This is a genomic window from Methylobacterium sp. NMS14P (assembly GCF_028583545.1).
Lineage (GTDB): Bacteria > Pseudomonadota > Alphaproteobacteria > Rhizobiales > Beijerinckiaceae > Methylobacterium.
The window spans coordinates 3,434,386-3,490,999 of the sequence record NZ_CP087106.1 but is presented as its reverse complement, the minus strand read 5'-3'; the positions used below and the strand labels follow the sequence as shown (position 1 = coordinate 3,490,999).

The 56,614-nt window shown below is 72.3% G+C and carries 48 protein-coding genes and 1 other annotated feature (2 of these 49 running past the window's edge); of the genes, 31 read left to right on the top strand and 17 right to left on the bottom strand.

Annotated features, from left to right (window positions below; all coding sequences use genetic code 11):
• The 4 genes in view from trpD to LOK46_RS16725 are tightly spaced (at most 3 nt apart) and all read left to right on the top strand, a layout consistent with a single transcriptional unit that may run on beyond the window.
• Window positions 1-512 carry the 3' end of an anthranilate phosphoribosyltransferase gene (gene trpD / locus LOK46_RS16740; RefSeq protein WP_273558952.1) on the top strand. The gene continues 526 nt to the left of window position 1, outside the view, so the window shows 512 of its 1,038 coding nt (coding positions 527-1,038); its start codon lies off the left edge, out of view; the stop codon is at window positions 510-512.
• Window positions 509-1,396: an indole-3-glycerol phosphate synthase TrpC gene (trpC, locus tag LOK46_RS16735; protein ID WP_273558950.1), complete on the top strand. Its 888-nt coding sequence runs from the start codon at window positions 509-511 to the stop codon at window positions 1,394-1,396. Before trpD ends, trpC begins: the two co-directional genes overlap by 4 nt.
• 3 nt (window positions 1,397-1,399) lie before the next feature.
• Window positions 1,400-1,891, top strand: a complete 492-nt coding sequence (gene moaC / locus LOK46_RS16730; RefSeq protein ID WP_273558949.1) for a cyclic pyranopterin monophosphate synthase MoaC — start codon at window positions 1,400-1,402, stop codon at window positions 1,889-1,891.
• The gene (locus tag LOK46_RS16725; RefSeq protein WP_273558947.1) at window positions 1,888-3,117 is read left to right on the top strand and encodes a molybdopterin molybdotransferase MoeA; all 1,230 of its coding nucleotides are present in this window, start codon (window positions 1,888-1,890) and stop codon (window positions 3,115-3,117) included. Before moaC ends, LOK46_RS16725 begins: the two co-directional genes overlap by 4 nt.
• A gap of 3 nt (window positions 3,118-3,120) precedes the next feature.
• Here LOK46_RS16725 and LOK46_RS16720 read toward each other — a convergent pair whose 3' ends face one another.
• A complete protein-coding gene (locus LOK46_RS16720) occupies window positions 3,121-4,905 on the bottom strand; it encodes a hypothetical protein (RefSeq protein WP_273558945.1) in 1,785 nt (594 codons plus the stop codon).
• 205 nt (window positions 4,906-5,110) lie between these two features.
• Between LOK46_RS16720 and LOK46_RS16715 the strand changes: the two genes are divergently transcribed.
• The 3 genes from LOK46_RS16715 to LOK46_RS16705 all read left to right on the top strand — a co-directional run bounded on the left by LOK46_RS16715 (window position 5,111) and on the right by LOK46_RS16705 (window position 8,750).
• On the top strand, window positions 5,111-6,613 hold the full coding sequence (locus LOK46_RS16715; protein WP_273558943.1) for an NAD(P)/FAD-dependent oxidoreductase: 1,503 nt from the start codon (window positions 5,111-5,113) through the stop codon (window positions 6,611-6,613).
• Between the two features lie 278 nt (window positions 6,614-6,891).
• Window positions 6,892-8,175, top strand: coding sequence for a PQQ-dependent sugar dehydrogenase (locus LOK46_RS16710; RefSeq protein ID WP_273558941.1), 1,284 nt, complete (start codon window positions 6,892-6,894; stop codon window positions 8,173-8,175).
• 257 nt (window positions 8,176-8,432) lie between these two features.
• Window positions 8,433-8,750 (top strand): c-type cytochrome, encoded by a 318-nt coding sequence (locus tag LOK46_RS16705; RefSeq protein WP_273558939.1) that lies wholly within the window; start codon window positions 8,433-8,435, stop codon window positions 8,748-8,750.
• 107 nt (window positions 8,751-8,857) lie between these two features.
• Here the strand turns inward: LOK46_RS16705 and lepA are convergent, their stop codons facing one another.
• The 3 genes from lepA to LOK46_RS16690 form a co-directional block, all read right to left on the bottom strand.
• Window positions 8,858-10,660: a translation elongation factor 4 gene (lepA, locus tag LOK46_RS16700; RefSeq protein ID WP_273558936.1), complete on the bottom strand. Its 1,803-nt coding sequence runs from the start codon at window positions 10,658-10,660 to the stop codon at window positions 8,858-8,860.
• Between the two features lie 324 nt (window positions 10,661-10,984).
• Window positions 10,985-11,185, bottom strand: a complete 201-nt coding sequence (locus LOK46_RS16695) for a hypothetical protein (RefSeq protein ID WP_010682254.1) — start codon at window positions 11,183-11,185, stop codon at window positions 10,985-10,987.
• A 61-nt stretch (window positions 11,186-11,246) separates the two neighbouring features.
• Complete coding sequence (locus LOK46_RS16690) at window positions 11,247-12,032, bottom strand: HugZ family pyridoxamine 5'-phosphate oxidase (protein ID WP_273558923.1); 786 nt, start codon at window positions 12,030-12,032, stop codon at window positions 11,247-11,249.
• Between the two features lie 314 nt (window positions 12,033-12,346).
• Between LOK46_RS16690 and LOK46_RS16685 the strand changes: the two genes are divergently transcribed.
• The 4 genes from LOK46_RS16685 (at window position 12,347) to LOK46_RS16670 (ending at window position 15,896) form a co-directional block, all read left to right on the top strand.
• Window positions 12,347-13,057 carry a response regulator transcription factor gene (locus LOK46_RS16685; RefSeq protein WP_273558921.1) on the top strand — a complete coding sequence of 237 codons (711 nt, stop codon included), beginning with the start codon at window positions 12,347-12,349 and terminating at the stop codon, window positions 13,055-13,057.
• Between the two features lie 68 nt (window positions 13,058-13,125).
• Window positions 13,126-14,880, top strand: coding sequence for a stimulus-sensing domain-containing protein (locus LOK46_RS16680; protein ID WP_443192897.1), 1,755 nt, complete (start codon window positions 13,126-13,128; stop codon window positions 14,878-14,880).
• Window positions 14,880-15,320, top strand: coding sequence for an HPr kinase/phosphorylase (locus LOK46_RS16675; protein ID WP_273558919.1), 441 nt, complete (start codon window positions 14,880-14,882; stop codon window positions 15,318-15,320). Before LOK46_RS16680 ends, LOK46_RS16675 begins: the two co-directional genes overlap by 1 nt.
• A gap of 174 nt (window positions 15,321-15,494) precedes the next feature.
• Entirely contained in the window at window positions 15,495-15,896 is a 402-nt protein-coding gene (locus LOK46_RS16670; RefSeq protein WP_010682249.1) for a PTS sugar transporter subunit IIA, read from the top strand.
• A 10-nt stretch (window positions 15,897-15,906) separates the two neighbouring features.
• On the opposite strand, the gene LOK46_RS16665 is transcribed toward LOK46_RS16670, so the two are convergent.
• The 7 genes from LOK46_RS16665 to LOK46_RS16635 form a co-directional block, all read right to left on the bottom strand.
• Window positions 15,907-16,794: an EamA family transporter gene (locus LOK46_RS16665; protein ID WP_273558918.1), complete on the bottom strand. Its 888-nt coding sequence runs from the start codon at window positions 16,792-16,794 to the stop codon at window positions 15,907-15,909.
• A 159-nt stretch (window positions 16,795-16,953) separates the two neighbouring features.
• A complete protein-coding gene (gene hslU, locus LOK46_RS16660) occupies window positions 16,954-18,267 on the bottom strand; it encodes an ATP-dependent protease ATPase subunit HslU (RefSeq protein WP_273558916.1) in 1,314 nt (437 codons plus the stop codon).
• A gap of 100 nt (window positions 18,268-18,367) precedes the next feature.
• Window positions 18,368-19,864 (bottom strand): SulP family inorganic anion transporter, encoded by a 1,497-nt coding sequence (locus LOK46_RS16655; protein ID WP_273558914.1) that lies wholly within the window; start codon window positions 19,862-19,864, stop codon window positions 18,368-18,370.
• 60 nt (window positions 19,865-19,924) lie between these two features.
• Window positions 19,925-19,980: a sequence feature (sul1 is cis-regulatory element that is thought to sense ions involved in sulfur or methionine metabolism; They are found in Alphaproteobacteria), on the bottom strand.
• A gap of 91 nt (window positions 19,981-20,071) precedes the next feature.
• Window positions 20,072-21,742, bottom strand: a complete 1,671-nt coding sequence (locus tag LOK46_RS16650; protein WP_273558912.1) for a methyl-accepting chemotaxis protein — start codon at window positions 21,740-21,742, stop codon at window positions 20,072-20,074.
• Window positions 21,743-21,891: 149 nt separating this feature from the next.
• On the bottom strand, window positions 21,892-23,580 hold the full coding sequence (locus LOK46_RS16645) for a methyl-accepting chemotaxis protein (RefSeq protein WP_273558910.1): 1,689 nt from the start codon (window positions 23,578-23,580) through the stop codon (window positions 21,892-21,894).
• Between the two features lie 530 nt (window positions 23,581-24,110).
• The gene (gene hslV, locus LOK46_RS16640) at window positions 24,111-24,638 is read right to left on the bottom strand and encodes an ATP-dependent protease subunit HslV (protein WP_273564610.1); all 528 of its coding nucleotides are present in this window, start codon (window positions 24,636-24,638) and stop codon (window positions 24,111-24,113) included.
• Between the two features lie 124 nt (window positions 24,639-24,762).
• Window positions 24,763-25,572: an SGNH/GDSL hydrolase family protein gene (locus LOK46_RS16635; protein WP_273558908.1), complete on the bottom strand. Its 810-nt coding sequence runs from the start codon at window positions 25,570-25,572 to the stop codon at window positions 24,763-24,765.
• Window positions 25,573-25,901: 329 nt separating this feature from the next.
• Between LOK46_RS16635 and LOK46_RS16630 the strand changes: the two genes are divergently transcribed.
• The 3 genes from LOK46_RS16630 (at window position 25,902) to LOK46_RS16620 (ending at window position 27,796) form a co-directional block, all read left to right on the top strand.
• Window positions 25,902-27,128 (top strand): MSMEG_0565 family glycosyltransferase, encoded by a 1,227-nt coding sequence (locus LOK46_RS16630; RefSeq protein WP_273558906.1) that lies wholly within the window; start codon window positions 25,902-25,904, stop codon window positions 27,126-27,128.
• On the top strand, window positions 27,121-27,399 hold the full coding sequence (locus LOK46_RS16625; RefSeq protein ID WP_273558904.1) for an MSMEG_0570 family nitrogen starvation response protein: 279 nt from the start codon (window positions 27,121-27,123) through the stop codon (window positions 27,397-27,399). The genes LOK46_RS16630 and LOK46_RS16625 overlap by 8 nt, the downstream gene beginning before the upstream one ends.
• A 97-nt stretch (window positions 27,400-27,496) precedes the next feature.
• A complete protein-coding gene (locus tag LOK46_RS16620) occupies window positions 27,497-27,796 on the top strand; it encodes a hypothetical protein (RefSeq protein WP_273558902.1) in 300 nt (99 codons plus the stop codon).
• A gap of 149 nt (window positions 27,797-27,945) precedes the next feature.
• On the opposite strand, the gene selB is transcribed toward LOK46_RS16620, so the two are convergent.
• On the bottom strand, window positions 27,946-29,886 hold the full coding sequence (gene selB / locus LOK46_RS16615) for a selenocysteine-specific translation elongation factor (protein ID WP_273564609.1): 1,941 nt from the start codon (window positions 29,884-29,886) through the stop codon (window positions 27,946-27,948).
• A 371-nt stretch (window positions 29,887-30,257) separates the two neighbouring features.
• Between selB and LOK46_RS16610 the strand changes: the two genes are divergently transcribed.
• The 10 genes from LOK46_RS16610 (at window position 30,258) to LOK46_RS16565 (ending at window position 40,543) form a co-directional block, all read left to right on the top strand.
• The gene (locus tag LOK46_RS16610; RefSeq protein ID WP_273558900.1) at window positions 30,258-31,775 is read left to right on the top strand and encodes a CYTH and CHAD domain-containing protein; all 1,518 of its coding nucleotides are present in this window, start codon (window positions 30,258-30,260) and stop codon (window positions 31,773-31,775) included.
• A 90-nt stretch (window positions 31,776-31,865) separates the two neighbouring features.
• A complete protein-coding gene (locus LOK46_RS16605) occupies window positions 31,866-33,032 on the top strand; it encodes a carboxylate-amine ligase (RefSeq protein ID WP_273558898.1) in 1,167 nt (388 codons plus the stop codon).
• Window positions 33,033-33,262: 230 nt separating this feature from the next.
• Window positions 33,263-33,724, top strand: coding sequence for a tellurite resistance TerB family protein (locus tag LOK46_RS16600; RefSeq protein ID WP_273558896.1), 462 nt, complete (start codon window positions 33,263-33,265; stop codon window positions 33,722-33,724).
• A 121-nt stretch (window positions 33,725-33,845) separates the two neighbouring features.
• Window positions 33,846-35,111, top strand: coding sequence for a Zn-dependent hydrolase (locus LOK46_RS16595; protein ID WP_443192820.1), 1,266 nt, complete (start codon window positions 33,846-33,848; stop codon window positions 35,109-35,111).
• A 99-nt stretch (window positions 35,112-35,210) separates the two neighbouring features.
• A complete protein-coding gene (locus tag LOK46_RS16590) occupies window positions 35,211-36,494 on the top strand; it encodes a beta-ketoacyl-ACP synthase (protein ID WP_273558894.1) in 1,284 nt (427 codons plus the stop codon).
• Window positions 36,491-37,258 carry an SDR family NAD(P)-dependent oxidoreductase gene (locus LOK46_RS16585; protein ID WP_273558892.1) on the top strand — a complete coding sequence of 256 codons (768 nt, stop codon included), beginning with the start codon at window positions 36,491-36,493 and terminating at the stop codon, window positions 37,256-37,258. Before LOK46_RS16590 ends, LOK46_RS16585 begins: the two co-directional genes overlap by 4 nt.
• Window positions 37,259-37,260: 2 nt before the next feature.
• The gene (locus LOK46_RS16580; RefSeq protein ID WP_273558890.1) at window positions 37,261-37,578 is read left to right on the top strand and encodes an SH3 domain-containing protein; all 318 of its coding nucleotides are present in this window, start codon (window positions 37,261-37,263) and stop codon (window positions 37,576-37,578) included.
• A gap of 11 nt (window positions 37,579-37,589) precedes the next feature.
• Window positions 37,590-38,612 (top strand): zinc-binding dehydrogenase, encoded by a 1,023-nt coding sequence (locus LOK46_RS16575; RefSeq protein WP_273558889.1) that lies wholly within the window; start codon window positions 37,590-37,592, stop codon window positions 38,610-38,612.
• A 139-nt stretch (window positions 38,613-38,751) separates the two neighbouring features.
• The gene (locus tag LOK46_RS16570; protein WP_273558887.1) at window positions 38,752-39,768 is read left to right on the top strand and encodes a lipid A biosynthesis lauroyl acyltransferase; all 1,017 of its coding nucleotides are present in this window, start codon (window positions 38,752-38,754) and stop codon (window positions 39,766-39,768) included.
• 7 nt (window positions 39,769-39,775) lie between these two features.
• On the top strand, window positions 39,776-40,543 hold the full coding sequence (locus LOK46_RS16565) for a DUF1223 domain-containing protein (RefSeq protein WP_273558885.1): 768 nt from the start codon (window positions 39,776-39,778) through the stop codon (window positions 40,541-40,543).
• A 17-nt stretch (window positions 40,544-40,560) separates the two neighbouring features.
• Here the strand turns inward: LOK46_RS16565 and LOK46_RS16560 are convergent, their stop codons facing one another.
• Entirely contained in the window at window positions 40,561-40,782 is a 222-nt protein-coding gene (locus LOK46_RS16560) for a hypothetical protein (RefSeq protein ID WP_273558883.1), read from the bottom strand.
• Window positions 40,783-41,005: 223 nt separating this feature from the next.
• Here LOK46_RS16560 and LOK46_RS16555 point away from each other — a divergent pair, with 223 nt between their 5' ends.
• The 5 genes from LOK46_RS16555 to LOK46_RS16535 all read left to right on the top strand — a co-directional run bounded on the left by LOK46_RS16555 (window position 41,006) and on the right by LOK46_RS16535 (window position 47,436).
• Window positions 41,006-41,722, top strand: coding sequence for a DUF1194 domain-containing protein (locus tag LOK46_RS16555; protein ID WP_273558881.1), 717 nt, complete (start codon window positions 41,006-41,008; stop codon window positions 41,720-41,722).
• Window positions 41,723-41,754: 32 nt separating this feature from the next.
• A complete protein-coding gene (locus LOK46_RS16550) occupies window positions 41,755-43,257 on the top strand; it encodes a M81 family metallopeptidase (RefSeq protein ID WP_273558879.1) in 1,503 nt (500 codons plus the stop codon).
• Between the two features lie 120 nt (window positions 43,258-43,377).
• Entirely contained in the window at window positions 43,378-44,448 is a 1,071-nt protein-coding gene (locus LOK46_RS16545; protein WP_273558877.1) for a malate/lactate/ureidoglycolate dehydrogenase, read from the top strand.
• Between the two features lie 107 nt (window positions 44,449-44,555).
• Window positions 44,556-45,866: an MFS transporter gene (locus LOK46_RS16540; protein WP_056528209.1), complete on the top strand. Its 1,311-nt coding sequence runs from the start codon at window positions 44,556-44,558 to the stop codon at window positions 45,864-45,866.
• A 46-nt stretch (window positions 45,867-45,912) separates the two neighbouring features.
• Window positions 45,913-47,436, top strand: coding sequence for a UxaA family hydrolase (locus LOK46_RS16535; RefSeq protein ID WP_273558874.1), 1,524 nt, complete (start codon window positions 45,913-45,915; stop codon window positions 47,434-47,436).
• A gap of 143 nt (window positions 47,437-47,579) precedes the next feature.
• On the opposite strand, the gene LOK46_RS16530 is transcribed toward LOK46_RS16535, so the two are convergent.
• The gene (locus LOK46_RS16530) at window positions 47,580-48,626 is read right to left on the bottom strand and encodes a saccharopine dehydrogenase family protein (RefSeq protein ID WP_273558872.1); all 1,047 of its coding nucleotides are present in this window, start codon (window positions 48,624-48,626) and stop codon (window positions 47,580-47,582) included.
• Between the two features lie 141 nt (window positions 48,627-48,767).
• Between LOK46_RS16530 and LOK46_RS16525 the strand changes: the two genes are divergently transcribed.
• On the top strand, window positions 48,768-49,580 hold the full coding sequence (locus tag LOK46_RS16525) for a hypothetical protein (protein WP_273558869.1): 813 nt from the start codon (window positions 48,768-48,770) through the stop codon (window positions 49,578-49,580).
• A 102-nt stretch (window positions 49,581-49,682) separates the two neighbouring features.
• Window positions 49,683-53,369 carry a trifunctional transcriptional regulator/proline dehydrogenase/L-glutamate gamma-semialdehyde dehydrogenase gene (gene putA / locus LOK46_RS16520; protein ID WP_273558867.1) on the top strand — a complete coding sequence of 1,229 codons (3,687 nt, stop codon included), beginning with the start codon at window positions 49,683-49,685 and terminating at the stop codon, window positions 53,367-53,369.
• Between the two features lie 16 nt (window positions 53,370-53,385).
• Here the strand turns inward: putA and LOK46_RS16515 are convergent, their stop codons facing one another.
• The 3 genes from LOK46_RS16515 to LOK46_RS16505 form a co-directional block, all read right to left on the bottom strand.
• Window positions 53,386-54,978: an ABC transporter substrate-binding protein gene (locus LOK46_RS16515; RefSeq protein WP_273558865.1), complete on the bottom strand. Its 1,593-nt coding sequence runs from the start codon at window positions 54,976-54,978 to the stop codon at window positions 53,386-53,388.
• Between the two features lie 147 nt (window positions 54,979-55,125).
• Window positions 55,126-55,419, bottom strand: a complete 294-nt coding sequence (locus LOK46_RS16510; protein ID WP_273558864.1) for a DUF2218 domain-containing protein — start codon at window positions 55,417-55,419, stop codon at window positions 55,126-55,128.
• A gap of 258 nt (window positions 55,420-55,677) precedes the next feature.
• Window positions 55,678-56,614, bottom strand: the 3' portion of a protein-coding gene (locus LOK46_RS16505) for an FAD-binding oxidoreductase (RefSeq protein WP_273558862.1). Its footprint extends 509 nt past the window's final position; only the last 937 of its 1,446 coding nucleotides appear in the window; its start codon lies off the right edge, out of view — the gene reads right to left on this strand; the stop codon is at window positions 55,678-55,680.

Here is a 56,614-nt window from a genome sequence, read left to right as displayed (position 1 = left end):
TCAACCTGCTCGGCCCGCTGAGCAACCCGGCCAGCGTCGGCTACCAGCTCTTCGGCGTCGCCCAGGCGGCGCTCGCGGAGCCGCTGACGCGGGTCCTGGCCGAACTCGGCAGCCGCCGGGTCTGGACCGTCCACGGGTCCGACGGGCTCGACGAGATCACCGTCACGGGCCCGACGCAGGTGGTTGCCCTCGACGCGGGCCGGCTGTCCCACTTCACCATCGACCCGCGCGACTTCGGTCTGGCGCTCCGCGCCCCCGAGGAGCTGCGCGGCGGCGACCCGGCCGACAACGCGCGGGCCCTCGAGGCCGTCCTGGCGGGGGCGCGAAACGCCTACCGGGACATCGCGGTCCTCAACGCGGGGGCGGCGCTCGTCGTCGCGGGGGCCGTGCGGGCCCTGGCGGACGGCGTCGCGCAGGCGCAGGATGCCGTCGATTCCGGGGCCGCCCGGGCGACGCTCGCCCGCCTCGTCCGGGCTTCGAACGACCACGCCAACGGGCAGGAGGGCCGATGAGCTCGCTGACGCACGAGGCGACCCCGGAGCAGGGTGCCGGGACGCCGACCGAGCGGCCGAACGTCCTCGCCCGCATCGAGGCCTACAAGCGCCGCGAGATCGCCGAGGCGAAGCTGCGCGTGCCGCTCGCCAAGCTGGAGCGAAAGGTCGCGCAGGCGGAGCCGGTGCGCGGCTTCGCGGCGGCGATCCGGGCCCATCTCGGCGCGGATCGCCCGGCGCTCATCGCCGAGGTCAAGAAGGCCTCGCCCTCGAAGGGCCTGATCCGCGCCGACTTCGATCCAGCGACCCTCGCCGCCGCCTACGAGGCCGGCGGCGCCACCTGCCTGTCGGTGCTGACCGACGAGCCCTCGTTCCAGGGGCGGCCCGAGTACCTGACGGCGGCGCGCGCGGCCTGCCGGCTGCCGGTCCTGCGCAAGGACTTCCTGTTCGAGCCCTATCAGGTCTACGAGGCCCGGGCCTGGGGCGCCGACTGCATCCTCGTCATCATGGCCTGCCTCGACGACGACGAGGCCGTCGCCCTGGTCGAGACGGCGCACCTCCTCGGGTTGGATGTCCTGGTCGAGGTGCACGACGAGGCCGAGCTCGCGCGGGCGATCCCCCTCGGCACGGCCCTGGTCGGCATCAACAACCGGAACCTCAAGACCTTCGAGGTCTCGTTCGAGACCGCGATCCGGCTGGCACCGGGGATCCCGGCGGATCGGATCGCCGTGGCCGAGAGCGGCATCGGCGACCACGCCGACGTGGTGCGGCTGCGGGACAACGGCCTCGGCGTGGTGCTGGTCGGCGAGAGCCTGATGCGGCAGCCGGACGTCGCGGTGGCGGCCCGCGCCCTGCTGTTCGGTGACGCGGACGCCAAGGGCGGCAAGCCGCGGAAGAAGGCGTAAGCGATGCGGCCTGGCTCGACGCTGACCCATCTCGACACCAGCGGCGCGGCCAACATGGTCGACGTCACCGACAAGCCCGCCACCGACCGGACCGCCCGGGCGGAAGGTCAGATCGTGATGAGGCCCGAGACGCTGGCGCTGATCCGCGAAGGTGACGCCAAGAAGGGCGACGTGATCGGCACGGCCCGGCTCGCCGGCATCATGGCGGCCAAGCGCACCCACGAGTTGATCCCGCTCTGTCACCCGCTCCTGCTGTCGAAGGTGCGGGTGGAGTGCGAGCCCGACGACGCGCTCCCGGGCCTGCGCATCGCCGCCGAGGTCCGGGTCCAGGGTCCGACCGGCGTCGAGATGGAGGCGCTCACCGCCGTCTCGGTGGCCTGCCTGACGGTCTACGACATGGTGAAGGCGGTCGATCGCGGCATGCGGATCGAGGGCATCCGGCTGACCGCCAAGGACGGCGGCCGCTCGGGCGCCTACCGGGCTCCGACGGAATGAGCGGGCTGATCCCGGTCGCCGAGGCGCTGGCGCGGGTGCTCGCGAGCGTCGCCGCGCCGGTCGACCCCGAGACCGTGCCGCTGGCCCAGGCCGGCGGTCGGACGCTCGCCGCCGACGTCGTCGCCTCGCGCACCCAACCGCCGTTCCCGGCCTCGGCCATGGACGGCTACGCCGTGCGCGGCGCCGACGCCGCGGCGGTCGGGGCGACCCTGCGGCTGATCGGCACCAGCGCGGCCGGCCACGGCTTCTCGGGCCGTATCGGCGCGGGCGAGGCGGTCCGGATCTTCACCGGCGCGCCGGTGCCGGAGGGCGCGGACGCGATCCTGATTCAAGAGAACGCCACCGCCGAGGCGGACGCGGTGCGCGTTCTGGAGCCCGTGGAGCCGGCGCGGTTCATCCGCCGGGCCGGCCTCGACTTCACCGCGGGCGAGACCCTGATCCCGGCCGGCATGAGCCTCGACGCGCGGCGGCTGGCGCTCGCCGCCGCGGCCGGTCATCCGCGGCTCCCGGTCCGTCGGCGGCCGCGCGTCGCGATCCTCGCCACCGGTGACGAACTGGTGGAGCCGGGCGCGACGCCGGGCTGGGACCAGATCGTCGCCTCGAACAGCCTCGCGCTCGGCGCCCTCGCCGCGGAGGCGGGCGCCGACATCGTCGATCTCGGCATCGCCGCGGACGACCACGACGCCCTGGCGGACGCGTTCCGTCGCGCCCGCGCGGCGCGGGCCGACCTGCTGATCACCCTCGGCGGTGCCTCCGTCGGCGACCACGATCTGGTTCAGGCCGCGCTCGCCAAGGAGGGGCTGGAGCTCGGCTTCTGGCGGGTGGCCCTCCGGCCGGGCAAGCCGCTGATGCACGGCCGCCTCGGCGACATGCTGGTGATCGGACTGCCGGGCAACCCGGTCTCGTCCATCGTGTGCGGGCTGCTGTTCGTGGTGCCGGCGATCCGCGCGCTCCAGGGCGATCCGCTGGCGGGCGCCGACCGGAGCGAGCCGGCGACGCTCGGCCGCGATATGCCGGAGAATGACGGGCGGGCCGACTACATGCGGGCGAGCCTCGCCCTCGAGCCTGGCCGGCTGCCGGTCGCGACCGCCGAGCAGCGCCAGGATTCGTCGATGCTCGCCGTCCTCGGACGGTCCGAGGCCCTGCTGCTCCGCGCCCCGCACGCGCCGGCCGCGCGCGCCGGCGATCCCTGCCGGATCATCCGACTCGATCGCCGCCTGCTCTGATCGTCAGGGCACGACGCGCCAGGCCTTGAGCGGTCCGGGCACGTCGAGCGGAACGAGGCGCGCGCTCCGGGCAGCGCCCTCGGCGAGTCGCGTCGCGAAGGCCGTCTCCGCCTGAAGATTCTCGGCCGGCCGGGCGGGGCAGGCGACGAGGTAGCGGACGTTGAAGGCCGTCAGGACCCGGTCGAGGTCGGCCTCGGTGCCGCCCAGCCCCTCGATTGCCGCCGCGAGGCCGGGAACGGCCCGGTGGTAGGGCGCGGCGACGATCCCGTGCGGGGTCCGGAGCAGGATCGACGGCCCCATGAAGATCGGGGCGAGCACGGTGCCTTCCGGCAGGCGCGCCAGGGGGCGGACGGCGGCGTCGTCGAGGCAGGCGGTGGTCTCGGCCGCGTCGGGCGCGGTGCGCAGGCCGGTCGCCAGGATCCCCGCCAGGAGCGCGGGGATCATCCAGAGGCTGCTGACCATCGCGGCACCGAGGAGCGCGACGGGCCAGCGCCCGGCCGCGGCCGGGCGGGCGGCCCGCGCCAAAGCGCGGTCGAGGACGACACCCGCGACCAGCGGCACGAAGCCCGAGACGATGTAGAGGCCGCGGAACTGAACGATGCCGAGGATCAGCCCCGGCCACAGGAACAGCGCGATCACCGACCAGGTCCGGCGTTCCGGCCCGCGCCACGCCATCCCGCTGGCCGTGAGGCTCGCGAGGAACACGACCGGGTAGAAGACCAGGGCTTCCCATTGACCGCGCGCCACGAATTTCGTCAGCGGTGCCATCTCGTTGACCGTGAGCAGCCAGTGGATCCGGACCAGGGGCGGCATGTCGGGGAACGGGCCGCCGAGGCAGGCCGGGAAGGCGGTGGCGAACCCGGCCAGCAGGACGCTCCCCGCGAGGCCCGCGAGGGCGAGGCGCGCCAGGACCGTCGCGAGGCGCTCGCCCGCGGCGGCGGCTCCGGCGGCGAGGCCGAGGCCGCCCAGAAAGAGCCAGAGCCAGGGCGGCGAGAGCGCGTCGCAGTGGGTGACGCCCCAGAGCGCGGGGGCCGTCTGGAGGGCGAACAGCCCGGGCGCGGCCAGGCCGAGACCGAGGCCGAAGCCCGCGAGTGACGGCAGCGCGGGTCGTCCGCGCATGCACCAGTCGCCGGTCAGAAAGAGGGCCGCGAGCGCGACGAAGGGCAGGCCCTCGAGGCCGATCGCCAGCGAGACGGCCGCCAGGAACCCGCCGATCACGCCGGGTCGCAGACCTCCGCGGATCATGCAGAAGGCGAGACCGAGAATCGAGATGATCTGCAGGTTGTGGTGATCGACCCGCCCCACTTGGAACTGGATCGTCACACCGAGGGTCTGCGTGGCCGCGATCAGGGCCAGGAGCGCGGGCCGGCTGCCGAAGCTGTGCCGGACGCCGCGATACAGCAGGCAGCCGTAGAGCCCGAAGAGTAGCATCGGCCAGAGGGCCGCCGTCAGGCCCTCGGCGCGCGCGAGGCCCGTCAGGGGCGTGAGCGCCAGGATCAGGCCCGCGATGGGCGCGTCGACGAGGCGCGACCAGTGGCTCGGCACGCCGCCCGGAGTCAGGAAGCGGTACTGGACGTTGTCGTACCAGCCCTGGCCGGACAGCAGGTCGCGGACTTCCACGAGGCGCATGGCGTCGTCGGTATCCGGGACGCGCAGGTGGTGGACGGTTTCCCACACGGCGTGGGGGGCGTTCATCGTCGCGATGCAGAGGGCGGCGAGCACCCACAGCAGCGTGCGGGCCTCGATCCGCCCGCGCGGTCGGGAGAGGGGTAGCGCCGGATCCGGCATGGTTGGATCACCCGGGCGGGCGGTCGATGCCCTCGCCGGCATGCTCGCGCGGTTCGGCTTAACGCGCGGTCAAAGGGCACCGGACCCGCGGTCCGATCGCCGGTCTGCCCCGTCGGCGCCAGCAGTTCTTTAACCACGACCGGGCATCCTGGCGACCGGTCGGCGTCCTGCGCGTCGCGCGCCGCACCAATCGCCGGAGCATGGGATGAGCCACCACACCGAGACGCTGGTGATCGGCGCGGGGCCCGCGGGCCTGACCGCCGCATACCTGCTGTCGAAGAAGGGCCGCTCGGTCACAGTCCTGGAGCGGGATCCGGCGCAGGTCGGCGGGATCTCGCGCACCGTCTCGCACAACGGCTACCTGTTCGATATCGGCGGCCACCGATTCTTCTCGAAGTCGCAGGCCGTGGTCGATCTCTGGGACGAGATCCTCCCCGACGACTTCATCGAGCGCCCGCGGCTGTCGCGGATCTACTATCGCGGCCGGTACTACGCCTACCCGCTCAAGGCCTTCGAGGCGCTGCGCAACCTCGGCGTCGTCACGAGCGCGGCCTGCGTCGCCTCCTACCTCTACGCCCGCCTGCGGCCCGTCGCGGAGCCCAAGACCTTCCACGCCTGGGTGCGCAACCAGTTCGGCGAGCGCCTGTTCTCGATCTTCTTCAAGACCTACACCGAGAAGGTGTGGGGCATGTCGTGCGACGCGATCTCGGCCGACTGGGCGGCCCAGCGCATCAAGGGGCTCGACCTCGGCGCGGCGATCCGCGACGGCGTCAAGCGGTCGCTGGGCCTGCGCAAGGCGCCGAAGGCCGGCGGTCCGGTCATCAAGACGCTGATCGAGTCGTTCCGCTATCCCCGCCGCGGACCCGGCATGATGTGGGAGGCGGCGGCCGCCAAGATCCACGCCCAGGGCGGCCAGCTGAAGCTCGACCGCAGCGTCGATTCCCTGAGCTACGATGCCGGCACCGGCGTCTGGACAGTGGCGGCCCGCCGCTCCGACGGCAGCCGCGAGACCTTCACGGCCCGCAACGTCATCTCGTCCGCGCCGGTCCGCGAGCTGGTCGACGCGATCCGCCCGCGGCCGCTCAGCACCTTCAACGCCCGGGCGCTGAAGTATCGCGACTTCCTGACCGTGGCGCTCATCGCCAAGTCGGACAAGAATTTCCCGGACAACTGGATCTACATCCACGACCCGTCGGTGAAGGTCGGTCGCGTGCAGAACTTCCGCTCCTGGTCGCCCGAGATGGTGCCGGACGCGGACCACACCTGCCTGGGCCTCGAGTACTTCTGCTTCGAGGGCGACGGCCTGTGGAACGCCGACGATTCCGAGCTGGTGGAACTCGCCAAGCGCGAGATCGGGCAGATCGGCCTGATCGACTCGGCCGACGTCGTCGACGCCTGCGTGGTCCGCCAGCCGAAGGCCTACCCGGTCTACGACGAGGAGTATGCCGGCCACGTCGTGACCGTGCGGCGGGAGCTGGAGCGGGACTTCCCGAGCCTGCATCTCGTCGGCCGCAACGGCATGCACAAGTACAACAACCAGGACCACGCGATGATGACCGCGATGCTGACCGTGGAGAACATCCTCTGCGGCCGGCGCCGGCACGACGTCTGGCGGGTGAACGAGGACGCCGAGTACACCGAGTCCGGCGTGTCGGGGTCCGAGGCCGCCCTGGGCAGCGAGCGCCTCGTCCCGCGCAAGGTCGCCTGAATCCGGCTCGCGTCGAACGGGTCGGCCTCACCGTCCCTGCGCGCGGAGCGAAGCGATCCCGGGCGACGCCGAGCGCCTTGAGGTCGCGCTGCCCTGGGTCGCTTCGCTTCGCTCGGTATGACGGAGCGTGCGGCCCCACCGAGGCGCCGACCGGAATCCCTGTGGAAGGCGACAGGGCGCGAGCCGCGTCACCGGCGCCGCTTGCCGGTCTCTCCCGCGCCTCTATCGTTCCCTTCCGGTAATGCCCTGGTCCAAGGGCCGCCGGGAGGATTCTATCGATGCGATCTCTGCTTCTCGCCGCGCTCTTCGCTGGCGCGGCCATGCCGGCGGCGGTGCTCCCTGCCCTGGCGCAGGGTGCGGCCCCTGCTGAGACCAAGGCCAAGACCGACGACCTCGAGAAGCTCGAGGGCTTCCACAGCACCGACACCCAGGCCGCCGCGGAGATCCCGCAGACCGGCCGCCGCGCCGACGCGATCCGCAAGAACCTGTCGAAGATCAAGCTGCCGGACGGCTTCAAGATCGACCTGTACGCCGTGGTGCCGGACGCCCGCGCCATCGCGGTCGGGCCCAATGCCGGGGTGCTGTTCGTCGGCACCCGCAAGAGCAAGATCTACACCGTCACCGACCGCGACAAGGACCGGGTCGCCGACGAGGTGCGCCCCTTCGCGCCCGGCATCACGTTCAAGATCCCGAACGGCGTCTGCTTCTCGAAGGACGGCGTGCTCACCGTGGTCGAGCAGAACCGCGTCCTGGCCTTCCCGGCCGCCGAGTTCTTCTACGAGAACCCGGACGTCGCCGCCGGCGTGCTAGTCAAGCAGGGCGCGCTGATCCCGGCCTCCGAAGAGAGCTTCAACCACACCGCCCGGGTCTGCCGGGTCGGGCCCGACGGCAAGACCTACATCGCGCTCGGCCAGCCCTACAACGTGCCGCCCGCCGAGAAGATGGACCTCTACAAGAAGACCGGCATCGGCGGCATCATCCGGATCGACGCCGACGGCAAGAACCGCGAGGTCTACGCGACCGGCATCCGCAACTCGGTCGGGATGGACTTCAACACCGACAAGTCGCTGTGGTTCACCGACAACCAGGTCGACGGCATGGGCGACGACAAGCCGCCGGGCGAGCTGAACCGCGCGACCAAGGCGGGCGAGAATTTCGGCTTCCCATGGTTCGGCGGCGGCTCGGTCCGCACGGTCGAGTACAAGGACCAGACGCCGCCGGCCGACGCCGTCGCCCCGCAGGCCGAGTTGCCGCCGCACGCGGCCGATCTCGGCATGACCTTCTACAACGGCAAGCAGTTCCCGGCCGCCTACAAGGGCGGGATCTTCATCGCCGAGCACGGCTCGTGGAACCGCACCGAGCCGGTGGGCGCCCGGGTGATGTTCGGCAAGCTCGGCGCCGACGGCAAGGTCGAGTCGGTCAAGCCGTTCGCGGAAGGGTGGCTCACCGGCGACGGCGAGTATCTCGGCCGCCCGGTGGACGTCGCGGTGATGCTCGACGGCTCGCTGCTGGTCTCCGATGATTCCGCCGGGGCGATCTACCGGATCTCCTACGAGAAGTAGTTTTTTGCGACCGGGCGCCCCTTCTCAAGAGGGACGCCCCCATTGCGGACAGACGCGACGGACCCCCTCTCCCGAGCGGGAGAGGGTAGGGGTGAGGGACGAGAACTTTCAGGATCAGGCACGCGTTCGATGCGCCGAATAGGGTGCACTCCATTCGGAGCGACCTGATCCCTCACCCTGTCCCTCTCCCGCACGGGAGAAGGGACCCGCGCCTTTTACACTGACCCTTTGTGCCAGCGTCACTTTGAGTTCGCCCGATGATCCGTCCGCTTCTCGTTCTGCTCGCCACCCTCGTCCCGCTCTCGGCGCAGGCCGGCGACGCGGCCGCGGGCAAGAAGCGCGCGACCGCCTGCCAGACCTGCCACGGCATGGACGGGCTCTCGAAGCTGCCGGAGGCGCCGAATCTCGCCGGGCAGGTCGAACCCTACCTCGTGAAGGCGCTCGCCGAGTACCGCGACGGCAAGCGGCAGAACGAGATCATGAACGTGGTCGCGAAGGAGCTGTCGGACGCCGATATCGCCAATCTGGCGGCGTATTACGCGGGCATCCAGATCGACGTGCTGCCGCCCGGGTAAGCGGCGACACCGTCCATCGCGAGCGGAGCGACGAACCCACGGCGGCGGACTGCTGGCGAGCGCCGCGCAGCTGGATTGCTTCGCTCCGCTCGCAACGACGGCGCGGATCAATCGTCCATCTTCAGGGCGGCGATGAACGCTTCCTGGGGGATCTCGACGCGCCCGAACTGGCGCATCTTCTTCTTGCCTTCCTTCTGCTTGTCCAGGAGCTTGCGCTTGCGCGAGATGTCGCCGCCGTAGCACTTCGCGGTGACGTCCTTGGACAGGGCCTTGATCGTCTCGCGGGCGATGATCTTGCCGCCGATCGCCGCCTGGACGGGGATCTGGAACAGGTGGCGGGGGATCAGGTCCTTCAGCTTCTCGCACATCGCCCGGCCGCGCGACTCCGCGCGGGTGCGGTGGACCAGCATCGAGAGGGCGTCCACCGGCTCGGCATTCACCAGGATCGACATCTTCACGAGGTCGCCCTCGCGGTAATCCGACACGTGGTAGTCGAAGGAGGCGTAGCCCTTCGAGATCGACTTCAGCCGGTCGTAGAAGTCGAACACGACTTCGTTCAGCGGCAGGTCGTAGACCACCATGGCGCGCTTGCCGACGTAGTTGAGGTCGATCTGCACGCCGCGCCGGTCCTGGCAGAGCTTCAGCACGCCGCCGAGATACTCGTCGGGCGTCAGGATCGTGGCGCGGATCCAGGGCTCCTCGATCGTCTCGATCTTCATGATGTCCGGCATGTCGGCCGGGTTGTGCAACTCCTTGGTCTCGCCGTCGCGCATCTGGAGGCGGTAGACCACCGAGGGCGCCGTGGAGATCAGGTCGAGGTTGAACTCGCGCTCCAGCCGCTCCTGGATGATCTCCAGGTGCAGGAGCCCGAGGAAGCCGCAGCGGAAGCCGAAGCCGAGGGCGGCCGAACTCTCCATCTCGTAGGAGAACGAGGCGTCGTTGAGCCGGAGCCGGCCCATGGCCGAGCGCAGGTTCTCGAACTCGGCCGCGTCCACCGGGAACAGGCCACAGAACACCACCGCCTGGACCTCCTTGAAGCCCGGCAGCATGTCGGTGGTCTGGCGCTTGTCCTCGGTGATGGTGTCGCCGACGCGGGTGTCGGCCACTTCCTTGATCGAGCCGGTGAAGAAGCCGACCTCGCCGGGGCCGAGGGCGTCGATGTCGGCCATCTTCGGCCGGAACACGCCGATCCGGTCCACGCCGTAGACGGCGTCCGCGCCCATCATGCGGATGGTCATGCCCTTCTTGAGGGTGCCGTCGATGATCCGCACCAGCACCACGACGCCGAGATAGGCGTCGTACCAGCTGTCCACGAGGAGCGCCTTCAGGGGCGCGTCGCGGTTGCCCTTCGGCGGCGGCAGGCGCGTGACGATCGCCTCCAGCACCGCCTCGATGTTGAGGCCGGTCTTGGCCGAAATCGGCACGGCGTCTGAGGCGTCGAGGCCGATGACCTCCTCTATCTGCTCCTTCACCCGGTCCGGCTCGGCAGCCGGCAGGTCGACCTTGTTGAGGACCGGGACGATCTCGTGGTTGGCGTCGAGCGCCTGGTAGACGTTGGCGAGCGTCTGCGCCTCCACGCCCTGCGAGGCGTCGACCACCAGCAGCGAGCCCTCGCAGGCGGCCAGCGAGCGCGAGACCTCGTAGGCGAAGTCCACGTGGCCGGGCGTGTCCATCAGGTTCAGGACGTAGTCCTTGCCGTCCTGCGCCTTGTACTCCAGACGCACGGTCTGCGCCTTGATGGTGATGCCGCGCTCCTTCTCGATGTCCATCGAGTCGAGCATCTGCTCGCTCATGTCGCGGAGCGCGACCGTACCGGTCGCCTGGATCAGCCGGTCGGCCAAGGTCGATTTGCCGTGGTCGATATGCGCGACGATCGAGAAGTTGCGGATGGTGTCGATCGGGGCTGTCATCGGCATTCCGTTCGGGCGCGCGCCGGCGCGCACCGTCTGACGTCTGGACGTGTTCGGATGGATCGGCTCCCGCGCGAGATAGCAGCGCGGCGGGAAGGCGCCAAGCGCGGCCTGAGCGCCCGGGCAGATGCGCGGCCCGATTGAAGCACGCGCAAAGTCGGCGACAGCCTCGGCGCGGCGGCGGCTTCGGATCCCGGGCGCCGCCGCGCGCTCCCGGGAGGACGACGGATTCCGGTCCGGTCGGCCACGACGCAAAAACGACGGGGGCCGGAACGGGCCGGCCCCCGGGTCACGATCGTGTCTGGCGCCGAGGAGCGATCTGGCTCAGCGACCGCGGTCGCGGATCAGTCGCTCGATCTCGGCCTCGCCGTGGGAGCGCGCCTTGGCCTCGGTCGGATGCTTCCGGTCCGAACGCTGGTGCAGCTTGCCGTGCTTGCGGATGCTCCACTGGAACAGGGAGCCGCTCTCGCCGACCGGCTCCACGTCGAGGCTGAAGGGGTAGGTATCTGTCTGGGTATCGCTCATGGGGCCGATATGGGGCGGTCAGCGACCTTTCGCCATGCCTGATCGCCAAGTCCTTGCGCGTTTACGCGTCCGCACCGGTCGCGCGCGCCCGCGCGGCCATGGCAACGAGGCTTTTGCGCAGCGCACCCATGTCGGTGACGCGCTCCGGATAGGGGACGCGCACGGTGCGGTCGGCCGCCATCAGGTCCATGCCCTCCGGGTCGAGGCCGGTGAGTCGCCAGGGCAGGTCGGCCGCGCCGCCGGCGCCGGCGGCGTAGAGCGCCAGCGCGTCGGCGTGGTCGGCGTTCATGTGCTCGACGGCGCCGCGCTCGCCCGCCACGATCGCCTGCGCGTCCGCGAGGTCGAGGAGGAGCTGGTCGCGGGTCAGGGTCGCGGCCTTGGCGAAGCCGCCGTTCAGGTGGCCGGCCTCGGGCGCCAGGGCGAAGAAGCCGAAATCCGGGAAGTCGGCGTAGAGCTTGGCCTTGGGGTGCCGGGCCAGGAATCGCTCCCGCGCCCGCGCCTCGGCGGTCTGGACGGCGCGGCCGACCACGGTCAGCCTGGGATGGGCGAGGGGATCGCCCTTGCCGCCCTGCGAGAACAGCAGCGAGCAGCGCGGGTCGGCCAGCAGGTTGCGGGTGTGGGCCGACAGCCGTGACAGCAGCATCAGCGGCGTGCCGTCCGCGTCGGTGGCGATCGTGACGAGGGAGGCGAAGGGCGTCCCGTCCGGCTCCAGGGTCGCGAGCGCCCCGGACCGGACGCTGCGCAGGAGCGTGCGCGACAGGCCGATCGCGTCGAACGGCGCCGCCTCGGCTGGCAGCGGACGGGCCGGTCCTCCCGCACTCGGACCCGTGTCGATCGTCTCGCCCATGCGCGATTCCTCCCCACTCGAGCGGCCGCCCGGTTCCGCCGCCACGTTAGCGGTGCAACGTGGGCCGCGCGAGGCGCCGCAACCGCGTCAGATGGGCCGCAGAAGGACCGCTGGGCTCCCGTCTTACGGCCAAGCTATGACCGCCGCTCGCTTTTTCCGATCGGCCGTACTAAAGCACCTGTCCCTCTGCGTGTGCCGGGCTGTGCCCAAACTGCCCGGTTCGCGTTTTTGTCTGCCCCCTCGGGGCCGGGACGTGGCGCGGCCTGTGCGAAGAGCCGGGACCGCGCTTGAGCCCGTTCAGTCAGGGACCGCGCATGCCGACCATCGCCCTCGTCGACGACGACCGGAATATCCTCACCTCTGTGTCGATCGCGCTTGAGACCGAAGGCTACCGCATCCAGACCTACACGGACGGCGCCTCCGCGCTGGACGGTCTGCGCCATTCCCCGCCCGATCTCGCGATCTTCGACATCAAGATGCCGCGCATGGACGGGATGGAGCTTCTCCGACGCCTGCGGCAGAAATCGGACCTTCCCGTGATCTTTCTGACGTCGAAGGACGAGGAGATCGACGAGCTGTTCGGCCTCAAGATGGGCGCGGACGACTTCATCCATAAGCCGTTCTCGCAGCGTCTGCTGGTGGAGCGGGTGAAGGCGGTGCTCCGACGCTTCGCCAAGGAGGCCCCCGGCGGCACGCCGCGCGGCGAGGCCGAGGTCGCGGCGCGGTCGCTCGAGCGCGGCGCGCTGATGATGGATCCCGAGCGGCACACCTGCACGTGGAAGGGCGAGCCGGTGACCCTGACGGTCACGGAGTTCCTGATTCTCCAGGCCCTCGCGCAGCGCCCCGGCGTCGTGAAGAGCCGCAACGCCCTCATGGACGCGGCCTACGACGATCAGGTCTACGTCGATGACCGCACCATCGACAGCCACATCAAGCGGTTGCGGAAGAAGTTCAAGGTCACCGACCAGAACTTCGACATGATCGAGACGCTGTACGGCGTCGGCTACCGCTTCAAGGAGGCGTGATCTCCAGGATCCGCCCCGTGACCGCCCGTACCGAAACCCAGACCGAGGATGCTCCGCCCCGCACCTCCCTGGCCCAGCTCCTGTCCCGACCGCTCGGCTGGCCCCGCGCCGTGTGGGAGGCCGTGGGCCAGCGCGCCTCGTCGAGCCTGACGCGCCGCATCGTCGTCCTCAACCTCGTCGGGCTGATCGCGCTCCTCGTCGGGTTCCTGTACCTCAACCAGTTCCGCCAGGGCCTGATCCAGGCCCGGATCCAGAGCCTCGCCATCCAGGGCGAGATCATCGCGGGGGCGATCGCCGCCTCGGCGTCGGTGGACACCGACACGATCCGCATTGACCCCGACAAGCTGCTCCAGCAGCAGGCCGGCGAGGCGGCGGAGGAGGAGTCGCAGCCGCTCGCGTTCTCGCTCAATCCCGAGAAGGTGGCGCCGCTCCTGTCGCGCCTCGTGACGCCGACGGGCAACCGCGCCCGGGTCTACGACCAGGAGGGCGGCCTCCTGTTTGACACCCGCACCCTGTTCAAGCGCGGCGATGCCAGCCGGCCCGACCCCCTGGAGCCGAAGCCCCACAAGCCCGGGATGCTCGAATCCGCCTTCGAGGCGGTCCAGTCCAAGCTCGGCGGCCTGTTCCGCAGCCGGACCGAGACCGCCGAGGAGACCGGGCCGGTGAACGGCCACTCGCTGCGCGAGGTCCAGGCGGCGCTCGGCGGCAACCGCGGCAGCCTCGTGCGCCGGAACAAGCTCGGCGAGACCACCGTCTCGGTGGCGGTGCCGATCCACCGGGCCGGCTCGGTCCGCGGCGCCCTGCTGATCTCGACCCAGGGCGACGCCATCGACCGGGTCATCGCCTCGGAGCGGTTCGGGCTGCTGCAGGTCTTCCTCGTCGCCTCGGCGGTGATGGTGGTGCTGTCGTTCCTGCTGGCGGGCGCGATCGCGGGGCCGGTGCGCCGCCTCGCGGAGGCCGCCGAGAAGGTCCGCATGGGCATCAAGACCCGCGAGGAGATCCCGGACTTCACCGAGCGCACCGACGAGATCGGCCACCTGTCCGGCGCCCTGCGCGACATGACCCAGGCCCTCTACCGGCGGATCGACGCCATCGAGAGCTTCGCGGCGGATGTCAGCCACGAGCTAAAGAACCCGCTGACCTCGCTCCGCAGCGCGGTGGAGACGCTGCCGCTCGCCCGGAACGACGAGTCCCGCGGCCGGCTGATGGCGATCATCCAGCACGACGTGAAGCGCCTCGACCGCCTGATCAGCGACATCGCCGACGCCTCGCGCCTCGACGCGGAGCTGGCGCGCGCCGAGGCCCGGCGGGTCGATCTGCGGCGGCTGCTCACCACGGTCGTGTCGGTCGCCAACGAGCGGCGGCGCCCCAAGGACTGCCTGATCCAGCTCGACGTGGAGGCGACGGGTTCGGAGCAGGACGCGCCGTTCACGATCATCGGCCACGACAGCCGGCTCGGGCAGGTGGTCAACAACCTCCTCGACAATGCCCGGTCGTTCTCGCCGACCGACGCGAAGGTCCGGGTCGTGCTGCGCCGGGTGCGCGGCGAGGTCGAGATGATCTGCGAGGACGAGGGGCCGGGCATCCCGGAGCACGCCCTGGAGCGGATCTTCGAGCGCTTCTACACCGACCGGCCGGAGCAGGGCTTCGGCCAGAACTCGGGCCTCGGCCTGTCGATCTCCCGCCAGATCGTCCAGGCCCACCGCGGCACGATCCGCGCCGAGAACCGGCCCGGCGCCCCCGACGAGGACGGCGAGCCGACGGTGCGCGGCGCCCGCTTCATCGTGCGCCTGCCGGCGGCGCCGCGGCAGCTCCACGCCTGATGGTTACCCTGCACGGCGCCTGCATCGCGCTGTGCGGGGCCGGGATCCTGATTCGGGGTCCCTCGGGCGCGGGCAAGTCCAGCCTCGCGCTCCTACTCGCCGCCGCGCCGGACGGCGCCTTCGTGGCGGACGACCGGGTCGTCTGCGCGATTCGCGACGGTCGAATCACGGCCGGGTCCCATCCCGCGCTCGTCGGACGCGTGGAGGTCCGCGGCCAGGGGATCCTGTCGGCGGTCGATCTGGGCCTCGAAGTGCGGCCGGAGGCGGTGCTGCACCTCACCGTCGATCTGGTGGAGACGGCGCCGCGCCTGCCCGATCCGCCGGCGGACGCGGACATCCTGGGCGTCGCCGTGCCGCGCCTCGTCCTCGACCGGGGTGCGCGTGCGGCCGGTCTCGCGCCGCTCCTCGTCCGTGCGGCGCTGCGAAAGCCGGGGCCGTGACTTCGCAGCCGCACAGGCGGCTCGATTCGCCCAAGACTGGTATCCCCCATGGCGCACACGCGGCGACCGTGGCATGATCTCGGGAATGTCCGGGCAAAAAAGTCGCGTTCGCCTTGTGGGGGGCTGTGCGATGCACAACATGGCGGCACACACAGGACGTTGGAACACGTGTCGATGATTGGCATGGTGCTCGTCACCCACGGACTCCTGGCGACCGAGTTCAAGGCGGCGCTGGAGCACGTGGTCGGCCCACAGGATCAGATCGAGACGATCACGATCGGGCCGGAGGACGATATGGAACTGCGACGCCGGGACATCATGTCCGCGGTCTGTCGTGTGAATACCGGGGACGGTGTGGTGGTGCTGACCGACATGTTCGGCGGCACCCCGTCGAACCTCGCGCTCTCCTGCATGAACGGCGGATCGGTGGAGGTCGTGGCGGGGATCAACCTGCCGATGCTGATCAAGCTGGCCAGCGTCCGCGACGAGGAGAAGCTCGGCGACGCCGTGCTCCACGCCCAGGAAGCGGGCCGCAAATACATCAACGTCGCCTCGCGGGTCCTGGCGGGGAAGTAAGTCTCCGCGCTCAGGCCTCCAGAACGGCCGCCGGCGGAGCGGAGCGCCGGGCGCTCACGGTGATTCCTACCGACGCCGCGATCACCAGCGCGATCGCGAGCCACTGGACGGCGCTGATTCGCTCTCCCAGAAGCACGAGACCCACGCAGGCCGCGACGGCCGGCTCCAGGCTCATCAGCACGCCGAAGCTCTTCCGGTAGAGGCGGCGCAGGGCCACCATCTCCAGCGAGTAGGGCAGGGCGCTCGACATCAGCGCCACCGCGAAGCCCGCGACCAACAGCCCGGGCGCCAGCAGGGCCGGGCCGGCCTCCGCCACGCCGAACGGCGCCACGACGAGGGCCGCCGTGAGCATGCCCAGAGATACGGCCTGCCCGCCGTCGATGCGCCCCGCGCGCTGCCCGAACAGGATGTAGAGCGCCCAGCACAGGGCCGCGCCGAGATCGAGCGCGATGCCGACCGGGTCGAGGCCGTCCTGGCTGGCGATCGGCAGCAGCAACGCGAGCCCGGCGACCGCCACGCCGATCCACAGGAAATCCGAGCGGCGCCGCGACGCGATCAGCGCGACCGCCAGCGGCCCGACGAACTCGATGGCCACGGCCGGCCCGAGCGGCAGCCGCGCCAGGGCGAGGTAGAACAGGAGGTTCATCAGCCCGAGGGCGGTCCCGTAGAGGGCGATCCAGCCGGCCTCGCGCGCCGGCAGGCTGCGCCGCCACGGCCGCCAGACCGCGATCAGGATCAGGGCGGAGAAGCCGACCCGCAGGGCGGACGTCCCGGCCGCGCCGACCGCCGGGAACAGGCTCTTGGCGAAGGTCGCGCCGCACTGGAGGGAGACCATGCCGGTGACCAGCGCCGCCACGGAGAGCACCGTATCGCCGAGGCCGAACCTGATGCGTGACACGCGACGACATTCCTCAGGACCGGGCCCCGGCGCGGGCATAGCAGATGCCGGGGCCGCCGCGGCCCGCGCCCGGCCTCATGGCTCACGCCACTCCCACGCGGGGCTCGCCATCCCGCACTCGCTCGCGTTGCAGATGCGTGACGGCCTGGCCGTCGGCCCTTACAGGATGAAGCGGCTCAGATCCGCGTTCGACGCCAGATCCTGCACCCGGTCGCGCACGTAGGCCGCGTCGATCGGCACCGTCTCGCCCGACCGGTCGGTGGCGGTGAAGGAGATCTCGTCGATCACCCGCTCCAGGACCGTCTGGAGCCGGCGCGCGCCGATATTCTCCACCGAGGAGTTCACCTCCACGGCGACCCGCGCCAGGGCGTCCACAGCGTCGTCCGTGAAGCTGAGGGTGACACCCTCGGTCTCCAACAGCGCGACCGTCTGCTTGATCAGGCTCGCCTCGGTGGCGGTCAGGATCTGCTTGAAGTCGTCCACCGTGAGCGGCTGCAGTTCCACCCGGATCGGGAGGCGGCCCTGCAGCTCGGGCAGGAGGTCCGCCGGCTTCGAGACGTGGAAGGCGCCCGAGGCGATGAACAGCACATGGTCGGTCTTCACCGGCCCGTGCTTGGTCGCCACGGTCGTGCCCTCGATCAGCGGCAGCAGGTCGCGCTGCACGCCCTCGCGCGAGACGTCGCCGGACGAGCGGCCCTCGCGGGCGCAGATCTTGTCGATCTCGTCGAGGAAGACGATGCCGTTGTTCTCGACCTCGCGGATGGCCTCGCGGACCAGCGCCTCGTCGTCGACGAGCTTGTCGGATTCCTCGGCCATCAGCGGCGCGTAGGCATCCCGCACCAGCACTCGGCGCGGCTTGCCGCGCTGGCCGCCGAGCGCCTTGCCGAGCATGTCGCCGATGTTGATCGCGCCCATCGAGGCGCCCGGAACGCCGGGGATCTCGAACATCGGCATGCCCGCGGGGGCGCCGGAGGTCAGCTCCAGTTCCACTTCCTTGTCGTCGAGCTCGCTGTTGCGGAGCTTGCGCCGGAAGCTGTCGCGGGTGGTCTGGCTCGCCGTCGGGCCGACCAGCGCGTCGAGGATCCGGTTCTCGGCGGCGGCCTCGGCCTTGGCCTTCACGCCCTCGCGCTTGACCTGCCGGGTCAGGCCGATCGCCACCTCGACGAGGTCGCGCACGATCTGCTCGACGTCGCGGCCGACGTAGCCGACCTCGGTGAACTTGGTGGCCTCGACCTTGAGGAACGGCGCGTTGGCGAGCCGGGCGAGGCGGCGGGCGATCTCGGTCTTGCCGCAGCCGGTCGGCCCGATCATCAGGATGTTCTTGGGCGCGACTTCCTCGCGGAGCGGACCTGTGAGCTGCTGGCGCCGCCAACGGTTGCGCAGCGCGATCGCCACGGCGCGCTTGGCGTCGTGTTGCCCGACGATGAACCGATCGAGTTCGGACACGATCTCGCGGGGAGAGAACGTCGTCACCGCTTAGCCATCCCTGTTCCCGGCCCGAAATCGGCCCCGCGCCGGGAATGGGGTCGCGCGCGGCCCCGCGCAAGGGGCCACGCGTCGGCCGGTAGCCGCCTCAGTGTGTCGCCGGGACCGCGGCGGCGTCGCCCTTGTCGTGCTGGCCGAACCGCTCGACCAGGGTCGCGCTGGCCTCGTTGAGGCCGACCACGGAGACGTCGCGACCCCGGGCGCGGGCCTTGAGGACCACCCGGTCGAGGGCCCCGATGGCCGAGATGTCCCAGAAATGCGCGGCGTGGACATCGATGACGAGGCGCTCGACCGGCTCCAGCACGTCGATCCCCTCCGAGAAGGTGCCCGCCGAGGCGAAGAACACCTGCCCGGTGACGGTGTAGGTCCGGGTGCGGCCGTCGGCCGAGAGGGCAGACGTGATCCGGTTGAGCCGGGCGACCTTGCCGGCGAAGAACACGCCGGAGAGCAGCACGCCCACCAGCACGCCGACGGCGAGATCCTTGGTGGCGACCACGACCAGGACGGTCGCCAGCATCACCGCCGAGGAGGGCAGCGGGTTGGTGCGGAGCCGCAGCACGGAGCGCCACGAGAAGGTGTTGATCGAGACCATGATCATCACGGCCGTCAGAGCCGCCACCGGCACGACGGCGAGCAGGTCCTGCAGCGCCACGAGGAGCACCAGCAGGAACGCCCCCGCCACCAGCGTCGAGAGGCGGCCGCGGGCGCCCGACGAGACGTTGATCACCGACTGACCGATCATCGCGCAGCCGCCCATGCCGCCGAACACCGCCGACGCCATGTTGGCGACGCCCTGGCCCACGCACTCGCGGTTCTTGTCGCTGCCGGTGTCGGTCATGTCGTCGACGATCTGCGCGGTGAGCAGGCTCTCCAGCAGGCCGACGGCCGCCAGCGTCGCCGCGTAGGGCAGGAGGATCCGCAGGGTCTCGAGGGTGAGCGGCACGTCCGGCAGGGCGAAGCTGGGCAGCGCGGAAGGCAGGGCGCCGAGATGGGCCACCGTGCGCACGTCGAGGTGGAACAGCGCGGTGGTCGCCGTCAGCACCGCGATGGCGACGAGGGGCGCGGGAACCGCGCGGGTGATCCGCGGGAACCCGTAGATGATCGCCAGACCGAGGGCGATCAGCCCGTAGGTCGCCGGCGTGACGCCGGAGAGCTCGGGCCACTGCGCCAGGAAGATGAGGATCGCCAGCGCGTTGACGAAGCCGGTCATGACCGACTGCGAGACGAACCGCATCAGCCGGCCCAGCCGGAGCAAGCCGGCCAGGATCTGGATCAGCCCCATCAGGATCGTGGCGGCGAAGAGGTACTGGACGCCGTGCTCGCGCACGAGGTCGACCATCACCACCGCGGTGGCGGCGGTGGCGGCCGAGATCATCGCCGGGCGTCCGCCCGCGAAGGCGATGGTGCAGGCGATGACCACGGAGGCGTAGAGGCCGACCTTCGGATCGACTCCGGCGATGACCGAGAAGCCGATGGCCTCGGGGATCAGCGCCAGGGCGACGACGATCCCCGACAGGGTGTCGCCGCGCAGGTTGGAGGTCCACGACCGGAGATATCCGGCGTTTCGGGGCACGGTGGCTGACATCGATGAATCCGCACGAGCGGCGTGCCCGCGTCGCTGGCGGGTCAGGGCGCGTCTCGAATGCGTGGTCCGGCGGATCGGCGGCCGGAAGAGCCACCCGGGCTTTCACCGGGTCCTTGCGAATGCGGCGACCCTACGGGCGCGCGCGCTGCAATGCAACAACGTCCGGGCTCCGCGGCCCGCGACGCTTCCTCCTTCAGACGGGCCCGCTCAGGCCGCCCGCACCTGCGCCACGAAGCCCGCTACCTCGCCGCCCAGTCCGTTCGAGCGGCGGGTGATGTCGGCGGCGGCGTCGAGGACTTCCGCGGCGCTGGCGCCGGTTTCGCGGGCCGCGCCCAGCACCAGCGCCATCGTGTCGGTGACGGCGCGGGTGCCGCTGGCCGCCTCCGAGACGCTGCGGGCGATCTCCTGTGTGGCCAGCTGCTGCTCCTCGACGGCGGCGGCCACGCCGAGGGCGATCCCGTGGACCTGCTCGATCGTGCCGCCGATCTCCTCGATCGCTGCGACGGCCTCGTGGGTCGCGGTCCGCATGGCGGCGATCTGCCCGGCGATCTCCTCGGTGGCCTTGGCGGTCTGCGTCGCCAGATCCTTCACCTCGGTGGCGACGACCGCGAAGCCGCGCCCGGCCTCGCCGGCCCGGGCCGCCTCGATGGTCGCGTTGAGCGCCAGCAGGTTGGTCTGGCCGGCGATGGTGGAGATGAGCGAGACAACCTGCCCGATCCCGTCGGCGCTGCGGGCGAGGGCCTGAACGCTCGCCCGGGTCCGCCGCGTCGCCTCGACGGCGCTCTCGGCGGCCGTCGAGGTCTGGGTCACCTGGACGCCGATCTCGCTGGCGGTGGCGGCGAGTTCCTCGGTGGCGGCGGCGACGGCCTCCACGTTGTGCGCGGTGGTCTCGGCGGCGCGGGTCACCGACTGCGACTGCGTGCCGGCGTGCTCGGCATTGCCCGCCATGGTCGCGGCGGCGCGCTCGAGCCCGGCCGCGGCCCCGGCGAGGTGCTCGACCAGGCCGCCGATGCTGCCCTGGAAGCGCTCGGCGAGCCCGGCCATCTCGGTGCGCTTGCGCGTCGCCGTGTCGGCCTGCATCCGCTCGTGCTCGTGCCGCAGGGTCTCGGCCTCCCGCATCGTGTCGCCGAAGACCTGCATGCTCGTCCAGATCGCACCGATCTCGTCGCGTCCCGGCTTGACGGCGGGCAGCGTGAGGTCACCACGCGAGAGGCGCTGGATCGCGTCCGAGACCGCCCGCAGCGGCCGGGCGATCTGCCGCTGCCCGACGAGCAGGCCGAGGGCGCAGCAGATCACGGTTCCGATCAGGGCGAGGCCGAGGAGCAGGAGCGTGCGCGTCTCGAACAGCGCCTGGGTGTCGGCCTTGATCGCCGCCATCTCGCCCCGACCCTGCTTCACCAAGGCGTCGATGCTGGCCTGGAAAGCCTTGCGGTTCGCCCGGTTGGCGTCGTTGAACCCGAGCTCGGCGGCCGCCTTCGGGCCGGTCGCGTCGCCCGCGTCCGCGACGGCGCCGCGGAGGGTGCGGAACGCGTCGGCGTTGCGCGACATGGTCTCGAAGAGCGGCCGCTCGGCCTCTGTCACCCGCGGCGCCCAGTCGGCCCGAAGCGCGTCCATCTCGGCGAGACCCTTGCGGATGCCGGCGGTGTACTTGGCGGCCTCCGCCCGGTCGGCGGAGGCGTAGACGCCGCGCGAGTCCATGGTGACTTCGGCGGCGAGGCGGTTGAAGTTCGCGGCGTCGAGCGCCCGGACCGAGGCGCTCTCGACGCGCGTCAGCGAGCGCTCGAAGCTCTTCAGCGTCGCGACGCTGACCCCCGCAACGACCAGCGTCGTCAGGCTGCAGGCGCCGACGAAGCTCAGGAGTTTTCCGCCGATTTTCATCGCTATCCAACCGTCAAGGCTCGGTTGGCGTCAAAATGCCGGTTATTCGTCAAGACGTCGTAAACTGAGATCGTCCGGAATTATTTGTCTTCGCTCCGCACGGGAGCGCCCGTCAGGCAGGGGCGCGGCGTGTGCCGCGCCGGATCCGGTCAGGCCGCCCGGACGGTGTCGAGGAAGCGACTGACCTCGGCGGTCAGGTGCTCGGACTGCCGGGACAGCTCGGAGGCCGCGTCGAGGACTTGGCCGGCGGCGACGCCGGTCTCCTCGGCGGCGCCGGCGACGCCGGAGATGTTGCTCGTCACCTCGCCGGCGCCGACAGCCGCCTGCGAGACGTTGCGGACGATCTCCTGGGTCGCCGCACCCTGCTCCTCGACCGCCGCCGCGATCGAGGTGGCGACGCCGCTGATCTCGCGGATCCGGTCGGTGATGCCGGCGATCGACGTGACCGCCTGCCCGGTCGAGGCCTGGATCTGCGCGATCTGGCCGGAGATCTCGTGCGTCGCCTTGGCGGTCTGCTCGGCCAGCGCCTTCACCTCGGAGGCGACCACCGCGAAGCCCTTGCCGGCGGCCCCGGCCCGGGCCGCCTCGATCGTGGCGTTGAGGGCGAGGAGATTGGTCTGGCCCGCGATGTTGGAGATCAGGCCGACCACGTCGCCGATCCGCGAGACGGAATTGCTCAACTCCTGAACGAGGGCGCCGGTCTGATCGGCGTCGGAGACGGCCCGCTGCGCCAGATGCGCCGAGCCGTCCACCTGCCGGCCGATCTCCTGCACTGAGGAGCCGAGCTCCTCGGCCGCCGCCGCGACGGTGTTGACGTTGGTGGCCGCTTCCTCGGCGGCCGCCGCCACCGTGTTCGACTGGCTCGACGTCTGGGACGCCGTCGCCGACATGGTCCGGGCTGTCGCCTGCAACTCGGTGGCCGAGGACGACACCATGCCGACGATCCCGCCCACCGCGCGGTCGAAGCTGTCGGCGAGCTCGATCATGGTCCGGCGCCGCTCGGCCGCGGCGGCCGCGTCGGCGACCCGCTTCATCTCGGCCTCCTCGGCGGCCTTCTTGGCGACCATCGCCTTGATCCCCTCTACGGCACGTCCGACGGCGCCGATCTCGTCGCCGCGCACAGCCTCCCGGATCTCGGCCTCGATCTCGCCCCGGGCCATGCGCTGCAGCACGGCCACGAGGCGGCCGAGCGGCCGCGTCAGCATGGCGAAGACGAGGAAGGCCAGCAGGCCCGCGATGACGACGCTGGCGACGCTGCCGAGGAGGCTCGCGAGGTAGGCGGCCGCGAATGAGCGTGCCTGCTCGTCGCTCCGGGCCGTGAGGAGATCCCGTTCGGCCTTCCCGGCGTCGCCGATCTTCGCGCGCAGGGCGTCCATGGACGCCTTGCCGGCGCCGCTCGCCTCGATCTGCCGGGCCTTGTCGAGGTTCCCCGCCTCGACGAGGGCGATCTCCTTGGCGGCGATGTCGTTCGACCACGTCTCCGCCGAGCCGCGCACGGCCTCCAGGCGCGCCTGCTGCGCGGCGTTGTCGGCGGTGAGGGACCTGGCGCTCGCGAGAGACACCGCGAAGGCCTTCTGGCCGTTGCGGAGCGGCTCCAGGAATCTCGGGTCGCCGGCGATCAGGTAGCCGCGCAGGCCGGTCTCCTGATTGACCATCGCCTGCGTCACGCCGTCGAGGGCCGAGATGACCTGATAGGAGTGCTCGGTCAGGTGATTGACGCGCTCGATCGAAGACAAGTGACTGTATCCGATGACGCTGATCCCGACCGTGACCGCCGCCAGGCTGCCGAACGCGGCAGTGAGCTTCGTCACGATCCGCACATCATTGATCGAGCGCATAGTCAGTCCCCAGGGCCCCATTCGGGAATTCGGATTTGGTTCCCTGCAGAAAGTAATAATTTATACGATGTAAATTTTGTCTTACTGTGAGCTGTAGCGGCTCTAATAACCGGCCTGGTCGCGAGTCGAGAACGCGCTGAGCGCAATCGATCTTCGGTGATCGCAGCGCGCTCTGCTGTCGTCGGAGTGTACAACCTGGGATAAGAGACACTGTCGTGAGATTTGTATCGGCGCGGCGAGCCGGGTGCCGATTCAGGACGGAGATGGATGGATCGAAGACCAACGCAAGATTGTATTCGCGCGCGATGCAGTTCGCGCGGAAGCTGTCGTATCGTGCCTTCAGCGGGACACGACCCGTGATCTGCTGTCGATGTTCGATCACCGGCCACGGGGAACGGGCGCCGCCAGGATCGCGGCGCCGACGATCGCCGAGCGGCATCACCCGATTGCGCGCCGTGCGCTCCGGATCGCCAGCGGCGCCGTGACAGCGACGGCAGAGCCGGCGAGACCCGGCCCGGCCGAGCCGGCTGTCAGGCGTCCAGCGCCTCGAGGACGAGATTGCCGTTGGTGTAGACGCAGATCTCGGCGGCGATCGCCATGGCCCGTCGGACGATCGCCTCGGCGTCGAGGTCACCGTCCTCCAGCGCCCGGGCGGCCGCCAGGGCGTAGTTGCCGCCCGAGCCGATCGCCATGACGCCGCTCTCGGGCTCCAGCACGTCGCCCGAACCCGACAGGAGCAGGCTGACGTCGCGGTCGGCGACGAGCATCATCGCCTCGAGGCGGCGCAGGTAGCGGTCCGTCCGCCAGTCCTTGGTGAGTTCCACGCAGGCCCGGGTCAGCTGACCGGGATACTGCTCCAGCTTGGCTTCGAGGCGCTCGAACAGCGTGAAGGCGTCCGCGGTGGCGCCCGCGAAGCCGCCGATCACCGCACCCTTGGCGAGGCGCCGGACCTTCCGGGCGTTGCCCTTCACGATGGTCTGTCCGAGGCTGACCTGGCCGTCGCCGCCGATGACGACGCGGCCGCCCTTGCGGACCATCAGGATCGTCGTCGCGTGCATCTGGGGGACGGCGCCCCGGTCGTCGTACCTGAATGCGTCCTGGCTCAAGATTCGGCTCCGCTCTCGATCGCGCCGAGATGGGGAGCTTCGCCGGCCGAGTCCAGCCGGTGCGGGATCCGGGCGCCTACTCGGCGACCGCCTCGGGGCTGCGCACCGGGCCGGCATCCTGCAGGATCGACTGCGCGGCGGCCTCGGCCAGGAGGGCGTAGCCGCGATCGGCCATGTGCAGCCCGTCGGCGGCGAAGAGCTGCTTGGTCGTCAGCTTGCCCTCGCGCACCCAGCCATGCATCAGGTCGGCCCGGCGGATCACCGGCACGTCGAGCTCGTCGCCGATGCTGCGCACCGCGTCACGGAAGCGGGAGGCGCCCGGCGTCGATTCGAGCTTCGGGCACCATTGCGGCTCCATCAGCACCACGTCGATGCCGGCGTCCCGGATCCGGCGGATCGCCGACACGGTGACCTCGCGGAAATGGTCCAGCGAGACGCCGCGCAGCGGGTCGTTGCTGCCGGTCTGCCAGATGACCAGCTGGGGCTCGGCCGCGATGACGTCGCGGTCGAGCCGCACCAGCATGTCGTCGACGTGCTCGCCGCCGATGCCGCGATTGATCACCGCCACGTCCAGCCCGTGCAGCTTCTTGCGCAGGTCGATCTGAAGCCGGGCCGGGTAGGCGTTGGCCGGGCTCGACGCGCCCACACCCTCCGTGGAGGACGACCCGAAGGCCACGATCTTGAGCGGGGCGCCGATGGCGATCTGGCGGGCGACATGCGGCAGGTCCGGGCTGTCGCCCAGGTCGAAGCCCAGCATGTCCAGGGATTCGGGCAGGAGGTCCGCGTAGGCGAGGACCGCGGTCGGGAGGACCAGCAGGGCGCCCAACAAACCCAGGCGGCGCAGCATCCTGCGGGCGGGGAAGACAGTGTTCAGCGACTTGGACACGGGACCGACGGCTCCGGCTCTCGTGAGCGGTAGATACAATCTGACACAGGGCCCTGAAAAGGGCGGTTCCGGGCAGAGTTTGAAAACAAACTGAATTCGTAACGCAAAATTAGGCGTTAGTTGGGAGATGCGCCCTTGCGCGAGGATTCCCGGCAACATCTGCCCGGCCGACCGGCACCATCGGTCGAGGTGTCCGGGCTTTCGAGCGCTTCGCGCCCGACTCGGCATGAACCATGCGACCGCTTCCCGGCGCGTCTCCGAGAGGGCGGCGGAGAGCGCGGTCGGGGCGGCGCCTCCCTCGACCGGCCGCGGGCTCCACGAGCCGTCCCATGGTCGACCGCTTGCGCATCGCGATCCTCACGCACTCGACCGACCCGCGCGGCGGCGTCGTCCACGCTCTGGCTCTCGGGGAGGCCTTGGGTAGGCTCGGCCACGAGGCGGTCGTCCACGCACCCGATCCGACCGGCGGCGGCTTCTTCCGCGCGGCGCAGTGTCCGGTGATCTCGGTCGCCGCCAAGCCGGTCGCGGGACCCGACGCGGCGCTGGTCGGCGCCCGGATCGCCGACTACCTCGCGCATTTCTCGACTCCCGCCGCCTGCGACTTCGACGTCTTCCACGCCCAGTGCCGCGTCAGCGGGAACGCGCTCGCCACCCTGACCCGCCGCCGCCTCATCGCGGGCTTCGTGCGCACCGTCCACCGCATCGACACGTTCACGGACCCGCGGCTGGCGCAGTGGGAGGAGCGCGCGATCCTCGATGCCGGGCGCCTGCTCTGCGTCAGCCGGACCTGGGCGGCGACGCTGGCCGCCGAGTACGGCGCCCGGGCCGACGTGGTCGGCACCGGCGTGGACGGGGCGGCCTTCACGCCCGATCCCGGGCCGGAGGACGGCGCGCTCCGCCGCCGCCTCGGCCTCGGCGACGGCCCGGTCTTCCTCAGTGTCGGCGGCTTCGAGGCGCGCAAGAACGCGCTGGCGATCATCGAGGCCTTCGCGGCGCTGCGCCGGAGCTGCCCGGGCGCGCAGCTCGTCGTGGCCGGCGGCGGGTCGCCTTTCGATCGTGCCGGGTACGAGGCGCGGTGCTGCGCCGCCCTCGAGCGCGAGGGGCTCGAGGTGGGCCCCGGCCGACCGGTGATCCGCACCGGCGCCGTGGCGCAGGCGGACATGCCGGGCCTGTACCGGCTCGCCGACACCCTGGTGTGCCCCTCTCTGGCGGAGGGCTACGGCCTGTGCGTGCTGGAGGCCATGGCCTGCGGCACGCCGGTGATCGTGTCGGGCCGGCCGCCCTTCACCGAGTACATCGCCCCGGGCGAAGCCCTGTCGGTGAACCCGGAGGACACCGAGGCGATCGCGGCCGCCATGCGGGCGAGCCTGGACCCGAGCCGGCGGGCGCGGCTGCGCAACGCCGGCCGGGAGGTCGCCCGGGCGCACGTCTGGGACGCCTGCGCGGCACGCCATCTGCCGACCTACGCGGAACTCGCGCCCGGGGACGCGCCGTTGATGGCGGCGGCCACGGGTGCGGCGGCCTGGAATACTCTGCGGGTGCCTCGCGATGCCTGAGATGCGCTTCCACATCCGATGGCCGGACGGGACCCGCGAGGCCTGCTACTCGCCGTCGCTGGTGATCAAGGACCACCTCGCGGTCGGGCAGGACTACCCCGTCGACGAGTTCGTCGCCCTGAGCCGTCTGGCCCTGGGCATCGCCAGCGATCGCGTCCGCGCCCGCTACGGGTTCCCCTGTGGCCGCGCGCAGGCGCAGCTCGCCCGGATCGAGGAGGGCGCCCGCCGCCAGGAGCCCGGGACCGTCCACGTCGAGGCCTTCGAGGACTAGGCCGGGGCCGCGTCGCCTTGCGGCGAGCCGACGCAGCGCGGGCGGGCGCCGCGCCGGGTTGTTCGCAGGACCGATGGCGCGAGCAGAGGCGCAGGCGATGATGACCCGGATTGCGACGGCCCTGGTGCTAGCGGCGTCGCCCGTCGCGGCGCAGACGCGACCGTCCAGCACGACGATGACCTGCCAACAGACGATCCGCCTCATTCAGGCCCAGGGCGCCCTCGTCCTCGGGACCGGCGGGATGACCTACGACCGGTTCGTCCGCGACCGCTCGTTCTGCGAGCCCACCGAGATCGCGCGGCGCGCCTTCCGGCCGACCCGCGACAACTCGAACTGCCTGATCGGGTACACGTGCTACGAGCCCGGTCGCGGCGACTGGTTCGGCGCGGACGACTAGAGCCGGCCCTGACCGCGCTGCCGCGCCCTCTCTCTCGTGCGGGAGAGGGTCGGGGTCAGGCACGGGACGCCTCGGGGCGAGGGCGGCGCGGCGCGGCGCGGCGTTCCTGAAGCTTCTCACGAACAGGCCGCGCGCTCGCCAGCGTCGCGTCAGCCCGCGTCCGGGGCCGCGCGTCCGGACTCGAGAGCGACGATCACCCGCCGATCTCCGGCCCGGCGGGTGAACCCCGTCGCGTCGAGATGCTCGAGCAGCGGGATCGAGAACTTGCGCGAGATTCCGAGGGACGCGCCGGCCTCCCGGGCCAGGAAGCCGGTCTCGGCCGTCCGCGCGGTCGGGAAGGCGTCGATCAGGCGGGTCTTGGCGCTGGCCACCGCCTCCCGGTGGAACAGCACGGCGCGGCGCTGGACCCGGTCGACGGCGCGGATCACCGTGCCGGCTCCCACGAGGTAGGTCAGCGCCTCGCGGCGGCGCACGTCGCGGCCGATGGCCTCGGCCTCGTCGGGTGGGTTGAGGCCGGCGCGGCGGAAGAGCTGCTCCAGCCGGCGGGCGGCCTCGCTCTCGTTCCGGGCGGGGTCGAACTCGGCCCGCCGCCACAGGGCGCCCGCCTGCGCGACCGCGCCGGCGGCCGCGAGGTCGCGCAGGACCGCGCCGGTCACCGACTCGGGCAGCGCCAGCGCGCGGGACAGGCGCTCGAGGGCGATGCCGTGCTCCATCGGGTAGTCGCGGTGATGGTGGGCCAGGGCGGCCAGCGTGCCGGTGCGCAGCGCCTCGAAGGCCGCGGCCCCGACGGAGCGGTCACCGATCGCGCGGGCGCCGCCTTCGGAGAGCACCTGCCGGGCCCGGTCCGGCGCCACACCGGCGATCCGGGCCAGGTCGATCAGCGGCGCGCCGGCCGCGCCGAGCTGCCCGAGGCGGACCGTGATCGCCTCGGCGGGTCCGCCCGCCGCCAGGGCGGCGAGGTCGGCCATGACCCGGGGATCGTGGCGCCGGCGGCGGCGGCTCGCGGGATCGAGGATCCGGCCGCCCGCCACCGTGACGGAGGGCGAGTCGAGCCGCAGCACGAACGGCTCCCGTGCCGGCACCGCCACCGGCTCGGCGAGATGGAGCTGCGCCTGGGTGCTGGCACCCGGCTCGAGGGCGTCGCGGTCGAGCAGCCGCAGCCGCGCCTCGACCTCGGTGGTGCCGAACAGCAGGCGACAGGCCGTGCCGCCCGCCAGGGCGTCCGGCAGGCTCGCGGCCGCGGTGATCGCCACGTCGAGCCACGGGCTCGGCGCGAGCAGGTCCGGCAGCGACAGCGCCTGCCCGCGGGCGATCTCGTCGAGGTCGATCCCGCGCAGGGCGACCGCCGTGCGGCGACCCGGCTCGGCGCGCTCCACCGCGCGCCCGTGGATCTGCAGGCCGCGCACCGTCGCGGTGCGGCCGCCGGGGGCGATCTCGACGGTGTCGCCGACCGCGAGCGGGCCGCGCCGCAGTGTCCCGGTCACGACGGTGCCGAAGCCCGGCCGGGAGAAGACCCGGTCCACCGGCAGGTAGGGGAAACCGTCGTCGCGGCCGGGCTCCGTCTCGGCCAGCAGCGCCGACAGGGCGGCAACGAGCTCCGGGAGGCCGTCACCCGTCACGGTCGAGGTCGCGATGACCGGGCCGGCCGCGATCCCGGCTCGGGCGGCCGCGGCGGCCATCTCGGCGGCGCGGGCCGCCACGGTCTCGGGCGTCGCGAGGTCCGCCTTGGTCAGCGCCAGCACGCCGCGGCGCACGCCGATGAGCGCGGCGATCTCGAGATGCTCGACCGTCTGCGGCTTGATGCCCTCGTGGGCGTCCACCGCCAGCAGGACGGCCCGCATCCCGGTGGCGCCCGAGATCATGGCGCGGACGAACCGCTCGTGGCCCGGCAGGTCCACGAGATCGATCTCGCCCTGCCCGGAGGTCAGCAGCGCGAACCCCGGCACGATGGACACGCCGCGGGCGCGCTCCTCCTTGAGCCGGTCGGTCTCGACACCGGTGAGCGCGCGGACGAGCGCCGTCTTGCCGTGATCGACGTGCCCGATCACGCCGACGAGGAGTGTCTTCAATGCAGCCACCGACCGGATCATCTCCACGGTGCCGCCGTCCACAAGGGGCGCACCGCTCGCTCGGATGGGGAATCCGCCGCGCCGGCGCGTCGTGGCGCCGTGTGCCGCCGGGCGGTCGGGACCGGGGCTGCGAGGCAGATGAATTGTGGACAATTTGTCTTGCCACGCCGTGCCGTTTTGGGAAAGCGCGATTTTAACGCAGCGCAGCATCCATCGGCGGCTCCTGAGGAGCGGTCTGGCAGCTTGACGGCGGGGACGCCGCCGCCTTTGCTGCGGCGGGTGCGTCGGACGGTCACGCCCCGATACCGGTGCCGCGCGACGCGATTCAGGATGCGATGCAACCGGAGCCCATCCCTGCCTCGTTAGCGGTGGCAGGTGACGAAGAGGAGCGTATGAGCGATACCGATAGCCACGCCGCGGAGGAGCCCCGCGAGGTCGAGCTGAAGCTCGATTGCGCCGGCCCGGACCTGACGGCGCTCGCGTCCCATCCCCGGTTGAAGGACGCGTCGGCGACCGAGCCCGAACTCCTGGTCACGACCTACTACGACACGCCCGACCGCGCCCTCCGCGAGGCCGGTCTGACCCTGCGCGTCCGCGCCAAGGGCGGCCGCCACATCCAGACCGTGAAGGCCGGGAGCGGCGGCGTCGGCCTGTTCGACCGGGCCGAGTGGGAGACCGAGATCGGCGGCGAGTCGCCGGAGCCCGCGGCCTGGGCCGACACGGCGGCCGAGCCGGTCCTGCGCGAGGCCGACGCGCCGCTGGAGCGGCTGTTCGCTACCGTGGTGATGCGCCGGGAAGTCCCGGTGAGCCAGGGCGAGTCCCGCGTGCTCGTCACCCTCGACGAGGGGCGGGTCGAGACCAGCTCCGGCGACGCGCCGCTCTGCGAGCTCGAGCTGGAACTCCAGTCCGGCGATCCGGCCGACCTGTTCGCGCTGGCGCGGGAACTGGCCGAGACCGTGCCGCTGCGCCTCGGCGTGAAAGCCAAGAGCGCGGTCGGCTACGCGCTGCTCGACGGGAAAGGGCCGGGCGTCGTGAAGGCCGAGTCGGTCGAGCTGCCCGAGGGCGCGAGCGCCGGGGAGGTCTTCCGCCGGGTGGCGCGCGCCTGCCTGCGCCACATGCGCCTCAACGAGACCGCCTTCCTGGAGGGCGGCCGGCCGCCCGAGGCGCTGCACCAGATCCGCGTGGCCCTGCGCCGCCTGCGCTCGGCGCTGTCGCTCTTCGGACCCATGCTCGAGGGCGATCCCCGCGCCGCGGCCTTCAACGACGAGATCAAGCGCGTCACCGAGCCCTTCGGCCACGCCCGCAACCTCGACGTGTTCCTGAGCGACACGCTGCCGGACATCGCGGAGCAGCGCCCCGACGAGCCCGGCCTCGATGCCCTGCGTGCCCGCGCCGAGGCGGAGCGTGCCACCGCGTACGACGCGGTGTCGGCGACCCTGGAGAGCCCGCAGTGGCGCGCGCTCATCATCGACTTCGCCGGCTGGATCGAGGCGGGGTCCTGGGCAGCCGGGCCGGACGCGGCCGTCGACGGACGGCACTTCGCCGCGCAGGTTCTCGACAAGGCGCGTGCGCGCCTGAAGAAGCGCGGGCGCGGCCTCAGGCACCTCGATGCGCACACGCGGCACCGGGCGCGGATCGCCGCCAAGAAGCTCCGCTACGGCGCGGAGTTCTTCGCCGGCCTCTACCGGAAGAAGAAGGCGGTCCGCCGGCAGGAGAAGTTCGCCGCCGCGTTATCGGATCTTCAGGACCATCTCGGCGCGCTCAACGATCTGGAGACGGCTCGGACCATGACCGAGAGCCTGTCCGGGCCGCCGATGCCGGGTCCGGACGACCCGGGGGCACAGAAATTGCTCGATGAGGCCGCGGACGCGCGGTCCGAGCTCCTCGACGTCAAGCCCTTCTGGCACTGAGGCTTCTCGCGCCGCCGACCGGGCCGGAAACCGGCCGGTGCGGCGGCGTTCGCTGGACAACGATCGGCCCGTCCGGGGCAGGGAGCGCGGATGGCCCACGCCTACAGGTTCGGCATCGAGGAGGAGTTCTTCCTGGCCGATGCCCGCACGCGGGGCACGCCGCGCGCCGGCCTCCGCGCCTTCCACGCCGCCGTGCGGGCGCGCCTCGACGACGCCGAGCGCGAGCAGCTCCAGTGCCAGGTGGAAGTGGCCTCGCCGCCGACCGCCGATCTCGCCGAGGCGCGGGCGCATCTCGCGGACCTGCGCGGCAACCTCGCGGAGATCGGCGCCGAGCGCGGCATCCTGACCTTCGCGGCGGGCACGCATCCGACCGCCCGGTGGCGCGACCAGCGCCCCACCGACAAGGCGCGCTACCACGGCATCATGGCCGACCTCCGGATGCTCGGTCGGCGCAACCTCGTCTGCGGCCTTCACGTGCACGTTGAGGTTCCGGATCCCGCGGCGCGGATCGGGCTGATCAACCGGCTGCTGCCGTACCTGCCGGTGCTGCTCGCGCTCTCGACCGGGTCGCCGTTCTGGCAGGGGCAGCAGACCGGCCTCGCCGGCTACCGGATGCGCGCCTACGCCGAGTTGCCGCGCACCGGCGTGCCCGAGCTGTTCGCCGATGCCGACGACTACGCCCGCTACGTCGACGTGATGACCCGCTCGGGCGCAATCGCGGATGCCAGCTATCTCTGGTGGCACGTGCGCGCGTCGCTGAAGTACCCGACGCTGGAGCTCCGGGTCGCCGACAGCTGCACGCGCCTCGACGACGCCCTCTGCATCGCCGCGCTGTTCCGCTGCCTCACCCGCCGGGTCGTTCGGGACAGGCGGCTCAATGCCGGCCTGACCGCCGCCTCCCGCGGCTTCGTCATGGAGAATCTCTGGCGGGCCGAGTGCGACGGCGTCCGCGCGACGCTCATCGACGAGGCGCATGCCCGGACCGTGCCGGTCGCCGCGCTGGTCGAGACTCTGCTCGCAGACATCGCCGAGGATGCCGAGGCCCTGGGCTGCGCGGCAGCCTGCGCGCACGCGACGCGCATCGTCGCGGAGGGGACGAGCGCCGACCGGCAGATGGGCGTGTTCGCCGCCGCGCGCCGGTCGGGCGCGCGGGAGCGCGCGGCGCTGTCGGCGGTGGTCGATCATCTCGCGGCGGAGACCGCCGCCGGCTCGAAGTCCGGGCCTGGGGGGCACCCGAACATCGCTCCGGCGGCGTGACGACGGACGCGGAATCGGCTGAGGGGGGATCGTCGAGGCCGCGTTCCGTCGGCCGCGTTCGAGGACGCGGTCGTCGACACGAGTCGCATGGCCATGTTGCCGAAGGATGTCTGGCCTCCGGTGTCCCGCCCATTTATGGCCGGTCGCGGGGCGACGGGTTCCCTCCGTGCCGACCTCTGCTATCCCTCGCGTCCCAGCAGCCACCCAGACTCCGCGGCCGACCCTCCGGAATGAGCCTCCTGCGCGACCTCTTCAGTCATGTCGGCCGTACGGTGACGGCCTATGCCGGTGACAAGGCGCTGATGCTCGCGGCGGTCTCGGCCGCCGCCAACGTCATCGTGGCCGACGGCGAGGTTGCGGGCCCGGAATTCGACGCGGCCCTGCACGGCCTGAAGGCCGACCCGGTCCTGATGAAGGGCTACGACGCGCTGATGCTGGAGACGGAGCTCTACGAGGGCATCGCCCGGGCCCGCACCCGCCTCGGCCGGGCCGAGAACCTGCGCCACGTCGCGGCGGTCGCCGAGCGGCCCGCGAACCAGCGCGAGAACGTCTTCCTGATTGCCGCGGACGTCGCCGACCAGGACGGGATCAGCAACATCGAGGCGAGCGCCCTCGGCGAGATCGCCGTCGCCCTTCATGTCGACGCGATCGCGCTGCTGCGCGCCAACCCGGTGCGGCGCCCTCCGGCCTGACCGGCCCGTTTGGCATCGCGGTTGCTCACCGTGTGAACTGCCAGGTGGGAGCGCTGCCAAGTCGGCGGCGCCCGCCTATAACGATTGCGTCGCACGGCCACCCGCCGTGAAAGGAACCGGCATGGCCGAGATGAGCCTCAGCAAGACCCACAACCTGCGCGCCAACAGCGCGCGCCTCTGGGCGACGATCCTAGAGACCGCAGAATTCGGCGGAACGCCGGCCGGCGGCATCAACCGCCTGACCCTCTCGGCCGAGGACGGCCGTGTCCGCGACTGGTTCCGGGAGGCCTGCGAGGCGGCCGGGCTGACCGTGTCGGTCGACGCCCTGGGCACGCAGTACGCCCTGCGACCGGGTCGCGACATGGGCCGGAAGCCGATCGCCTTCGGCTCGCACCTCGACACCCAGCCGACCGGCGGCAAGTTCGACGGCGTCCTCGGCGTCCTCGCGGGGCTGGAGGTGATGCGCAGCCTCAACGATGCCGGGATCGAGACCGAGGCGCCGCTCCTCGTGGTCAACTGGACCAACGAGGAGGGCTCGCGCTTCGCCCCCGCCATGATGGCCTCGGCGGCCTACGCGGGCGACTTCACCACGGACGAGATCCTGGCCAAGCGCGACGCCGCCGGCACCACGGTGGCGGAGGCCCTCGACGCCATCGGCTATCGCGGGGTCGAGGCCGTCGGCACGCGGGAGATCGGCGCCTTCGTCGAGCTGCACATCGAGCAGGGGCCGATCCTGGAGGCCGAGGGCAAGACCATCGGCGTGGTCGAGGGCGGCCAGGGCATCATGTGGTTCGACGGCGTGATCACCGGCTTCGAGAGCCACGCCGGGACGACGCCGATGCCGCGCCGCCGCGACGCCCTGCTCGCGCTCTCGGAATTCGCCCTGGCCGGCGAGCGGATCGCGCTGAGCCACGCGCCCACCGCGGTCGCGACGATCGGCGAGGCCGCGATCCTGGCGCCGTCCCGGAACGTCGTGCCGGGCCGGGTCGCCTTCACGGTGGACGTGCGCGACCCGCGCTCCGAGACCCTCGACGCGATGGAGGCGGCGCTCGGCGAGGCGGCGGCCGAGATCGCGGCGCGGCGCCATCTGGAGATCGCGCTGACCCGGATCTGGCGGAAGGAGCCGGTGCCGTTCGACCCGGCCATCGTGGCGGCGATCGACGCGTCCGCCGAGAGCCTGGGGCATCCGCGCCGCCGAATCATCTCGGGCGCCGGCCACGACGCCTGCAACCTCGCCGCGAAGGTCCCGGCCGCGATGATCTTCGTGCCGTGCAAGGACGGGATCAGCCACAACGAGTCGGAGTCCGCCACGCAGGGCGACTGCGCGGCCGGCGCCGACGTGCTGCTGCAGACGGTGCTCCGCCTCGCCAACGCGCCGCGCGCCTGAGGCTTCTTGCCGGGACGGCGCCCGTCGTCCCGGCGCCGGGCGCCCCGCACCGTCCGCGCGGAGGTGTACCGCGGCGGAAAATCCCGTAAGGACCGCTCCATGAGCGCGCGATCCTACCGCGACGCCAGGGGCCGGCCGCTCGTCGCGGTCACCGGCATCGGCGTCGTCTCCTCCCTCGGTCAGGGACAGGCCGACACCTGGGCGGCCATGACCGAGGGCCGGTCGGGCATCCACGCCATCGCGCGGTTCCCGACCGACACGCTGCGCACCCGCATCGCCGGGACGGTGGACTTCCTCGACACCGATCCGCTCGTCGCGCCGCTCCTGTCCGAGCGGTTCGCCGCCGTCGCCGCCGAGGAGGCGGTGGCGCAGGCCGGCCTCGGCGCCAGGGGCGATTTCCCGGGCGCCCTGTTCATCGCGGTCCCGCCGGTCGAGATGGAGTGGCCGCAGCGCCAGGCCCTGGCCGAGGCCGCGGGCGGCGACGGTCCGGTCGACTACGCCGGCCTGCTGCGGGCGGCGGCGACACGTCGCTTCGATCCCTGGCACGACCTGTTCATCTTCGGCACGGTCGCTGACCGCATCGCCGACCGCTTCGGCACGAAGGGCTCGCCGATCTCGCTCTCGACCGCCTGCTCGTCGGGGGCCACGGCGATCCAGCTCGGCGTCGAGGCGATCCGGCGCGGCGAGACCGCGGCGGCGCTCTGCATCGGCACGGACGGCTCGGTGAACCCGGAATCACTCATCCGCTTCTCGCTGCTCTCGGCGCTCTCGACCCGCAACGACGACCCCGCGACCGCCTCGAAGCCGTTCTCGAAGGACCGGGACGGGTTCGTCATGGGCGAGGGCGCGGCCGCCCTGGTGCTCGAGGACGCCGAGGCCGCCGTCGCCCGGGGCGCCGCGATCCTCGGCTACGTCCTCGGCTGCGGCGAGAAGGGCGACGGCTTCCACCGCACCCGCTCGAGCCCCGACGGCGCGCCGATCATCGCGGCGATCCGGGCGAGCCTGGACGATGCCGGCGTGGCGGCCGAGGCGATCGACACGGTGAACGCGCACGGCACGTCGACGCCCGAGAACGACAAGATGGAGGCCCTGGGCCTCGCGGCGGTGTTCGGTGACCGCGCGTGCGCCCTGCCGGTCACGTCCAACAAGTCGATGATCGGCCACACGCTGACGGCGGCCGGCGCCATCGAGGCCGCGGTCTCGCTGCTGACCATCCGCCACGGCCGCATCCCGCCGACCATCAACCACCGGGTGCCGGACCCGACCATCGCCCTCGACATCGTGGAGACCGCCCGCGACCTGCCGGTGCGGACCGTGCTGTCGAACTCGTTCGGCTTCGGCGGCCAGAACACCTGCCTCGTCCTCGGCGCGGAGCCCGCGTGAGCGCCGCCGACACCCCGCGCCGGGTCCTCGTGACCGGCGGCGCGTCCGGCATCGGCGCCGCGATCGTCCGCGCGCTGGCGGGATCCGGCCTCGGCGTCGACTTCACCTACCGCGCCTCGGCCGAGGCCGCGCAGGCGCTGCTGGCCGAACTGCGGACGACCTACCCAGACCGGCCCTTCGCGGCCCATCCCGTCGACCTCGCCGACCGCGCGGGGCTGGAGCGGTTCTGCGAGACCGCCGAGGCCGCGGGCTACTACGGGCTCGTCCACAACGCCGGCCAGTCCTGCGACGCCCTCGCGGCGATGCTCGATCAGGATCGGGCCGAGGCCGCCATGCAGGTTAACTTCTTCTCGCTGACGCGCCTCGCCAAGGCGCTGGTGCGGGAGATGACCCGGGCGCGCGCGGGCCGCATCGTGGCGATCGGCTCCGTCGCGGCCCTGCGGGCGAATGCCGGCAACGCCGCCTACGCGGCGACCAAGGGCGCGCTCATCGCCTATTGCCGCACCCTGGCGATCGAGACCGCCAAGCGCGGCGTGACCGTCAACGTCATCGCCCCGGGCTTCGTCGACACCGCCATGATGGAGCGCTACGCCGCCTACCGGGACGGGATGGAGCGGCAGATTCCCGCCGGCCGCTTCGGCCGGCCCGAGGACGTCGCGGCGCTGGCGGCCTTCCTGATGGGCGAGGGGGCATCCTACATCACCGGGACCGTGCTGCCCGTCGATGGCGGCCTGACCGCCATGATGGGTGTCCACCGGACCTGACGGTGGCGCCGCCGAACCGGACGACCCTGACGATGCGCGCCAGCCTCGCCCTCACCGCCGCCCTGTGCTGCGCGGCTCTCCTGGCCCCGGGCCATGCCGGGGCGGAGCCGCAGGTCTACCGGATCTCCGGCCTGCCGCCGGGCGAGCCGCTCAGCATCCGCGCCGAGCCGGACCCGTCCGCCGAGCAGATCGGCGAGATCCGCACCCGCGCCCTGGTCTTCGGTTGCACCAACGACACGCCGAGCCGCACCACGTGGTGCCGGGTGAAGGCCGGACGCGCCCTGGGTTGGGCGCGGCGGCGCTACCTGGCGCCGGAGTGACGAGAGACACGATGCTAGCCCTGCAGCTGTTCGGCGACCGCGACCTGCGCCTCACCGAGATCGAGCCGCCGCCCGCGCCCGGCGTTGACGAGGTCCGGATCCGCATCCGCGCGGTCGGCCTCAACTTCATCGACGTCTGGGGCTTCCGCGGCATGGCCTTCGCCAAGCGGAAGATGCCGCTGATCGTCGGTGCGGAGGCGGCCGGGATCGTCGAGGCGGTCGGGGCCGGCGTCACCGGACTGGCGGCGGGCGACCGGGTCGTGCCCTACGGCGCCATGACCTGCGGCCGGTGCAAAGCCTGCCGCGAGGGGCGCGACAACCTCTGCGAGGACGTGTCCGGCGTGATGGGCTTCCACCTCGACGGCTTCGCCCGGGAATTGGTGACCCTGCCGGCCCGCCTCGCCGTGAAGGTGCCGGACGGCGTCAGCGACACCGACGCCGCCTGCGCGGGCATCGCCTTCGGCACCGTCCAGCACATGCTGTTCGACAACGCCCGCCTGGAGCCCGGCGAGAGCGTGCTGGTCCATGCCGGCGGCTCGGGGATCGGGACCGCGGCGATCCGCATGGCCAAGGCGATCGGCTGCACCGTCTACACGACGGTCGGCGACGACGAGAAGGGTCGCAAGGCCGCCGAGCTCGGCGCCGACCACGTCATCAACTACCGCACCGAGCGCTTCGAGGGCGAGGTCCGCCGGCTCACGAAGCGCAAGGGCGTCGACGTGGTCTTCGAGCATGTCGGCGCCGACACCTGGAACGGCTCCCTGCTCTGCCTGAAGCGCGGCGGCCGCCTCGTGACCTGCGGATCGACCTCGGGCGTCTCGGCGACGATGAACCTGATGCAGCTGTTCCAGCAGCAGTACCGCATCACCGGCTCGTTCGGCTGCTCGCTCGCGAATATCGGGCAGGCCCTCGCCAAGATGGAAGCGGGCATTCGACCGGTGGTCGATACCGTGTACCCGCTGGCGGATTTCGCGCAGGGCCTGGAGCGCCTCGAATCGCGTCGGGTCTTCGGCAAGATCCTCGTCGGCCTGTAGCGGCGACGGCGGCGCGCCCGCTCGGGAGCACCAAGGTCCCGGGCACGGCGACCGCGATTTCGCGCTGCGAGAGACTTGGCGTAAACGTCGCCGTACGGGTCGCTGGGGGGCCGCCCGGACCGTATCCCTGGAATCGATTGTGCTGCGTCTCGCCCTCCTGCTGAAACGGTCGTACCCGCGCCTCGCGGGCTTCGCGATGATCCCGGTGATCCGCGCCCTGGTGCTGCTGGCGCGCGGCCTCGGGCCGATGCGCGCCGCGGCGTTCGGTGCCGCGCTGCTGCGCACCCTCGGCCCGCTCCTGCCGGCGCACCGCACCGCGATGGCGAACCTCAGGGCGGCCTTCCCCGACCTGCCGGAGGCGGAGCGGAAGCGGATCGCCCTGGAGGCCTGGGACAATCTCGGGCGGACGGGGGCCGAGTACGCCCATCTCGACACCCTCTTCGATTACGATCCCGCCGCCACCAGCGAATTGCGGACCGAGGTCGCAGGCATCGAGCACTTCTACGCCCTGCGCGACGACGGCCGGCCGGGACTGATCTTCTCGGCGCACTTGGCGAACTGGGAGTTGCCGGCGATCTGCGCGGCCAAGTTCGGCCTCGATGCCACCGCGGTGTTCCGGCCGCCGAACAATCCCGCGGCCGCGCGCCTCGTCCAGGAGGTCCGCCGCCGGACGATGGGCGGCCTCGCCGCCTCCGCGCCGGGCGCCGTGTTCGCCATGCGCGACGTGGTCGAGACCGGCGGCCACCTCGGCCAGCTCATCGACCAGCATTTCACCCGCGGCGTCGTGGTGGAGTTCCTCGGCCGGCCGTGCCTCGCCAACCCGCTGCTGGCCAAGCTCGCCCGCCACTACGACTGCCCGGTGCACGGCGTGCGCGTCGTGCGCCTGCCGGAGGGCCGCTTCCGCCTCGAACTGACGCCGCCCCTCGTCCTGCCCAGGGCCGCCGACGGGACCATCGACGTCGCCGGCGCCATGCAGGCGATGACGGCCGTCGTCGAGGGCTGGGTGCGGGAGAATCCGGGTCAGTGGCTCTGGATGCATCGCCGATGGCGGCCCGACATGCTGCCCAAGCCGAGAGTGGCTCCGGTACCACTTCAACCGACGGTAGAGGCCTCTCAAGCCAACGTGATTTCACCTTCGGCTTCCCAGACGGTCTGATGGATCGATGACGCCCCGGCACCGCGCCCCGACCCGCGACCGCCGCGCGCTCCGCGCAGCGCTGCTTGCCTGCGCGACGCTGGCCGCGATGCCGGCGCGGGCCGAGCCCGTTCGCGCCGTGGTGGAGCTCTTCACCAGCCAGGGATGCGGCGCCTGCCGGTCCGCCGACCCGGTCCTGCGCGACCTCGCCCACAAGCCCGGCGTCATCGCCCTCACCTTGCCGGTGACCTACTGGGACTACCTCGGCTGGAAGGACACGCTGGCACTGCGGCCGCTGACCGAGCGCCAGCGCGCCTACGCGCGGGGGCGGGGTGCGCGACAGGTCTTCACGCCCCAGGTGGTGGTCGACGGCAACGGCTTCGCGGTCGGGTCCGACCGGCCGGCCCTGGAGCGCCTGATCCGGGATGCCTGCCAGCACGGCGGGCTGCCGGTCCCGGTGCGCGGCGAGACCAAGGGCGACCGGATCCTGGTCGAGGTCGGGGCCGCCCCGGAGGCCAAGGCCGAGGTCCGCGGCGACGTCTGGCTGGTGCCCGTGCTCCGCAGCCGCGCCATCGCGATCCAGTCCGGGGAGAATGGCGGCCGGACGGCGACCTACGTCAACGTGGTCCGGGGCATGCAGCGGCTCGGTTCCTGGACGGGACAGCCGACCCGCTTCGAGGTGCCCGACACCCAGGCCCGCGTCGCCGACGCGGACAGCTGGGTCGTCCTTCTCCAGGGCGTGGCCGACGGCAAGCCGGGCCGCATCTTCGGCGCCGCCAAGGGGCCTGGGCTCTAGCGCCGGCACGCGCGCCGCTACTCCAGCGAGATCGGGTCGCTCTGCCGGCGGCCCGCGCGCCGATGGCGCGCCCGGGACTCGTCGGCGAGCGACGCCAACTTGGCATCGAGGCGGTCGGACAGGTGGCCAACCAGCCCGATCAGCCCGTCGATCGTCCGGCTGACCAGGGCGGCCGTCCCGGTGACGGCTCCGACGATCCCGTTCTCGATGGCACGACCGATTCGGCGAACACGCTGCATGTCGACTGTCTCTGGATGGGCGGCGCCGGCGGCGCACCGATCCGTGGCAGGTAGGGCGGGCGCCTTCGCCCGTGATGCGGCCGAAAGCGGCGCGGATCCGCGCCGCGCGGGCGGAACCTTCGCGCGGCGCGGACGGACGCTGCGAACCGGCGGGTCGGCAGGCTCGTTGCATGGGTGTCGTCGCCCGCCGTCCCGCGCGGGCGACCGAGATCGAGGGTCGGCCATGCGGCGACGCCCGTTCCTGTCCGGGATGCTCGCCGCCCTGTCGCTGGCCGGTCGCCCCGCCCGCGCGGCGGATGCGGGCGTCGACCTCCTCCTCGTCCTCGCGGTGGACGTGTCGCTCAGCATCAGCGAGGCCCGGTTCGACCTCGAGCGCCGCGGATACGCCGAGGCCTTCGGCGACCCGCGCGTGCTGCGCGCCATCAACGACGGCCCGACCGGGCGCATCGGCGTCGCCCTGTTCGAATGGGCCGGACCCGGCGAGCAGCAGGTGGCGGTCGACTGGATGGTGATCGCCTCGGCGCAGGACGCGGCCGCCTTCGCGGCGCGCCTGCGCGCCGTGCCGCGGCCGTTCTACGGACGCACGGCCATCGGGTCGGCGATCGGTTTCGCCGCCGACCTGCTGGCCCGGGCACCGTTCAGCGCCGACCGCCGGGTGATCGACATCTCGGGCGACGGCACCGGCAATGCCGGGCGCCCCATCGCGGAGGCCCGGGACGCCGCCGTAGCGGCCGGCATCACGGTGAACGGCATCGTCATCCTCACCGAGCCGGAGGGGATGCCGGCCTTCCTGAAGGAGCACACCAACCCGGTGGGCGGTCTGGCGGCGTATTACCGGAGCGTCGTCATCGGCGGGGAGAACGCCTTCGTGATGACCGCCGAGAGCTTCGCGGCCTTCGGCCGCTCGCTCATCGCCAAGCTGGTGCGCGAGATCTCCTGATTGTCACCCGGATCCCAGAGGGCCGACCATCGATGCGCCTTGCCGTCCTCCAGTTCACGCACGAGACCGTGACGTTCCTCCCGAACGACACGACCCGGGACGACTTCACCTATCCCGGCTCGCCGGCCGCCGGGGCCGCGCTCCTCGCCACCGATCCCAAGGGCTACATGGGCGGGTTCGTGCAGGTGGCGCGAGAGTACGACGGCGTCGAGTTGGTCGGGATCACCTCGCCGCTCTGGCCGTGCACCGGCACCGCCTCGGGCTGGATCACCGCCGACGCCTACGCGCATTTCGTCGGGCAGATGGTCTCCGAGCTCCGGGCGGAGGGCCCGTTCGACGGGGTCTACCTGGCCCTGCACGGCGCGATGGCGGTGCGCGGCGTCCCGCGGCCGGAGGCCGACATCGCCCGGCAGGTGCGCGCCGCGGTGGGTGAGGGGGCGATCCTGGTCGGAACCTTCGACCTGCACGGCAACGAGGACGCCGCCTTCCTCGACCATGCCGACATGGCCTTCGCGGTGAAGTACTTCCCGCACTACGACGGCCACCTGCAGGGGCAGCGGGCCGCCCGGATGCTCGTCCGCGCCGTGCGCGGTGACTTCCGGCCGGTGCACCGGACCCTCAAGGTGCCGATCCTCTCGCCGACCGTCGTGCAGTGGACCGGCGCCGCACCGTGGTCCGACCTCGTGCAGCGGGCCCTCGTCTGGGAGGCGCGCGAGCCGGACGTGTTCGTCAACGTCTTCTTCGGCTTCCCGTGGGGTGACGCCCCGGACGGCGGGATGACCGTGCAGGCGATCACCAACGACGACCAGGCCCTCGCCGACCGGGTGGCGCGGGATGTCGCGGATTTCGCGTGGCGGCAGCGGCGCGCGCTGCTCGAGGCGGCGCGGATCCACACGATCGCCGACGGTGTGCACCTCGCGCGGGCGGCGGTGGCGGAGGGTGCCGCCCCGGTGGTCCTCGCCGACCACAGCGACCGGTCGGGCCGGGCGACTTGGCTGCTGGGCGAGATCCTGCGGCAGGGCCTTGCCCGCACCCTGGTCGCCACCGTGGCGTCGCCCGACATCGCGACGGGGTCCCTCGCGGCCGGCGACCCGTTCGACGCGCCGGTGGGCGGCGGCGGCGACCCGTCCGCGGGCGACCCGGTGCGCATCACCGGGACCGTGCTGCGCGCGGTGGAGGCGCTGGAGCCGGGCGTCGCCGGCAGCGGCGGCGGCGGTGGTACCTGGATCTGCGTCGCGTTCGGGACCGGCAACGTCCTCGTGCTGAGCCCGCAGCTCGCGCAGATCGTCGAGCCCGACGAGCTGTGGCGCCTCGGCCTGGAGCCGGCGGATTTCGACGTCGTGGCGATCAAGTCGCGGGTGCATTTCCGACGCGGCTTCGACGACAGCGGCTACGCCCGCACGATCCTGCTGGTGGAGCCGCCGGAGCCGTTCCTCGGCACGGTGCGGCTCGATCACCTCGCCTACGCGCAGATGCGGGCGGCCGACTTCTTCCCCTACGGCGACCCACCCGGGCCCGTCTTGTCCGATCCGTGACCGATCCGGCGGGGACGACAGGTGGCGGCCGCCGTCATCCGCCGGTGCTCGCCCCGCACGTGCGAGGGCGCTAGGTTCATCCCGCACGCGCTCGGCGAAGCGCGGCGAGGGAGAGACGGGATGCGCATTCTGGCCGACAGGCTGACCGCCTACGTGCGGGACATCTTCGTGCGCGAGGGCTGCGCCGAGCCGGAGGCCGAGCGGATCGGCCGCTTCCTGGTCGCGGCGAACCTCACCGGCCACGACAGCCACGGCGTCGTCCGGGTCACCCGCTACGTCGAGTGGATGCGCGCCGGCGAGGTCGAGGCCGGCCGCACGCCCGAGATCGTCACCGACGCGCCGAACTTCGCCCTCGTGGACGCCCATTACGGGTTCGGGCAGACGGCCGGCCCCGTCGCCGTCGATCTCGGGATCGCCAAGGCGCGGGAGAACGGCGTCGCGATCATCGCCCTCCGGCACGCCGGGCATATCGGCCGGATCGGCGAGTGGGCCGAGCGGGCGGCGGCGGCGGGGCTCGTCTCGGTCCACTTCGTCAACGTGGCCGGCAGCCTCCTCGTGGCGCCGTTCGGATCCGTGGAGCGCCGCTTCTCGACGGCGCCCTTCGCGGCCGGCTTCCCGGTCCCAGGAGGCGACCCGATCATCCTCGACTTCGCCACGTCGCTGGTCGCCGAGGGCAAGGTGCTGGTCGCCTCCCGGGGCGGCAAGCCGCTGCCGGAGGGCGCGCTGATCGAGCCCGACGGCCGCCTCAGCGCCGACCCGGCGACCCTGTTCGGCCCGCTGGAGGGCGTCGAGCGCGACAACCAGCGCGGGGCGGGTGCGATCCGGGCCTTCGGCGAGCACAAGGGCTCCGGCCTCGCGCTAATGTGCGAGCTTCTGGCCGGCGCGCTCACCGGCTCCGGCACGGCCGGGCCCGGGCAGCGGCGGATCTGCAACGGCATGCTGTCGATCTACGTCACGCCGTCGGCCCTCGGCACCGAGGACGCCCTCGCGGCCGAGACGCGGGCCTATCTCGACTTCTTCAAGAGCGCGAAGCCGATGCCGGGCGCCGAGGTCCTGCTGCCTGGCGAGCCGGAGCGGCGCATGCGCGCCGAGCGTCTCGCCGAGGGCGTGCCGCTGCCCGAGCCCGTCTGGGAGACCCTGCTCGCCGCCGGCCGGCCGCACGGCCTCGACGGCAACGCCTACCGCACCTGAGCCGGGAACGACCCGGCACGACACCACGCTCGGCGGCGATCCCCGGCCTCAACGGGGGCGCCGCACGGACCGGGGACGCCATACCCGGAAGACGGGAGGAGCCCACGATGCCGCGTCTGCGCTGGCTCATGATCGGCCTCTGCATGGCCGCCAACGCCATCAACTACATCGACCGCGCCAATCTGGCGGTCGCAGCGCCCTCCATGTCCAAGGAACTCGGGCTCGACGCCACCGACATGGGCCTGATCCTGTCGGGCTTCTTCTGGACCTACGCGATCATGCAGCTGCCCTTCGGCTACGTGGCCGACCGGGTCGGCGCGCGGCTCTCCCTCGTGGTCGCGGTGGTCTGGTGGTCGGCCTGCACGGCGCTGACCGCGGTCGGACGGGGGTTCCTGTCCCTGCTCGGCCTGCGCATGCTGCTCGGTATCGGCGAGGCCGGGGCCTACCCGTCCTTCGCCAAGGTCGCGGCGTCGTGGTTCCCGCGCAGCGAGCGCAGCTTCGCCAGCAGCATCTTCGACAGCGGGTCCCGGGTGGGCTCGGCCCTGGCGATCCCGCTGGTCTCCTGGGTCATCGCGACGCTGGGCTGGCGGGAATCCTTCGTCGTCACCGGCGTACTGGGCTTCGTCTGGGCGGTGTTCTGGATGTGGCTCTACCGCGAGCCCGAGAACCACCCGAAGGTGTCGCCGGAGGAGCTCGCCCGACTGCGGGCCGCGCAGGAGCGGCCGAAGACCGTCGACGCGGCGGACGCCCAGAACCAGGTGCCGTGGCTGTCGCTGTTCCGCTACCGCACGGTCTGGGGCATGATGGCCGGGTTCTTCTGCCTCAACTTCGTGATCTACTTCTTCATCACGTGGTTCCCGACCTACCTGGTCAAGGCGCGGGGCTTCTCCCTGGCGGAGCTCGGCACGCTCGGCAGCCTGCCGGCCCTGGCGTCGATCCCCGCGGGCTGGCTCGGCGGCTTCGCGTCGGACGCGCTCTACCGTCGCGGCTGGAGTCTCACTGCGGCCCGCAAGACCTGCCTCGTCGGCGGCATGCTGATGTCGTCGGTGATCACCCTGTCGATCATCGCGCCCAACATCTACGTGGCGCTGCTGTGCTTCGCGGTCGCCTACGGCAGCCTCGCCTTCACGGCGGCCTCGATCTGGGCGCTGCCCGGCGACGTGGCACCGACCCCGGCCCACGTGGCCTCGATCGGCGGCATCCAGAACTTCGCGTCGAACGTCGCCGGGATCGTGACGACGACCTTCACGGGCGTCATGCTGACGGTCACCCAGGGGTCGTTCGTGATCCCCCTGATCGTGGCCGGCGGGTTCTGCCTGCTGGGCGCCTTCATCTACCTGTTCGTGGTCGGCGAGATCGCGCCGTTGCCGGTCCGCGACGCCCGCGCCCCCGCCCTGCGCCCCGAAGCAGCGCGGTGACGGCGCGGTGACGGTGACCGGCGCGACGGAATCCGAGGAGAGACCGATGTCCACGTATCCCGTGATCACCCTCCGCCCCGCCGACGGCGTGGCCGTGGCCCGCGGCGCCATCGAGCCGGGAACGCCTGTCGCCGACGGCGTCGCGGCGGTGGAGCGGATCCCGGCCGGCCACAAGGTCGCGGTCCGGGCCCATCGGAGCGGCGAGCCGGTGACCAAATACGGGCAGATCATCGGGTTCGCCAAGGCGGACATCGCGGCCGGCCGCCACGTCCACGTCCACAATCTCGGGATGGGCGAGTTCGCCCGGGACTACGCGTTCGGGATCGATGCGAGGCCGACCCAGCTGGTGACGCCGCCCGCGACCTTCCAGGGCATCCGCCGCCCCGACGGTCGCGTGGCGACGCGCAACTACGTCGGCATCCTCACCTCGGTGAATTGCAGCGCGCACGTCGCCGATCTGATCGCCGACGCGTTCCGGCGGCACCCGATCCTCGGTCTCGACCCGCTCGCTCCCTATCCCAACGTCGACGGTGTCGTGGCGCTGACCCACAAGACCGGCTGCGGCATGGCGATGGGCGAGCCGCTCCGGCTCCTGCGGCGGACGCTCGCGGGCTACGCGCGGCACGTCAACTTCTCCCACATCGTCATGATCGGGCTCGGCTGCGAGGTGAACCAGATCGGCGCCTTCCTGGAGGAGCAGGGGCTCGGCGACCGGATCCGCAGCATGAACATCCAGAGCCTCGGCGGCACCCGGAAGACCGTCGAGGCCGGGATCGCGTTCGTGACCGGCATCCTGGCCGAGGCGAACGTGGTCCATCGCGAGCCGGTGCCGGCGAGCGAGCTGATCGTCGCCCTGCAGTGCGGCGGCTCGGACGGGTATTCGGGCGTGTCGGCCAACCCGGCGCTGGGGATCGCCAGCGACCTCGTGGTGCGGAACGGCGGCACAGTGATCCTGTCGGAGACCACCGAGACCTACGGCGCCGAGCACCTGTTCACCCGCCGCGCCGTCAGCCCGGAGGTCGGCCAGAGGCTCGTCGACCTGATGCACTGGTGGGAAGAGTACACCCGCAAGGAGGGCTCGGAGATCGACGCGAATCCGTCGCCGGGCAACAAGGCCGGCGGCCTGACCACGATCCTGGAGAAGTCCCTCGGGGCCATGGCGAAGGCCGGCAGCACCAACCTGGTCGACGTGCTGCGCTACGCCGATCCCGTCACTGCCAAGGGCTTCGTCTTCATGGACACGCCCGGCTACGACCCGGTCTCGGCGACCGGGCAGGTCGCGGGCGGGGCGAACCTCGTCTGCTTCACCACCGGCCGCGGCTCCGTGTTCGGCTGCAAGCCGTCGCCCTCGATCAAGATCGCCACCAACTCGGCCATGTACCGGCGGCTCGAGGAGGACATGGACGTCAATTGCGGCACGATCCTCGACGGCGCGGAGAGCGTGGAGCAGGCCGGCCACCGGATCTTCGAGCTGATCCTGCGGGTCGCCGGCGGCGAGCGGACGAAGAGCGAGCAGTTCGATTTCGGCTCGTCGGAATTCGCCCCCTGGCAGATCGGCGCGACCGTGTGAGGGAGCGGGGCGCGCGCCCCGCCGTCATCGCGAGCGCAGCAAGGCGATCCGGGGAGGCGGAACTTCGGTGAGCGTGGCGCAGCCCTGGATTGCTTCGCTGCGCTCGCAAAGACGGCCATTCCGACCGCCGTGCAGGCCGCGTCTCACAGGTCCGTTCGCACCACGCCCGCGAATTCCAGGATGAAGTCTGGCCCGAACGCCGTCGCCGGCGTGTGGAAGCCCGCCGGCACCGTGCCCGAGGCGAGGCGGCGGGCGACCTCCAGGGCCGTCGCGGCCGTGAGCGTGTAGCCCTCGGGCGTCTCCATCCGGCTCGCCGCCCGCCGCCCTGCGCCGTCCCAGGCCTCCGCCAGGAAGGTGCTGCGGGCCGTCTCGCGGGCGGCCGCGGAGGGACCGGCGGGTAGTCGGTCGATGCCGCGGTTGATCAGGCGCTGCGCGGTGCCGCCCGCGATGAGGCGCCGGATACCGGCGGGCAGGCCGGCCGCCGCCGCCATGGCGGGGAAGGCCTCGAAGTAGACGTCGATGTTCGGCACGCCGGTCGAGTACCACGCGCTCGACACGTCGCCCCAGCCGAGCCCGACGGTCCGGCGCGGTCCTGCTCCGAAATCCGCGGTGGCGCGCGGCGGGCTCGGCAATTCGACGATGCGCCCGTCCCGGCGCACCCGCGTGCCCCAGGCGATGCCCTCCACCATGGTGCGGGCCGTGCCGCGGCTGAAGCCGCCGAACCCGCCGATGGAGATGCGCAGGTGCGTCGCGCCGGGAACACGGCCGGCCACGTGGGCGGCGAGGCAGTCGCTCGGCACCACGTCGAAGCCCGCCGCCGGCAGGAGGACGATGCCGGCCGCCTTCGCCGCCGCGTCCTTGGCCGCGAGGGCCTCCAGCACAGCGATCTCGCCCGTGACGTCGACGTAGTGCGCGCCGGCCGCGAGGCAGGCTTCGGCCATCGGCCGCGCCGTCCGCGAGAACGGGCCGGCCGCGTGGATCACCGCCGCCACGCCCGCGAGGGCGGATTGCAGGCCCGCGGCATCGTCGAGGCGCGCGGCGCGCATCTCGAGGTTCAGCCGGGCCGCCAGCGGCCGCAGCTTGTCGGGATCGCGCCCTGCCAGGATCGGGCGCAACCCCTGCCCGACGGCGTGCGCGGCCAGGAGCTGCCCGGTATAGCCGGTGGCGCCGTAGATCAGGATCGCGGTCATCCCGGGGTTCTGACACTGCTTCCGCCGGTGTCAAAGCGCGCGCCGCGTCGCCGCCCCGGATGCTAGGGCTGCGCCGATCCGATCGTCTCGCGGCGGGGACCCGAGACCCTCCGTCCCCGCCCGAACAGGAGCCGAGGCACGATGTACGAGCGTTACCTCCCATCGCGCGCGTGCCGCGCCAGCCGCAAGATCGGCTGCCTTGGCGCTGTCCTCCTCGGACTGACCGCGGCCGCCCGGGCCGCCGACGGGCCGGTGGTCCTGAAGGCGCCGTCCGACGCGAGGCCCGGCATCGCCGCCATGCCGCAGATCGCCGTGCCGGCCGACGAGGCCGAGCGTCGGATCAACGCGGCGCTGAAGCGCCTCGACGCGCGAGCCCTCAAGGCCGAGCAGGCGTGCAAGGATCAGGGCGGGAAGAACAGTTCCTGGGAGCGCACCGTCCAGGCCCCGATGCGCGGCCCGCGCTTCCTGAGCTTCGTCATCTTCGACAGCGGGTTCTGCGGCGGCGCGCACCCGAGCAGCGGCACGATGTCGATCGTCTACGACCTCACCACCGGCGCCCCGGTCGACTGGACCACCCTGCTGCCCGCTTCCCTGACCGGGAAGCTCGCCCTGGCGGAAGGCCCGGGCGGGACCAAGATGGTGACGCTGGCGTCGAAAAGGCTGCACGCCCTCTACCTCGCGGGCTATCGCCCGAAGACGGGCGATCCGAAGGCGGACGATGCCGACAAGGAGTGCCGCGAGGCCGTCGCCGAGACCTATGACGGTCAGCCGCCGGCCATGATGGCGTGGCTCGACGCGAAGGCCGGCGGCCTCGCGGTGCAGTTCGACCTCGCGCACGTCGTTCAGGCCTGCGCCGATCCGGTGGTGATTCCCGTGGCGACCCTGCGCCGCGAGGGTGCCCAGCCGCTCCTGGCCGTCGCGCTGGAGGCCGCCCACGCGCAAGCCGGAAAGTGACGCGATCCGCCACAGCGCCTTCGGCCTCGACGCGGGCCCCGGACGGTGTAGCGTGAGGCCGCGACGGCGCGATGCCACCGCGCCGTGTCCGAGGGGCGGCCCATGACCGGATCCGGCGTTGTCGACGAGGCGGCCGTCGGGGCGAGCGAGCCCTTCGGCCCGTTCGCGGCCGCCCTGGCGGAACGCTCGCCCCTGCGGCAGGCGGTGATCGCGGCCTGTCGCCGGCCAGAACGGGATTGCGTGGCGCCGCTCCTCGCCGAGGCGCGCCTGTCGTCCGAGGCCGCTCGGCGCGTCGCCGAGCACGCGCGGCGCCTCGTCGCGGCCCTGCGGCGCCAGGGCCGCCGCGGCGGCGTCGAGGGGCTGATCCACGAGTACGCGCTGTCCAGCCAGGAGGGCGTGGCGCTGATGTGCCTCGCCGAGGCGCTGCTGCGCATCCCCGACGCGGCGACGCGGGACGCGCTGATCCGCGACAAGATCGCGGGCGGCGACTGGGCTGCCCATCTCGGGCACAGCCCGTCGCCCTTCGTCAACGCGGCGACCTGGGGCCTGCTCGTGACCGGCAAGCTGGCGGCGACCCGGGACGAGGCAGGCCTGTCCGCCGCGCTCACCCGGCTGATCGCCCGCGGCGGCGAGCCGGTGATCCGGACCGGCGTCGATCTCGCCATGCGGATGATGGGCGAGCAGTTCGTGGCGGGGCGGACCATCGCCGAGGCCCTGCGGCACGCGGCGCGGCTCGAGGCGAACGGCTTCACCTACTCGTACGACATGCTCGGCGAGGCCGCCGTGACCGCCGAGGACGCCGAGCGCTACCGGCGCGCCTACGCGGACGCGATCGCGGCGATCGGCGCGGCCTCGGCCGGGCGCGGCGTGCTCCTCGGCCCCGGCATCTCGATCAAGCTGTCGGCGCTCCATCCCCGCTACGTCCGCGCGCAGCGCGACCGGGTCCTGGCCGAGCTCTATCCCCGCGTGCGGGACCTCGCCCGCCTGGCGATGGCTCACCGCATCGGCCTCAACATCGACGCCGAGGAGGCCGATCGCCTCGACCTGTCGCTGGACATCCTGGAGCGGCTCGCCGCCGACCCCGATCTCGCCGGCTGGGACGGGCTCGGCTTCGTGGTCCAGGCCTACGGCAAGCGCTGCCCGTTCGTCATCGACGTCCTGATCGACCTCGCCCGAAGGTGCCGGCGGCGGCTGATGGTGCGGCTCGTGAAGGGCGCCTACTGGGACAGCGAGATCAAGCGGGCGCAGGTCGACGGACTGGCGGACTTCCCGGTCTTCACCCGGAAGGTCCACACCGACGTCTCGTACCTCGCCTGCGCGCGGCGGCTGCTCGCGGCACCCGACGCGGTCTTCCCGCAATTCGCCACCCACAATGCCCAGACTCTGGCGAGCATCGTCGAGATGGCAGGCCCGGATTTCCGCCTCGGCCAGTACGAGTTCCAGTGCCTGCACGGCATGGGCGAGCCGCTCTACGAGGCGGTCATCGCGGGCGAGATCCTGCGGCGGCCCTGCCGCATCTACGCGCCCGTGGGCACCCACGAGACCCTGCTCGCCTACCTGGTGCGGCGCCTCTTGGAGAACGGGGCCAACACGTCCTTCGTCAACCGGGTCGCCGACGAGGCCGTGCCGGTCGCGGACCTGATCGCCGATCCCGTCGCCGCCGTCGCGGCCGCGCCGGATCCCGGCGCGCCGCATCCGCGGATCGCCGCCCCCCGGGACCTCTACGGCCCGGCCCGCGCGAACGCCGCCGGGCTCGACCTCGCCGACGAGGCGGCCCTCGCCCGGCTTTCGGACGGATTGGCGGCGAGCGGCCGCACCGCGTGGCGGTCGGTGCCGTCGGGCGCGGACGATTCGGCAGTCGACGAACCCGTGCGCAATCCCGCAGAACGCCGGGACATCGTCGGATTCTATCGAGCGGCGACGGGCGAGACCGTGGCGGTCGCCGTGGGCCACGCGCAGGTGGCCGCGGCCGGCTGGGCGGCGACACCGGCGACAGAGCGCGCCGCCCGCCTGCGGCGGGCCGCCGACGCCTTCGAGGCGCAGATGCCGCCGCTGATCGGCCTCATCGTGCGGGAGGCGGGCAAGACCTGCGCGAGCGCCGTCGCGGAGATCCGCGAGGCGGTCGACTTCCTCCGCTACGACGCCGCCGAGGCCGAGCGGACCCTCGGGGACGCGCACGCGCCACTCGGCCCGGTCGCCTGCATCGCGCCGTGGAATTTCCCGCTGGCGATCTTCGTCGGTCAGGTGGCGGCCGCCCTGGCGGCGGGCAACACCGTCCTGGCGAAGCCCGCCGAGGAGACGCCGCTGATCGCCGCCGCGGCGGTCCGCGTGCTGCACGCGGCCGGAATCCCTGAGGCGGCGCTGCATCTCCTGCCGGGCGACGGCCGGGTCGGCGCCGCCCTGGTCGAGGATCCGCGCGTGCAGGGCGTGATGTTCACCGGGTCGACGGCGGTGGCCAAGGGCATCCAGCGCGCACTGGCGGAGCGGCTGAACCGCTTCGGCGAGCCGGTGCCGTTCGTGGCCGAGACCGGCGGCCAGAACGCCCTCGTGGTCGACTCCTCCGCGCTCGCCGAGCAGGTGGTGGCCGACGTGATCGCCTCGGCCTTCGATTCCGCCGGGCAGCGCTGCTCGGCGCTCCGCATCCTGTGCCTGCAGGAGGACATCGCCGACCGGACGCTGCACATGCTGAGGGGCGCTCTGCGGGAGCTGCGCGTGGGCGACCCGCGGCGCCTCGCCGTCGATGTCGGGCCGGTCATCACAGCCGAGGCCGCCGACCGGATCTCCGGGCACGTCACGCGGATGCGCGCGCGGGGCTTCCCCGTGGAGCAGTTCCCGCTTCCGCCGGAGGCCGGCGCCGGGACTTTCGTGCCGCCGACCCTGATCGAGATCGGGGCCGTCGCCGATGTCGAGCAGGAGGTGTTCGGGCCGGTGCTGCACGTGCTGCGCTATCGCCGCGACGCCCTCGGCGCGCTGCTCGCGGCGATCGACGCGACCGGCTACGGGCTCACCTTCGGACTGCACAGCCGCATCGACGAGACCATCGACCGCGTCCTCGACCGCGTGCGGGCCGGCAACCGCTACGTGAACCGCAACATCATCGGCGCGGTGGTCGGCGTGCAGCCCTTCGGCGGCTCCGGTCTGTCTGGGACGGGCCCGAAGGCCGGCGGCCCGCTGGCCCTCGGCCGCCTGCTGCGGCGATCGCCGGCCGCCGCCCGCGACGGGCTGCCCGCCGACGACGCGGCGCTGCGACCCTACACGGCGTGGCTGCGCTCGCGGCATCGCCACGACCTCGCGGACAGGCTCGAAGCCGTCCGCTATCCCGGCCGCGCCGCGATCGCGCTGGCCGGTCCCGTAGGTGAGTGCGACCTGTACGCCCTGCGTCCCCGTGGGCGCGTCGCGGCGGTCGCCGCGACGCAGACGGCGCTCCTGCTCCAGCTCGGCGCGATCCTGGCCACGGGCAACGCGGCCGTCGTCATCGGGCCGGACGGGCGCGATCCGGTCCTGGACGATCTGCCGGAAGCGTGCGCGGCGCGGGTTGCCCGGGCGCCGGATCTCGGGCGCGCGGGCGCGATCGCCGGGGCCCTGTTCGCGGGTGACGCCGACGACCTGCGGGCCCTGAACAGGGCCGTCGCGGCCCGCGACGGGGCGATCCTGCCGATCCAGGCCCGCTGCCCGGAGGCGCTGGCGGCCGGCGACCTCTACGATCCGGCCGGCCTGGTCGAGGAGATCTCGACCGCGATCAACACCGCGGCGGCCGGCGGCAATGCCAGCCTGATGAGCGTCGGGTGAGCGAGCGCCCGCCCGGTCAGGCCGACCGGCGCAGGTTCCAGAACAGCGGCAGCCCGGTCAGCATGCCTTCGAGGTCGCGCCGGTAGGCGGTTGGCTGGAAATACTGGCCGCAGGGCAGGTAGGCGCCGACCTCCAGCGCCCGCGCCTGGATCCGCGCCGCCAGGGCCTTCTGGACGTCGAGGTCCGGCGCGTCGAACCACGCGCCGCGCAGCTCCTCCAGGGGCGCGTCGGTCAGCCAGCTCGGCACGCCGGCCCGGCCGTTGCCGCGAGCGGCCAGATGGTAGGCCGGCGAGAGGTGGTCGAGCCCGCCGGAGAAGATGCCGAACATCGACCAGCCGCCCTGGTCCAGGGGCTTCGCGTTCAGGATCCGCTGGTTGACCGTCCCCCAGTCGGTGGCGACGACGTCGAGGTTCATCCCGATCTTGCGGCAGGCATCGGCCATCACCTCGCAGATCGCGTTGATCCGCGGCACGTCGGTCCCGGAGAGCAGCACGACGCGCTCGCCCTTGTAGCCCGCCGCCGCCAGCGCCCGCTTCGCGGCGGCGAGGTCGCGGGGGCCGGTCAACGCCTCCAAGCCGGCCGAGGACGCCATCGGCCCGCCGGACGTGAAGATGCCGACGGGCCCGCGCCGGATCGCCGGGTCGCTGCCGGCGACGGCGTCCATCATCTCGGTCTGGTCGACGGCCGCGAGCAGCGCCCGGCTGATCGCGGGATTGTCGAAGGGCGGCAGGGTGTGGTTGAGGCGGATCTGGCCGATCAGCCCGGCGGTCTCCACCAGATCCACCCGCACGGCGGGCTGGCGGTTCAGGTCCGGTACGAGATCGACGAGGGGCTGCTCCCACCAGTCGATCTCGCCCGAGCGCAGGGCGCCGGCCGCGGTCGCACCGTCCGGGATCGTGCGCCACTCGACGCGGTCGAAATGCGCGATCCGCGGCCCTGCCGTGAAGCTCGGCGTGCCGTCGGGGCGCGGTCGATAGGCCTCGAACCGGCGGTAGACGTTGAGCGAGCCCGGGACCCGCTCCTCGGCGACGAAGCGGAACGGGCCGCTGCCGACGATCTCCGGCACCGGCTGCGTCGCGGGCGTCGCGCTCAGGCGCTCCGGCATGATCACCGGGACGTAGGAGGTCGGCTTGGCCAGGGCGTCCGGCAGGAGCGGGAAGGGCCGCTTCAGGCGGAACTGCACCACCGTGTCGGAGGGGGCCGAGAGTTCGTCCACGGTCGCGAACAGGGCCCCGCCGTAGGCGTCGCGCTGCGCCCACCGCTTCAGGCTCGCCACCACGTCGCGGCCGAGGACCGGCGTCCCGTCGTGGAAGCGCAGGCCGTCGCGCAGGGTCAGGCGCCACGCGAGGCCGTCGGACGCGACCTCGTGACCCGCCACCATCTGCGGCTGCGGGCGGTAGGCAGTGTCGAGGCTGTAGAGCGTGTCGAACACCATCAGCGCGTGGGTGCGCGTGACGTAATTGGTGGTGATGATCGGGTCGAGGAGCGCCAGGTCCGCGTAGGGCACGAACCGCAGGGTCGTCGCCGAGGCCGCCCGGACCAGGGCCGGCCGGGCGAGGGCCCCGGCTATCAGGGCTCCGGCGCCGGTCAGCAGGGTGCGTCGCTTCATGAATCGATCCCGGTCACGGCGGCGTCCGATCTGGCCGCAAGCCGGGTTCGCGTGCAAGTGGTGCGCCACTGCCGCGCTTCGATCGGGATCCCACAACCCGCCCGGGCCGGGGCCGGACGGGTCAGCGCGATCGCGCTGCGCTGGCCCTCAGGCGGCGCGCGACCAGCGGATGTCGCCGAGGCTCTCGCGGAAGGCGAAGCGGGCGAGGTGGTCGGCCACGACGTTCTCCAGACGGGTGAGATTGACCGGGTCGGCGCTGTCGATGCGCATCACCAGGGCGTCGGGCTCCGCATCGAAGGTGCAGACGCGGTCCTCGCCGAACGGCACGGTGCCGTGATCGGGGGTCGCCTCGACCTTGAACTTGTGGCTCCAGTGCCGGCAGAGCTGCTGCAGGTAGCGGCTCGCCTCGGTGGTCTGCACGCGGGCCTGAGAGGTGGGCATTCCGTCGGTCTCCAGATGGACGTGAAAACAGCCTGTCGGTGACGGTTCGTCGTTCGATCTCGCACGTGCGAGATAGGGAGGCCTCAGAGCAATTGCCATGCCTGGCGCCGACGGATCCGTCTCCGCCGTCTGTGTTGAGCGTGTGTCCGAAGCGTTAGCAGCGGCTTAACGCGACGGGCCGCCCCGGCGGTTGGCGGCGCGGCGTTGCCGTCCTGCACCCGTCGCCGCGCCGAATTATGGCGCGATGCACAAATTTCCTCAGCCCGTCGGCGCGCCGCGGTCGGTCCGGACGAGGACCTTGCCGGGGTTGAGCAGGTCGTCCGGATCGAGGGCGGCCTTGAGGCGTCGCATGAGGTCGAGCCCGACCGGATCGCCGTAGCGCGCGAGTTCCTCGCGCTTGATCAGGCCGACGCCGTGCTCGGCAGCGATGGATCCGCCCAGCGCGTGCACGAGGTCGTGAACGATCCGGTTGAACCGGCCCCACGCGGCCAGGAACTCCGCGGGCTCCATCCCGGGCGGCTGCGACAGGTTGAAATGGATGTTGCCGTCGCCGAAATGGCCGAAGCCGCAGGGTCTCAGGCCCGGCATCTCGGCGAGGCATGCCGCGCCGGCCCGCTCCAGGAACTCGGGCAGGCGGGAGAGCGGCACCGACACGTCGTGCTTGATCGAGGCGCCCTCACGGGTCTGCGCCTCGGGAACGCCCTCGCGCAGGCGCCAGAGCGCGGCGTTCTGGGCCCCGCTGGTCGCGATGGTGGCGTCGGCGATCAGCCCGTCCTCCAGGGCCTGTCCGAGGGCCGATTCGAGTTCGGCTTCGGTGTCGGCGTCCGGGCGCGCGGACGCGACCTCGATCAGCGCGTAGGCGCCGTGCGCGCCGTCCAGCGGCCGCACCGTCCCGGGGACGTGGCGCAGCACGATCTCCAGGGCGAAGGGCGGCAGGTACTCGAACGCCGTGAGGTCGCGGTCCATCCGCGTCCGCAGGAAGACGAACAGGTCCAGGGCCGCCCTCGCCGAGTCGAGGCCCACGAACGCGACGCTCGTCGATCGCGGACGCGGGAACAGCTTGAGCACCGCCGCCGTGACGACGCCCAGGGTGCCCTCCGAGCCGATGAAGAGCTGCTTCAAGTCGTAGCCGGCGTTGTCCTTGCGCAGGGCCCTGAGCCCGTTCCAGACGCGCCCGTCGGCGAGGACGACCTCG

What these genes read in the sequence shown, in the direction of transcription:
- LOK46_RS16530 (WP_273558872.1), bottom strand. Translation starts at nt 48,626, where the DNA reads ATGACCGCGATCCTGATCTACGGCGCCACCGGCTATACCGGGCAGCTC.
- LOK46_RS16535 (WP_273558874.1), top strand. Translation starts at nt 45,913, where the DNA reads ATGTCCACGTATCCCGTGATCACCCTCCGCCCCGCCGACGGCGTGGCC.
- LOK46_RS16720 (WP_273558945.1), bottom strand. Translation starts at nt 4,905, where the DNA reads ATGCCGGATCCGGCGCTACCCCTCTCCCGACCGCGCGGGCGGATCGAG.
- selB (WP_273564609.1), bottom strand. Translation starts at nt 29,886, where the DNA reads ATGATCCGGTCGGTGGCTGCATTGAAGACACTCCTCGTCGGCGTGATC.
- LOK46_RS16555 (WP_273558881.1), top strand. Translation starts at nt 41,006, where the DNA reads ATGCGGCGACGCCCGTTCCTGTCCGGGATGCTCGCCGCCCTGTCGCTG.
- LOK46_RS16575 (WP_273558889.1), top strand. Translation starts at nt 37,590, where the DNA reads ATGCTAGCCCTGCAGCTGTTCGGCGACCGCGACCTGCGCCTCACCGAG.
- LOK46_RS16620 (WP_273558902.1), top strand. Translation starts at nt 27,497, where the DNA reads ATGATGACCCGGATTGCGACGGCCCTGGTGCTAGCGGCGTCGCCCGTC.
- LOK46_RS16675 (WP_273558919.1), top strand. Translation starts at nt 14,880, where the DNA reads ATGGTTACCCTGCACGGCGCCTGCATCGCGCTGTGCGGGGCCGGGATC.
- LOK46_RS16515 (WP_273558865.1), bottom strand. Translation starts at nt 54,978, where the DNA reads ATGAAGCGACGCACCCTGCTGACCGGCGCCGGAGCCCTGATAGCCGGG.
- LOK46_RS16525 (WP_273558869.1), top strand. Translation starts at nt 48,768, where the DNA reads ATGTACGAGCGTTACCTCCCATCGCGCGCGTGCCGCGCCAGCCGCAAG.
- LOK46_RS16725 (WP_273558947.1), top strand. Translation starts at nt 1,888, where the DNA reads ATGAGCGGGCTGATCCCGGTCGCCGAGGCGCTGGCGCGGGTGCTCGCG.
- LOK46_RS16605 (WP_273558898.1), top strand. Translation starts at nt 31,866, where the DNA reads ATGGCCCACGCCTACAGGTTCGGCATCGAGGAGGAGTTCTTCCTGGCC.
- LOK46_RS16590 (WP_273558894.1), top strand. Translation starts at nt 35,211, where the DNA reads ATGAGCGCGCGATCCTACCGCGACGCCAGGGGCCGGCCGCTCGTCGCG.
- LOK46_RS16650 (WP_273558912.1), bottom strand. Translation starts at nt 21,742, where the DNA reads ATGAAAATCGGCGGAAAACTCCTGAGCTTCGTCGGCGCCTGCAGCCTG.
- LOK46_RS16550 (WP_273558879.1), top strand. Translation starts at nt 41,755, where the DNA reads ATGCGCCTTGCCGTCCTCCAGTTCACGCACGAGACCGTGACGTTCCTC.
- putA (WP_273558867.1), top strand. Translation starts at nt 49,683, where the DNA reads ATGACCGGATCCGGCGTTGTCGACGAGGCGGCCGTCGGGGCGAGCGAG.
- LOK46_RS16610 (WP_273558900.1), top strand. Translation starts at nt 30,258, where the DNA reads ATGAGCGATACCGATAGCCACGCCGCGGAGGAGCCCCGCGAGGTCGAG.
- LOK46_RS16560 (WP_273558883.1), bottom strand. Translation starts at nt 40,782, where the DNA reads ATGCAGCGTGTTCGCCGAATCGGTCGTGCCATCGAGAACGGGATCGTC.
- LOK46_RS16545 (WP_273558877.1), top strand. Translation starts at nt 43,378, where the DNA reads ATGCGCATTCTGGCCGACAGGCTGACCGCCTACGTGCGGGACATCTTC.
- trpC (WP_273558950.1), top strand. Translation starts at nt 509, where the DNA reads ATGAGCTCGCTGACGCACGAGGCGACCCCGGAGCAGGGTGCCGGGACG.
- moaC (WP_273558949.1), top strand. Translation starts at nt 1,400, where the DNA reads ATGCGGCCTGGCTCGACGCTGACCCATCTCGACACCAGCGGCGCGGCC.
- LOK46_RS16630 (WP_273558906.1), top strand. Translation starts at nt 25,902, where the DNA reads ATGGTCGACCGCTTGCGCATCGCGATCCTCACGCACTCGACCGACCCG.
- LOK46_RS16685 (WP_273558921.1), top strand. Translation starts at nt 12,347, where the DNA reads ATGCCGACCATCGCCCTCGTCGACGACGACCGGAATATCCTCACCTCT.
- LOK46_RS16670 (WP_010682249.1), top strand. Translation starts at nt 15,495, where the DNA reads ATGATTGGCATGGTGCTCGTCACCCACGGACTCCTGGCGACCGAGTTC.
- LOK46_RS16655 (WP_273558914.1), bottom strand. Translation starts at nt 19,864, where the DNA reads ATGTCAGCCACCGTGCCCCGAAACGCCGGATATCTCCGGTCGTGGACC.
- LOK46_RS16705 (WP_273558939.1), top strand. Translation starts at nt 8,433, where the DNA reads ATGATCCGTCCGCTTCTCGTTCTGCTCGCCACCCTCGTCCCGCTCTCG.
- LOK46_RS16645 (WP_273558910.1), bottom strand. Translation starts at nt 23,580, where the DNA reads ATGCGCTCGATCAATGATGTGCGGATCGTGACGAAGCTCACTGCCGCG.
- LOK46_RS16510 (WP_273558864.1), bottom strand. Translation starts at nt 55,419, where the DNA reads ATGCCCACCTCTCAGGCCCGCGTGCAGACCACCGAGGCGAGCCGCTAC.
- LOK46_RS16710 (WP_273558941.1), top strand. Translation starts at nt 6,892, where the DNA reads ATGCGATCTCTGCTTCTCGCCGCGCTCTTCGCTGGCGCGGCCATGCCG.
- LOK46_RS16595 (WP_443192820.1), top strand. Translation starts at nt 33,846, where the DNA reads ATGGCCGAGATGAGCCTCAGCAAGACCCACAACCTGCGCGCCAACAGC.
- LOK46_RS16695 (WP_010682254.1), bottom strand. Translation starts at nt 11,185, where the DNA reads ATGAGCGATACCCAGACAGATACCTACCCCTTCAGCCTCGACGTGGAG.
- LOK46_RS16625 (WP_273558904.1), top strand. Translation starts at nt 27,121, where the DNA reads ATGCCTGAGATGCGCTTCCACATCCGATGGCCGGACGGGACCCGCGAG.
- LOK46_RS16565 (WP_273558885.1), top strand. Translation starts at nt 39,776, where the DNA reads ATGACGCCCCGGCACCGCGCCCCGACCCGCGACCGCCGCGCGCTCCGC.
- hslV (WP_273564610.1), bottom strand. Translation starts at nt 24,638, where the DNA reads ATGCACGCGACGACGATCCTGATGGTCCGCAAGGGCGGCCGCGTCGTC.
- lepA (WP_273558936.1), bottom strand. Translation starts at nt 10,660, where the DNA reads ATGACAGCCCCGATCGACACCATCCGCAACTTCTCGATCGTCGCGCAT.
- LOK46_RS16600 (WP_273558896.1), top strand. Translation starts at nt 33,263, where the DNA reads ATGAGCCTCCTGCGCGACCTCTTCAGTCATGTCGGCCGTACGGTGACG.
- LOK46_RS16715 (WP_273558943.1), top strand. Translation starts at nt 5,111, where the DNA reads ATGAGCCACCACACCGAGACGCTGGTGATCGGCGCGGGGCCCGCGGGC.
- LOK46_RS16540 (WP_056528209.1), top strand. Translation starts at nt 44,556, where the DNA reads ATGCCGCGTCTGCGCTGGCTCATGATCGGCCTCTGCATGGCCGCCAAC.
- LOK46_RS16690 (WP_273558923.1), bottom strand. Translation starts at nt 12,032, where the DNA reads ATGGGCGAGACGATCGACACGGGTCCGAGTGCGGGAGGACCGGCCCGT.